Genomic DNA, 57,671 nt, shown 5'->3' with positions numbered 1-57,671 from the left:
ATTCGCCGGACGACCTGAACGACATGCTGCGCCAGGCAACTGTGGGCGCGACCTGGTCGCCCCTGCAAACAGTGCAATTTTCAACCTCTTTCATCCACCAGGAGCGCAGCGGCGCGCAGTTCCTCGGCAATGGAAGCTTCAAGGCGAACACGGTTTCGGTGAACGCCAATGCGCAGTTCTAAAGGTGCCCATGACGGTCAATGACATCCCCTTAATTTCGTTTTTCCAGCGCGTGCTCGATCCCCTGATCATCATGGGGACCCTGTATGTGTCGTCGATGTACTTCCATGAGCCGTTCACGGGGTATTCGCTGGTATTGATGATTCTCGCGTTCTTCGTGTCCTCGGCAGTCTACCAGCACGTCGATCCTTACCGCACCTGGCGCAGCGGGCGCATGGTCGCCTATGTGCGCGACACCGTGTTCGGCTGGGTGCTGACCGTGTGCGTGCTGCTGTTCCTCGGTTCGGCCAGCGGTTTGTCGGGTTATTACGACAATCAGGTGGTGCTGGCCTGGTTCGTCGCCACCCCTATCGTGATGCTGGTCAGCCACCTGGCGGTGCGGCGCGTCTCCGTCGGTCCCGGCAACAATACCGAGATGCGTTCGGTGGTGGTGATCGGCGCCAACGACGTCGGCCTCAAGTTCGCCGGCATCTGCGAGCGCCACAAGAATCTGTTCATGCAGATGCACGGCTTTTTCGACGACCGCACCGAAGACCGCCATCCGGCCAACCTGCGCCATCCGATGCTGGGCAAAATGGCCGATATCGCCGCCTATGTGCGCGAACACAACATCAAGATGATCTTCATCAGCCAGCCGATTTCGGCCCAGCCGCGCATTCGCAAGCTGCTCGACGAGCTGCAGGACACCACGGCCTCGGTCTACTTCCTGCCCGATATCTATGTGTTCGACCTGATGCAGGCGCGTTTCGACAACGTCGGCGGCATGCCCGTGATCGCCATCTGCGAAACCCCGTTCATGGGCCTGAACAGCATGATCAAGCGCACCAGCGATATCGTGCTCGGCCTGGTCATCCAGCTGATGCTGCTGCCGATCATGCTGGTCATCGCCGCCGCCGTCAAATTCACCTCGCCCGGACCGGTGATCTTCCGCCAGCGCCGCTACGGCCTGTATGGCGAAGAAATCATTGTCTACAAGTTCCGCTCGATGACCGTGACCGAGAATGGCGACACCGTGGTGCAGGCGCGCAAGGGCGACCAGCGCATCACCCGGGTCGGCGCCTTTTTGCGCAAGAGTTCGCTCGACGAACTGCCCCAGTTCTTCAATGTGCTGCAGGGGCGCATGAGCATCGTCGGTCCGCGTCCGCACGCGGTGGCCCACAACGAGCAGTACCGCAAGCTGATCAAGGGCTACATGCTGCGCCACAAGGTCAAGCCCGGCATCACCGGCTGGGCCCAGGTCAACGGCATGCGCGGCGAGACTGAAACGCTGGACAAGATGGAAGCGCGGATCCAGTACGATCTCGACTACCTGCGCAGCTGGTCGCTCTGGCTCGACCTGTGGATCATCGTCAAAACGGTGAAAGTGGTGTTCAGCCGCGAGAACGCGCACTGAGTTGGATTAAGAGAGGCTTAAGCCTCTGCCGCAGTGCAGCAAAGTTGTTTCGCTGTCATCGTTAACGCGCTAAAATGAGCGCCTGCGGACGTGCTCCGGCACAGTCCGCAGGGCATGATGCGGTGCGCAATGGCGGCACCATTTAAACGCATCGATTTGCCGAAATGTGTAATAATCCCGGCAATGTCGTTGTGTATTAATCAAGCTTTATAACAAAAATTCGAGGACTAAATTGAACATCTCCACCCTGGCCATGTCGCCGCCTTCACACAAACGTTTGCTGTGCGCCGCCCTGATGGTTGCGCTCGCCGGACTGGCCGGCTGCGGCAACAAAGACGGCAAGCCCAAAGTGGGGCAGGCCCTGGTCAGCGTCAACGGAGAAGAGATCACCGAATTGCAGCTGAGCGAGGAGCTGATGCTGGCCAACGTGCCGCCGGCCCAGCAGACCGAGGCCAGCAAGAAGCTGGTCGAAGCCCTGATCGACCGCCAGCTGCTGCAGAACGAAGCGGCCAAAGACAAGACCGACCGCGATCCCAAAGTGGTGCAGGCGATCGAACGGGCCAAGGCCCTGATCATCGCCCAGGCCTACATGCAGAAAAAAGTCGGCGCCGTGACCCGTCCGACCCCCGCTGAAGTGAACGACTACTACAGCAAGAACCCGGACTTCTTTGCCAACCGCAAGCAGTTCGACATGAAGCAGCTGGTCATCCAGACCCGCGACCTGAGCGAGGAAGTCAAGACCGTGGCCGAGAACGCCAAGTCGCTGGACGACGTCGCCGTCTGGTTCGACGCCAACAAGGTCAAGTTCATGCGCACCCAGGCGTCGCGCACCACCTCCGACCTGGCGCCGGAAATGTCGGCCAAGCTGAAAAGCATGCCAAAGAACCAGTTGTTCATCGTCAAGGAAGGCGAGCGCAGCATGCTGGTCTCGATCGTTGACGTGCGCGACAACCCGGCCACCCTCGAAGTGGCGGCGCCGCAGATCGAAAAATTCCTGTTCAACAAACGCACCAAGGACGCGGCCGATGCCGAGCTCAAGCGCCTGCGCAGCGCCGCCAAGATCGATTACCTGAAGGCGCCGACCCTGGCCGCCGCGCCGGCCGCGCCGGCCGCCCCGGCCCCCGTCGCAGCGACCCCGGCCCCGGCCCCTGCCGCTCCGGCCCCGGCCGAGCCGGCCGCCACGCCGGCGGCCGATGATGCCGCCACCGCGCGCGGCGTCGCCGGCCTGAAGTAAGCGGCCCCGGCCGCCGTCCCGACAACTGAAACCGATAAGAAGGTGATACATATGAACAAACTGGTACATGGCCTGATGGCTTTCCTGGCAGTGATGACGATGGGCGCGGCCAGCGCCGCCGACCTGCCGCTCGGCCCGGGCGACGTGCTCAAGGTCTCCGTCTACGGCAGTCCCGACCTGACCCTGGAAACCCGGGTCAGCGAAGGCGGCAACATCAGCTATCCGCTGATCGGCCAGGTGCCGGTGGCCGGCCTGTCGGCCGCCGCCGCGGAAAAGAAGATCGCCTCGATGCTGGAAGCGGGCAACTTCGTCAAGAAGCCGCAAGTGAACGTCATCGTCACCGCCGTGCAGAGCCAGCAGGTCTCGGTGCTGGGCGCGGTTAACCGCCCGGGCCGCTACCCGATCGAAGGCAAGCGCAGCCTGATCGACTTGCTGGCCATGGCCGGCGGCATCAATAGCGAAGGCGGCGACCGTCTCAGCCTGATCCGCACGCGCGACGGCAAGACCACGCGCGAAGAGATCGACGTCATCGAGATGGTCCGCAACGGCCAGCTGAACAAGGACTACGTTTTGTCCGGCAACGACGTCCTGTTCGTCGAGCGCGCGCCCAAGTTCTATATCTACGGCGAAGTCCAGCGTCCGGGCGCGTTCCGCCTCGAGCGTTCGATGACCGTGGTGCAGGCCCTGTCGGCCGGCGGCGGCCTGTCCATGCGCGGCACCGAGCGCGGCCTGGTGATCAAGCGCCGCGATGCGGACGGCAAGATCCGCCTGATCGACGCCAAGCAGGACGACCTGCTGCAAGTGGACGATGTCGTCTTCGTCAAGGAAAGCTGGTTCTGATTTTCCCGGCCTTGGCCGCCGCACCACATTGAGAGTTGCTAAATGAATTTATCCCAGTTCCTGCTGATTTTGTATGCGCGCAAGTACATCATCCTGGCGACCTTGCTCGTCACCGTCACGCTGACCCTGATGGTCAGCCTGTCGATGCCCAAGACCTACCAGGCCACGGCGTCCGTGCTGCTCAACTACAAGGGCGTCGATCCGCTGACCGGGATTGCCATGCCGAGCCAGCTGTTGCCGGGCTATATGGCGACCCAGATCGACATCATCAGCAGCAAGAACGTGGCCGGCAGGGTGGTCGACCAGCTGAAAATGGCGGAAAATCCGACCGTGGTCGAGCAGTTCCGCAAAGCCACCGGCGGCAAGGGCACCGTGCGCGACTGGCTGGCCAGCCTGCTGCTGGTCAAGCTCGACGTGGTCCCTTCGCGCGAAAGCAGCGTGGTCGAAATCAATTTCAAGGGCGCCGATCCGCAGTTCGTGGCGGCTGTGGCGAATGCCTTCGCCGAGGAATACCAGAAGCTGGCCATCGAACTGAAGGTCGAGCCGATGAAAAAGGCCGCAGCCTACTTCAACGAACAGACCAAAATGCTGCGCGGTAACGTCGAAGCGGCCCAGAGCCGCCTCTCCAAGTACCAGCAGGACAACGGCATCGTCAGCGTCGACAACCGTCTCGACGTCGAATCGAACCGCCTCAACGACCTGTCGGCCCAGCTGGTCGCGGCCCAGGGCCAGGCCATGGAAGCCAATTCGCGCCAGGGCATGGCGCAGGGTGCGCGCGCCGCCGATTCGCCCGACGTGGCCTCCAATCCGCTGGTGCAGAACCTCAAGGTGCAGCTGGCCGGGGCCGAATCGCGCCTGGCCGAAGCGGGCCAGCGTTTGGGCGTGAACCATCCGCAATACCTGAGCATCAAGGCCGAAGTCGACAAGATCAACGCCAACCTGTCTGCCCAGCAGCGCTCGGCGTCCAGCAGCGTCGGCAACAACGCCGCCATCCTGCAGCAGCGCGAAGGCGCGGTGCGCGCGGCGCTGGCGGCCCAGAAGGCCAAGGTACTCGAACTGAACCGCAGCCGCGACGAACTCGGCGTGCTGGTCAAGGACGTCGAGAGCGCCCAGCGCGCCTTCGACGCCACCTCGATGCGCTTTTCGCAGACCCGCATCGAAGGCGCGTCCGAGCAGTCCGACATCGCCGTGCTCAATCCGGCCACCGCGCCGCTGGGCGCCAGCGGTCCGCGCGTCATGCTCAACACCATGCTCTCGGGTTTCCTGGGCGTGATGCTGGGCCTGGGCTTTGCCCTGCTGACCGAAATGATCGACCGCCGCGTGCGCTCCGAAGCCGATATGGCCGAAGTGCTGCAGATGCCGGTGCTTGGCGTGATCGACTGGACTGCTTCCAAGCGCCGCTACAGCGCGATCAATTCGCTGCTGCCGCGCCGCCTGCGCCTGGGCTAGCCGCCCGCGCCCGAACCAACAATAGGAAACACCATGACGCAGACCGAGCTTTCCCTCGCCGCCTCCGAGAAACTGAAACGCGCCGATTCGAGCATCGGCGGCTTGCTGCTCGAATCGGGCAAGATCACCCCCGAGAACGCCGAGCGCGTGCTGCGCATGCAGAAGGAACTCGGGATCCGCTTCGGCGAGGCCGCCCAGCGCCTGGGCCTGATCAACGAAGCCGATATCCAGCAAGTGCTGGCGCGCCAGTTCGACTATCCCTACCTGCAGCCGGGCGAGGGCAGCTATTCGCCGCACCTGGTGGCCGCCTACGATCCGTTCAGCCCGCAGGTCGAAACCCTGCGCGCCGTGCGCAGCCAGCTGATGCTGCGCTGGTTCGCGCGCGGGCGCAAGTCGCTCACCGTGGTCGGGATCGACCGCGGCGACGGCGCCAGCCTGTTCGCGGCCAACCTGGCGGTGGTGTTTTCGCAATTGGGCGAACACACCCTGCTGGTCGACGCCAACCTGCGTAAACCAGCCCAGCACACCATTTTCAATATTCCCGGCAAACAGGGCCTGTCCGACGTGCTGGCCGGCCGCGCCGACCTCGACGTTACCGCCCATGTCGGCTCCTTCGTCGACCTGTCGGTGCTGGGCGCCGGCACCTTGCCGCCGAATCCCCAGGAACTGCTCAGCCGCAGCAATTTCGCCGGCCTGAACGCCCAGCTCGAATCGAAATACGATGTCACCCTGTATGACGTGGCCGCCAGCCAGACCGGGCTCGACGCCCTGGTGCTGGCCGCCCGCACCGGCGGCGTGCTGATCGTCGCGCGCAAGAACAAGACCCACATGGGCGACGTCAACGCCCTGGCCGAACAGGTGGCCCAGAACGGCGCCGTGGTGGTCGGTTCGGTGCTGGTGGACTTCAAATGAGCACGCAGGCCAAGTCGTCCGTGCCGGCCGGCCTGTCCGGCAACGGCGCGCTGCCGTCCTGGGCGCCGATCGCGCTCGGCCTGCTGCTGATGTACGTCCCGAGCTTCTACGACATGTTCACCGGCCTGTGGGCCACCGAAGAACAGGCGCACGGCCCGATCATTCTCGGCATCGCGCACTGGCTGCTGTACCGCAACTGGGGCCAGATGCTGGCCGTCAGCGAAGGCGAGCGCGGCAGCCCCCTGGGCTGGCCGCTGCTGGTGCTGTCGGTGTTCGTGTACTTCATCGGCCGCTCGCAGGGCATCGCCATCTTCGAGATCGGCTCCTACCTCGGCACCCTGATGGCGCTCATCCTGCTCATGCGCGGCAAGCGCGCGCTGCGCGCCCAGTGGTTCCCGTTCTTCTTCATGCTGTTCATGCTGCCGCTGCCGGGTTCCCTGGTCGACATGCTGACCATGCCCATGAAAACCGCCGTCTCCTGGGTGGTCGGCAACGTGCTGTACTGGGTCGGCTATCCGATTTCGCGCAGCGGCGTGATCCTCCAGATCGGCCAGTACAAGCTGCTCGTGGCCGACGCCTGCGCCGGCCTGCATACGCTGTTTACCCTGGAGGCGCTGGGCCTGCTGTACCTGAACATCGTGCGCCACAACTCGCTGTTCCGCAACATCACCCTGGCCATCCTGATCGTGCCGATCTCCTTCATTTCGAACGTGATCAGGGTCATGGTGCTCACCCTGATCACCTATCACCTGGGCGACGCGGCCGGGCAGGGCTTCCTGCACGGTTTCGCCGGCATGGTGCTGTTCGTTTCGGCCCTGCTGCTCATTATCGCCACCGATTCGCTGCTGCGCTTCGGCGCCGCCGACAAGCAAGCGCTGCCGCTGTTCGCCAGCGAAGCCGGGCCGCCGGCCTTGAGCGCCAACTACGGTCCGCTCGGCATGGCGCTCGGCGCCGCCGTGCTGATGGGCGCGGCCCTGCTGGCCACGCTTGCCATCAAGCCGCAGAAAATGCTGTCCGACAGCGAGCCCGCGATCGTGCTGGAAACCAGCGTTCCGCACGCCTTCGGCGACTGGAAGATCGATCCCGACGCCGTGGCCATGGTGCCTTCCTCGGTGCAGCAGGAAAAAGTGGCGGCGGTCTACAGCCAGACCCTCTCGCGCACCTACATCAACAGCCGCGGCCAGCGCGTGATGCTGACCATCGCCTACGGCTCGAACCAGACCCAGTCGATGCGCGCGCACCGCCAGGAAGTCTGCTACGCGGCCCAGGGTTTCCAGATTCGCGACCTGCACGACGAAAACCTGGTGTTCGACGGCTTGCCGGTCCCGGTCACGCGCATGGTGGCCAGCCATGGCCCGCGCACCGAGCCGGTCACCTACTGGTTCACCATGGGCAGCAGCGTGGTGCGCAGCTATGTCGACCGCCAGATGGTGCAGCTCAAGTATGCGCTGTCCGATTACATTCCCGACGGTTACCTGTTCCGCGTCTCGTCCATCGAGCCCGACGACAAGGCCGCGTTCGCCGTCCAGGATGCGTTTGTCAACGACCTGATGAAGCACGTTGCGCCACCAGTGCGCGCCAAGCTGATCGGCGCTCCTGCGTGATGTGCGGCGGATCGAGCGCACAGGTGCCGGCATGATCGAGCACCCGGTTCCCCAGTCGCGCCGCTACAAGGGCGGCAGCGGCAAGCTGACCGCCATTGCGGGCGTGATCGCGCTGCTGCTGCTCGCGGCCGTGTTCGGGGCCGCCGTGCCGACCCTGGGCGTGCTGGTGCCGGCCGCCGTGATCATGTGCGGCCTCGGCTTGTGGGTCATGCTCGATTTCCGGGTCGGGGTGGCCGCCGCCATCGTCATCATGCCGCTCTCGGCGCTGGTCTTCTTTCCGCACGAAATGCTGGGCATCCGCGGCCTCAATCCGCTCAACCTGATCCTGTTCCTGACCATCGTCTCCTACGTGGTCCATGCCGGACTGCGGCGCTGGCGCGATCCGCTCGCGCCGATGCGCCTGCTCACCTGGTATATCTTGCCGATCGGCATCGCCTGCGTGGTCGGCATGTCGAATGTCCACCTGATCCCGCCGCGCTTCGAGGCCGAACGCCTGATCCAGTACCACGATGGCTTCGGCTATATCCGCGACATGTTCATCAAGCCGCAATTTTTGGTGCTGCTGGCGCTGATGGTGGGGCTGTCGGTGCGCCACAGTAAAAAGCCGGAAAAATTCCTGTACCTGATGCTGATGTCCGGCTGGATCTTTTGCGGCCTGGTGGGCTGGCGGCTGCTCAGCTCGGGCATCTCGCTGCGCCAGCTGGCCTCGCCCCTGGCGCGCGACTTCCTGGGCAGCCTCGGCATGCACGCCAACGAGATGAGCCTGTTGTTGAACATGCTCTACGCGGTGACCCTGTTCTCGCTGCGCGGGGCCGGCGACGCCCAGCGCCGCCTGCTGTTCGTCTCTTCCGTGGTGTTCGCCGTGTGCGTGCTGATGACCTTCTCGCGCGGCGGCTTCATCGGCTTCATCCTGGTCAACCTGATTTACTTCTGGAAGCGTATCAGCGTCAAGACCGTGATCATCGGCGTGATCGTGGCCGGCTGCATCGGCCCGCTGGTGATCGAACCGATCCTCGAACGCGCCCTGACCGGGGTCGGCAACGGCGACCGCGGCGCCGTGACCGCCGGCCGCCTGGACGGCATCTGGCTGCCGCTGCTGCCGTATGTGCTGGAAGAACCGGTGTTGCCGAAAGGCGTGCGCTCGCTCTTGTGGAGCCCGCCCGTGCGCCTGAACAAGATGCTGCCGGTGGCGCAGACCCACAGCGCCTGGCTGGGCGGCCTGATGGACCTGGGCCTGGTCGGCTTCGGCTTCGTGCTGGCCTTCCTGCTGTTCGTGCGGCGCGAATTCCTGCGCCTCTCGCGCGAGCATGCCAGCGCCAGCCTGCAGGGCATGTTCGCCGGCGGCGCCGTCATGATCCCCCTGTGGTTCATCCAGGGCTTCACCGACGATATGTTCACCCCCACTTTTTCGCAATCGTATTTCTGGATCCTGCTCGGCATCCTGATGGGTTGCGGCGGCGTGTACCGCATGAAGGACAGGAACCGGCATCGGGAACCGGCACCCTGGCACGACAAGCCCTTTGACTTACGGAAAGACGAGTTGGCAACGTGACTGATATTGATTCAACGCAGCGCGATGCAGTGCAGCGCAAATCGGCGCGCATCTGCATGCTGAACTACTACGCCTGGGGCGTCATTGCCGACCTGGACGGGAAAAAAGTCCACATCGGCGGCGAAGAAGTGCAGCACGCGCTGATGTCGCGCTACCTGGCGCGCAGCGGCCACCAGGTGACCTCGCTGGTGGGCGACTTCGGCCAGCAGCCGGTCGAGCAGGTCGGCGGCGTGACCGTGCGCAAGACCTTCGCCCTCGCCGACGGCTTGCCCGGCCTGCGCTTTTTCGCGCCGCGCCTGACCGCCACCTGGGCTTCCATGAAGGCGGCCGACGCCGACGTGTACTACGTCAGCTGCGCCGGCGCCACCGTCGGCATCGCCGCCGCCTTTTGCCGCCGCCACGGGCGCCGCTTCGTGTTCCGCATCGCCTCCGACGCCGATTGCGCGCCCGATACCCTGATGCTGACCAACGCGCGCGACCGCGTCCTGTATCACTACGGCCTGCGGCGCGCCGACGCGATCCTGGCGCAAACCGACAAGCAAGCCGCGCTGCTGCTGAAGAACTACGGCTTGCATGCCGAAGTGGCCGGCATGTTTTCGGACTTGCCCGACACCATCGCCCCCCCCGCCGAGCGCAGCACCGACCTGCTGTGGCTGGCCAATATGCGCTCGATGAAGCGACCAGAGTGGTTCATCGACATCGTGCGCGAGTTGCCCGAGTTCGTCTGCGAGATGGCCGGCGGCGCCCATCCGGAAGAGCGCGAGCTGTACGCGCGCGCCGAAGCGGGCGCGCGCGCCTTGCCGAACCTGCGCTTTCACGGCCAGGTCAAGTTCGGCACCACGCGCAGCCTGTTCGCGCGCGCCCGCATCTTTGTCAATACCTCGTCCTTCGAGGGTTTCCCCAACACCTATCTGCAAGCCTGGGCCAACGGCGTGCCGGTGGTGGCCACGTTCGATCCGGACGGCATCATCGCGCGCCTGGGCCTGGGCGTGGCGGTGAGCGATGTCGCCGGCGCCGTCGCGGCGGCGCGCGCGCTGCTGGCCGACCCGGCCGAGCTGGCCGCCTGCAGCGCGCGTTGCCGCGCCTACGCCAGCACCCGCCTGGCGCCCGAAACCGTTTCCGCACCTTACCTGTCGGCGCTGCTCGCATGAACCAAGGCATGAACCAAACACCACGTCAACGCCTGCGCATGTTGTGGGGCTCGGACCTGTATCGCTGCCTGCAAGGCGCCAGCGGCTGGCGCGCCGGCCTGCGCGCCTACCGCATGGTGCCGGGCTTCCGCTTCCTGTTCTGGCTGCGCCTGGCCGCCGTCACGCGCGGCGCTGGCGGCCTGTGGAAGCTGGCCCATGTCGCCGCCCGTTTCATGCACAAGCACTACCGCTTCAAGTTCGGCATCTCGATTCCCTACGATACCGAGATCGGGCCCGGCTTTTACATCGGCCACTTCGGCGGCATCGTGGTCAGCCGCGACGCGCGCATCGGGCGCAACTGCAATATTTCGCAGGGCGTCACCATCGGCCAGGTCAACCGGGGCGAGCGCAAGGGCGTGCCTGTGCTCGGCGATAACATCCACATCGGCGCCGGCGCCGTGCTGCTCGGCGCCATCAAGGTCGGCAACGGCTGCGCCATCGGCGCCAACGCCGTCCTCACGCGTGACCTGGACGACAACTCGGTCGCGGTCGGCATTCCGGCCAAGGTCATCTCGACCAAGGGCAGCGAAGGGTACGTCGAGTATTGTGATTATCCAAATGCGTAGCGGCGGCCCGCAATGACGGCCGTCAGCCTGAAACGCGGCGCGATCACCCTGACCGCCGCCAACATGCTCGACTTCGGCCTGCAATTTTTGATGCCGATCGCGCTGGTGCGCCTGTTGCCGACCTCCGCCTTTGCCGACTACCGCCTGGCCTGGCTGGCGATCGGCACGGCCATGGCGATCGCGCCCTTCGCGCTGCCGCGCAGCCTGTTCTATTTCCTGCCGCGCCATGAAGGGCAGGCGCGCGCGCCGTATGTGCACCAGACCCTGCTGATGCTGCTGTTGACCGGTGCCTTGGCCGGCCTGGCGCTGGGACCGTGGAATCCTCTGCTGCCGGCCAGCCTGCGCGCCATGCACAGCGCGGCCTGGTTCATGCCTGCCTTCCTCACGCTGTGGGTGGCGGCCAACCTGATCGAATTCCTGCCCAATGCGCGCGGCGACGTGGCCGGCCAGGCCAGGATGATCGTCGCGCTGGCCGTGCTGCGCGTGCTGATGGTGGGCGCCGCCGCCTGGTCCGGGCGCGCCGACGTGGTGTTCGGGGCCCTGGTGGCCTACGCCGCCATCAAGGTGGTGCTGGTGCTGCTGCACATCGGGCGCCACTACGGCTGGCGCGTGTTTCCGCTGCAAATGCCGGCGCTGCGTACCCAGCTGGTCTACTGCGTGCCGTTCGGCCTCGCATCGGCCCTGTTCCTGCTGCGCGGCCAGGCCGACCAGTGGGTCGCGGCCGCCATGTTCCCGGCCGCCGCCTTTGCCGCCTTTTCGATCGGCGCCGTCATCATGCCGGTGGTGGCCCTGGTACGCAACAGCGTCAGCAACGCCATCGCGCCGCGCCTGTCCGCGCTCGAATCGAACAAGGACCAGGACGGCATGCTGCGCCTGAACCAGCGCGCCAACCTGGCCAGCGCCTTCGTGCTGCTGCCGACCCTGATGCTCACGGCCGTGCTGGCCGTGCACATCGTGACCGTGGTCTACACCGACAAATACCTGCTCGCCGCCGACGTGATGCGCATCAATTGCCTGGCCCTCCTGGGTGTGGCGGTCGAGGTCAGCACGCTCACGGTGGTGCTCAACCAGGGCCGCTTTTTACTGGCCGCCGACGGCTGCCTGCTGTTCGTCAGCCTGGCCGCCGGCGTCACCGGCGCGCTGCTGTTCGGCGTGCCCGGCGCCGCGCTCGGCAATGTGCTGACCCTGGCCGCCGGCAACGCCTTCAGCTTCTGGCGCGTCTCGCGCGTGACCGGGGTGCCGCTGCGCCGCCTGCAGCAGTGGGGCGCGCTGCTGCGCATCCTGGCCGCCTGCGTCGGCGCCGGCGCGCTGGCCGCGCTGCTCGACGCGGCCGACCTGGTGCGCGCTCCCTTGCTCGAAGCGGTGCTGATCGGCGCCGCCTTCGCCGTCGCCTATGTCGCCCTGCTCAAGCTGGCCGGCGTGCTGTCCGAGGCGCGCGCCCTGTTCCTGCCCCAGGCGCCGATAGCTCCCGCATCTCCTACAAAACACGATTAACCATCCCAGGATCCACCATGCCCGCACTTCAAAAACTGCTCTTCGTCTTCGGCACCCGTCCCGAGGCCATCAAACTGGCGCCGGTGGTGCTGGCCGCGCGTGCCCACGGCGGCTTCGAGGTCGTGGTCTGCGTCACCGCCCAGCACCGCGAAATGCTCGACAGCGTGCTGGCCTTTTTCGGCATCAATCCCGAGCATGACCTGAACCTGATGAAGCCGGGCCAGACCCTGACCGGCCTGACCACCGGGGTGCTGGAAGGCCTCGCGCCCGTGCTGGAACAGGAGCGTCCGGACTGGGTGCTGGTGCAGGGCGACACCACCACCGCCTTTGCCGGCGCGCTGGCCGCTTTCTACGCCAAGGCCAAGGTGGCCCACGTCGAAGCCGGCCTGCGCACCGGGAATATCTATGAACCATTCCCGGAAGAGATGAACCGCAAGCTGGTCGGCGCCATCGCCGAGATGCACTTCCCGCCGACCGCGCCGGCCAAGGCCAACCTGCTGCGCGAAGGCATTGCCGAAGAGCGTACCTTGATCACCGGCAACACCGGCATCGACGCCCTGTATCTGGTGCGCGCGCGCCTGCAGGAAGACCCGGCGTGCCGCGCGCAGGTCGCCGCCGCCCTCGAGCCGCAGGGCTTGAACCGCTTCATCGGCCCGCGCCGCCCGTTCGTGCTGGTCACCGCGCACCGGCGCGAAAGCTTCGGCGCCGGCTTCGAGGCGATCTGCACCGCCATCGCCGAGCTGTGCACACGCTATCCGGACATCGATTTCGTGTTCCCCGTGCATCCGAATCCGGCCGTGCGCGGCGCTGTCGAACGTTACCTGGTGCCGGCCGGCTTCGCCAACCTGGTGCTGTGCCAGCCGCTCGACTACCTGCCGTTCGTGGCGATGATGATCAATGCTTCCGTGGTGCTGACCGATTCCGGCGGCGTCCAGGAAGAAGCGCCGAGCCTGGGCAAACCGGTGGTCGTCATGCGCGACGTCACCGAGCGCATGGAAGGGGCGGCGTCGGGCATGGTGCACCTGGTCGGCCCGCACCGCGAACGCATCGTCACGGCCGTGGCCGGTCTGCTCGACAGCGATGTGCGGGACGGCAGCGGCGGCAATTTCTATGGCGACGGCCACGCCTCGCTGCGCATCCTCGACACCCTGGCCGGCTTCGGAGAGCGCGCTTGAAGATTTTTGCGATCTGCTACTACGCGCCGCCCAAGCTGACCCCGCAGGCGATCCAGATCGGGCGCCAGCTGTATCACCTGGACGCGCGGGTCGAACTGCTGCACGGCAGCGATCCGCAGTTTTCCGACGCCTACGACCAGTATCCGGATTTTTTCGAGCGCATCGGCTCGCTGTGCGTGCCCAGCCCCGGCACCTTTTTCAAGGGCTTCGCGCACCGCGTCGCGCGCCGCCTGCTGCCGCTGTATAACACCATTCCCGACGGCCTCGGTCCGTGGCGCCGCCGCGCGCTCGGGCCGGCGCTGCAACGGATCGCCGCCAGCGGCAGCGAGGCGCTGGTCAGCTTCGGCATGCCGATGTCGGACCACCTGCTGGCGCTGGAAATCAAGCGCCGCACCGGGCTGCCGTGGCTGGCGCATTTCAGCGACCCCTGGTCGGACAATCCCTTCCATCCGAACACCTGGCTGGAACACCGGGTCAACGCGGCGCTCGAGCGGCGCGTGGTCGAGGCCGCCGATCGCGTGCTGTTTACCTCGCAGCGCACCCTGGACCTGGTGATGGCCAAATATCCGCCGGACTGGCGCGCGCGCGCCGCCGTGCTGCCGCACGCCTGGGACATGGACAATTTCGCCGGCCCGGCGCCGGCCTTGGCACCGGCGGTGGCGGCGCGTCCCGGCGTGCGTCATGTGGTGCGCCACATCGGCGCCTGCTACGGCGCCCGCTCGCCCGAACCGCTGTTCGCGGCGCTGGCGCGCATGCTCGAACGCCAGCCGGGCGTGTTCGATGCGGTCGCCTTCGAATTCGTCGGCCACGTCTCGCCCAACCTGCTGGCCTCGGACGCCTACAAGGCGCTGCCGGCGGGACTGGTGCGCATGCGCGGCCAGGTCGGCTACCGCGAATCGCTGCAGCTGGCGCGCGACTCGGACGCGCTGCTGGTGATCGACGCGCCCAGCAAGTTGCCCAGTGTGTTCCTGCCAAGTAAACTGGTGGAATACATCGGCGCGCGCCGCCCGGTCTGGGGCATCACGCCGCCGGGCACCTCGGCCGACCTGATCGCCGAATGGGCCGGCAGCGCCGACGCCTGCGCCGCGCCGGACGATATCGAAGCGGTCACCCGCATGCTGCGCGCCGGCCTGTCCGCACTGGACGGCGCGGCCGGGCAGGGCGGACCGGAAGCGGTGGCCGAACGCTTCGCCGCGCCGCGCGTGGCCGCCGCCCTGAAGGCCCAGATCGCGCTGGCGATGGGGCGCAGCGTTTCCTGAACCAGCTGCCGGCCCCGCCCCCGGCGGGAGCCTCTACCTTGATTATGATTGCTTGAAAACCCAGATGACGCCAATGACCCTCCTGTTCGTCGCCGACCAGCTCAAGTTCGGCGGCGCCGAACGCCACCTGGTGGCGCTGGCGACCGGCCTGGCCCAGCGCGGCCACAAGGTGGCCGTGGCCTACCTGAAGGATTCCGACGAACTGGCCGCCGAGCTGGAACGGGGCGGAGTCGCGCCGATCGTCTGCTGCCATTCCGGTGGCGGGGTCGACCTCGGCGCCCTGAAGCGCATGACCGGCCTGATCGACCAGCTGGCGCCCGACCTGGTGATCACCACCTCCCAGTATTCGCAGATGTGCGCCACCATGGCCGGCTGGCGCGCACGGCGCCGCCCGCCGCAGGCCTTCATTTGCCACAGCATGGGCGTGGTGCGGCGCGGCGGCAGCGCGCGCCTGCGTTTTATCGTCTATCGTCAATTCTATCGGACCGCCGCCTGCGTCATCTTCATCAGCGAGCTTCAGCGCGGGTTTTTTGCCAAGCTCGGGGTCGGGCTGCGCCGCAGCGAAGTGGTGCACAACGGGGTCGACCTGGGGCACTTCGCGGCGGAGCTGGTGGCGCAGCCGGCTAGCGCGCTGCGCGCCCGGCACGGCATCGGCGCGCACGAGTTGGTGATCGGCCTGTGCGCCATTTTCCGCGAGGAGAAACGGCACGGCGACCTGCTCGAGGCGCTGGCGCGCTTGCGCGCTCAAGGCGTGGCCGCGCGCGCGGTGCTGGTCGGCGACGGCGTGACGCGCCCGCAGATCGAGGCCCGCATCGACGCGCTCGGCCTGCGCGATGCCGTCCTGCTGGCAGGTTTCCAGCAGGATGTGCGTCCCTTCATCGGCATGTGCGATGTGATGACCCTCACTTCGCACGACGAGAATTTTCCGATCGCCACCCTGGAATACATGGCGCTCGGTAAAACGCTGGTGTCGAGCGACGTCGGCGGCATGCGCGAGCAGGTCGACGACGGCGTCAACGGCCTGTTGTACCCGGCCGGCGACGTCAAAGCGCTGACTGCCGCCTTGACCCGTTTGAGCGACCCGGCGCTGTGCGCGCGCCTGGGGCAGGGCGCGCTGGCCTCGGTGCGCGCGCGCTTCGACGTGCAGCACATGATTACGCGCTACGAAAGCATCTTCCGCGGACTGGCCGGCGCGCGCGCCGCCGCCGCCACCACAACCACCACAGCATAGAAAGCCCATCAACATGCCGATCGAAGACATTGTCCATCCTTTCCTGAAGTTCTATACGGCGGCCCCGCAATGGGTCAAGAGCTCGCTCGGCCACGTGTATTCGATGGCGCCGACGCGCCTGCGCTACGGCGCCAAGTACGACGAGTTCCAGGCCGAAATCAACCGCTGCAACGACGTGGCCTGGACCGCGCGCCGCGCCGACGAAAAACTGCTCGACACGCTGCGCTGGGCAATCGAGACCGTGCCCGCCTACGCCCACCTGAAAAGCGCCCTGGCCGAGGTGCGCGATCCGTCCGACGCGACGCGCCTGCTGGCCGCGTTTCCGCTGCTCGAAAAAGAATCGCTCAAGGCCGACAGCACGCGCTACCTGTCCACCAAAATGGGGCCGGAAACCCACCTGATGGCGTTTACCGGCGGCTCGACCTCGGTGCCGATGAAGCTGTACCTGGAAAAGTACGTCTCGCGTTCCAAGGACTTTGCCTATAACAGCACGTTCGATACCGTCGCCGGGGTCGGCGGCGGCGACGTCATCCTGGCGCTGCGCGGACGCAGCGTGCCGGGCGCCGGCAAGCCGGGCGGCGCGCTGTGGATGTACGATCCGATCAAGCGCTACCTGCATCTGTCGTCGGACCACCTGGAAGCGCAGTACATGCCCGGCTACGTGGAAGCGATCGCCAAGTGGAAGCCGACCATCATCCACGCCTTCCCATCGGCGCTGGTGCCGCTGGCGCACTGGTTCAAGGCCAATCCGGCGCCCGAGCTGGTCGCGCGCATCCGCGCCGTGCAGCTGTTTTCCGAAAATGTCTACGATTACCAGGTCGACCTGATCCGCGAAGTGTTCGGTTGCCCGGTCCTGCTCGACTACGGCCACTCCGAGCGCGCCGTCAAGGCCATCTCGCTGCCCGAAGACAGCCGCTATTTCTTCTGGCCCCTGTACGGCAAGGTGGAGCTGGTCGACAGCGTCGGGCGCGCCATTACCGAGCCGGGCGTGCTCGGCGAAATCGTCGCCACCGGCTTCGACAACCGGGTCATGCCGCTGATCCGCTACCGCACCGGCGACCTGGCCATGTGGAGCAAGGCGCCCAACACCATTCGCCCGGGCTTCGCCGTGGTCGAACGGATCGAAGGGCGGCTGCAGGAATTCCTGGTGTGCCGCGATCACCGCCTGGTGTCGATCTGCACCATCGGCGCGGCCCACTTCGAGCAGCTCGCCAGCGCCGACATGATGCAATTCGAGCAAGACACGCCGGGCAAGGCCACCCTCAAGGTCATGTCCGACACCGAACTGACCCCGCGCGCGCGCGCCGCGCTGGCGGCCGGCGTCCTGGCCAAGACCCAGGGCGGACTGGACATCGAGATCGTGCGGGTCGACGGCATCCCGCGCACCGGCTCGGGCAAGCACAAGCTGCTGGTCCAGCGCCTCGACCTGTCCGGCTACCTGGGCGCGGCCCATATCGAGCGCGAGGGCGAGAGCGACAGCGCCGGAACGCTCTGATGAAGTCGGTGATCATGATCGGCCCGTCGCCGGCAGCGCGTGGCGGCATGGCCAGCGTGATCCAGACTTATCTGGCGCACGGCTACGAGGAGGGCGGGCGCTGCCGCTTCATCGCCACCCACGTCGACGGCGGACCGCTGCGCAAGGCGCTGCGCGCGCTGGCCGCGCTGCTGCAGTTCGTCGGGCTGTTAATCGGCGGGCGCGTCGCGGTGCTGCACGTGCACCTGGCGTCCGGGGTCAGCTTCTGGCGCAAGGCCCCGTTCATGGCGGCGGCGCGCCTGTTCCGCCGGCCCGTGCTGGTGCATCTGCACGGAGGCGAATTCATCGACTTCGTTGACGTGCGCCTGTCCGGCTGGCGCCAGCGCTTCGCGCTGCGGCTGCTGGGCGACGCCGCCGCCGCCTTCGCCCTGACCGAGGTCTCGGCAACCTGGCTGCGTACGCGCGCCGGGCTCAAGGTGGTCGAGGTGTTTCCCAATCCGATCGCCGGCGTCGCGCCGCTGGCGCGCCGGCCCGGGCGCAGCGTGCTGTTCCTGGGACGGCTGGAAGAGAAGAAGGGCGTGTTCGACCTGATCCGCGCCTTCGCCGTTGTGCATGCGCAAGCGCCCGACGCGCGCCTGGTGCTGGCCGGCGACGGCGACGCCGATGGCGCGCGCGCCCTGGCGGCCGAACTCGGCGTGGCCGACTACGTGCGCCTGCCGGGCTGGGTCGATGCCGATGCGCGCGCCGCCTTGTTGGCCGAAGCGGCTGTGTTTGTGCTGCCATCGCACAAGGAACAGATGCCGATGTCAATTTTGGAAGCCATGATGGCAATAGTTCCGGTAGTGGCGAGCAATGTTGGTGCTGTGCCACACATGTTGGATCAAGGAAAGTGTGGTTTTATCGTTGAAGTGAGCAATATACCCCAGCTCGCTGCCTGTATTTTGCGCATTTTGGACGATAATATCCTGGCGGATATGATCTCCGAGCGCGGACTGGCACGTGTCAAGTCCGAGTACATGGTCGAGACAGTCTTGCGACGTCTTCGACAACGTTATGAGGAGTTGGCAGCATGATAAAATTAGTTAGCGTTATTTCATTGGCGACGGCGGCCTTTTGCCTGCCCGCCATGGCACAGAATTTCACCACTGTCGCACCCCGTTTTACCACGGCCGAGTTGACCGCCACGGCCAACGCCCTGGCCCCGACATCCCTGACCACCGCCATCGATAAATTCGACGCCGCCGCGCCGATGGGCCACCCGCGCCTGTTCAAGGGCCAGCCCGATTACCTGGGCATCGTGGCCGCCACCAAGGCCGAGCGCACGTCGTCCATCGTGGCCGTGACCGGTTATTTGCAGCGCAATTCGGTGGCCAATATCAGCACCACGCTGCGTTCGCAGATCAATTCGGGCACGACCTCGGTGCGCATGGAATCCTGGTGGCAGCAGGACCGCATCCTGGAAGGCATGGCCGAGGCGGCCGTGGCTTACCATATGACCAAGAATCCCTGGTTTATCACCGAAATGCGGGCCCGCATGCAACTGTTTGCGCCAGGCATCCTGGCGCGCAAATGCGTCGGCGACGTCTCGGAAACGCGCGATTACGCCTGGTTCTATGCCCTCGCCTACGATTTCGCCTTTCCCGCCATGACGACCGCCGACAAGCAGATGGTCAAGGACATCATCGTCGCCTGCGGCAACTCGGGCCTGGCCAAGGTGGCCGACACGGTCAAGCTGTATCCGGAAAACGGGATCGCCTATAACGCCCTGGGCAAATTCGTCGGCGCCTTGCTGATCGTGCGCGGCGACATGCCCGAGACGCACGCCTGGCTGCGCACCTCGCTGCCGCTGTATGTCAGCAGCACCAGCCCATGGGGCGGCGACGACGGCGGCTTTGCCAACGGCTCGAGCTATGCCGGCTGGGAATCCGGCGAATCGCTGCTGATGTGGGACTTGATCGAGCGCGTGCTCGGTGTGCCGTTCTACCGCAAGCCATGGCTGGCCGAATTCGCCCGCTTCATGGCCTACGCCCTGCCGCCCGGCGTGCCGGTCGGCGTGTTCGGCGACGGCGCCGAAGTGAACCGGATCGAAGAATGGGCCCGCTTCGGCAAGGCTGTCATGAACCGCTCCGACACCACCTTGTCGCGCTGGTACGTCAAGCAGCAGAGCGGCGAAGACTATGCGCGCCTGCACATCCTGCTCAGCCCGCGCGAGTACTCCGGCACCATCGCCTTGCCGAGCACCCAGCCGAACGGCGCCTACTTCCCGGCGATCGGCTGGGCCGCCATGCACAGCTCGCTGACCGACCGCGCCCGCACCTCGGTGTTCTTCAAGAGCAGCCCGTTCGGCTCGGTGAATCACTCGCATGCCGACCAGAACAGCTTTGTCATGTACTCGAAGGGCAAAGTGCTGGCCATGGACAGCGGCAACTACGACTACTACAACTCGCCGCACTGGCGCGATTACTACAAGCAGACCAAGGCGCACAATGCGATCACCTTCGACGGCGGCCAGGGCCAGTACCTGGGCGCCGGCGGCCTGGGCGATCGCGCCGCGTCCGGCAAGCTGACCAAGTTCCTGCAGACGGCCGCCTACGACATCACCACCGGCGACGCCACCGCCGCCTATGCAGGCAAGCTGAGCCAGGCGAAACGCACCGTGGTCTTCATCCGTCCATCGACCCTGGTGACGATCGACCAGCTCAACAGCGCTACGCCGCGCAAGTACGAGTACAACCTGCACACCGTGGCGCCGGTGAGCGGCACGGCGGCCGCCTTCCGCGCCGACGTGGCGCCGGCCGAGATGTGCGGCACGGTGGCTTCGCCCGACCCGTTTGCGATGAGCGCCTCGGTCGGCTACATGCCGGCGCCGACCGTGCCGGCCGGACCGCATTTCTGGAACAAGTTTAACTATGCGACGGCCAAGAACCGCGGCTTCTTCGTCTCGGTCCTGCGTTCGAACTGCTTGCTGGTGAAGCCGGAGATCGTGTTCAGCGGTACCACTGCCAAGATCACCGTGGGTGGACGCGTGATTTCGGTGACCGACCTGGATGTGACGGTCAACTGATGTCCCACCCCGCCTTGCGACGGCGCCTGTTGGCGCCGCCGCAAGGCGCTGCATTTCCCCTCCGCTGTCTCTTGAACGCATGGCCCCAGCGCCGGCTTTCGACCCCATCCGCTTCGTCCCAAGCATCCCTTCTTTCCTCCAAGAACGGCACCTTCCGCCTCTTGATGCGTCTCGACAACGTCGAACCGGTTTCGGGCGACACGCCCGCTTGCCGGGCGGGCGCGCACATTCGATAATGTGCGGACAACGAATTTGCCTTTCCGATTATAATTGCCTTTTTTATAAATCTGGATGACTATGCCTCTGATCTATCTGGTTGCCGGTGCTCGACCCAACTTCATGAAAATCGCGCCGATCGTGCGCGCCCTGCAACAGCAGGATGCGCTCACCTTCAAGATCATCCACACCGGCCAGCACTACGACCGCGAGATGAACGATGTCTTCTTCGAAGAACTGGGCATTCCCCAGCCCGATATCTTCATGGGCGCGGGCGGCGGCAGCCATGCCCAGCAGACGGCCAAAATCATGGTCGCGTTCGAAGAGCTGTGCCAGGCCGAGCGCCCGGCCGCCGTGCTGGTGGTGGGCGACGTCAATTCCACCCTGGCCTGCTCGATCGCCGCCAAGAAGCTCAACATTCCCGTGGCCCACGTCGAAGCCGGCTTGCGCAGCGGCGACATGACCATGCCGGAAGAAATCAACCGCCTCGTCACCGACAGCATCAGCGACTGGTTCTTCGTCACCGAGCCGAGCGCCGTGAGCCACCTGCAGCGCGAAGGCAAGGCCGAGTCGGCGATCCATTATGTCGGCCATGTGATGGTCGACAATGTGTTGTTCCAGGCCGACAAGCTGGGCACGGCCGACACGTCCGCCTACGAAACCAGTGCCATCAAGGCCGCGCGCAGCGCCAATGGCGCGCGCTACGGCGTGGTGACCCTGCACCGTCCCAGCAATGTCGACGACGCCGCCATGATGACCACCCTGGCCGGCGCCCTGCGCGAGATCGCGCAAGAGCTGCCGCTGATCTTCCCGGTGCATCCGCGCACCCGCGCCAATCTCGACAGCTTCGGCATCGACCTGGGACCGAACGTGACCCTGGTCGGACCGCAAGCCTACATGGCTTTTCTGAACCTGTGGAAAGACGCGGCGGTGGTGCTGACCGACAGCGGCGGCCTGCAGGAAGAAACCACGGCGCTGGGCGTGCCCTGCATCACCATCCGTGAAAACACCGAGCGCCCGGTCACCGTCGACGAAGGCTCGAACGTGCTGGTCGGCACCGATCCGGCCCGCATCGTGGCCGAGGCGCGCAAGGTCTTGCGCGGCGAAGGCAAGCAGGGCCGCCGTCCGCACCTGTGGGATGGCAAGGCGGCCGAGCGCATCGTCGCCGTGTTGACCAAGGAACTTGCGACAAAGGAACTGGCGTGAGCGAGCGTATCGAGATGATGGGTTGTCTGATGGACAACCTCACGATGGAAGAAACCTTGCAAAAAGTGGAAGGTTTCATCAGCGCCGGCACGCCCCACCAGCACGTGGTGGTCAACGTCGACAAGCTGGTCAAGGCCAACCGCGACCCCGAACTGCGCCGCATCATCAATGAATGCGCGCTGATCAACGTCGACGGCATGCCGGTGGTGTGGGCCGCGCGCCTGCTCGGTAAACCCCTCAAGGAGCGGGTGGCCGGGGTCGACCTGTTCGAAGCGCTCATGAAGCGCGCCGCCGAAAAAGGCTGGCGCGTGTACCTGCTGGGCGCGCGCGAAGAAGTCGTCTCCGACGTCAAGCGCATCTACGAGAAAAAATACGCCGGCATGACCCTGGCCGGCTACCGCAACGGCTACTGGAAACCCGAAGAAGAAGCGGGTGTGGTCGAGCAGATCGCCGCCGCCAAAGCCGACCTGCTGTTCGTGGCGATCAGTTCGCCCAAGAAGGAACATTTCCTGGGCCAGTACCAGGCGCAGATGAAAATTCCATTCGCGATGGGCGTGGGCGGCACCTTCGACGTGGCCGTCGGCCGGGTCAAGCGCGCCCCGCTGTGGATGCAGAAAAGCGGCCTGGAGTGGTTCTACCGCTTCCTGCAGGAGCCGCGCCGCATGTTCCGCCGTTACTTTATCGACGACATGGGCTTCATCTGGCTGTTCCTCAAAGAAGCGACCCGGCGCCGGCCGGCCGCGCGCTGAACCCCGCTTGCTTTCCCGGTAGCTGTTCCCCTGGTAGCTGAACCCTATTTACACTATTCATTCAAAGGCAGTTTTATGAGCACAATTGGCGTCATCGGTCTTGGCTACGTCGGCCTTCCCCTCGTGGTCGAGTTCGCGAAACTGGGCCCCACCATCGGCCTCGACATTTCGGTCTCCAAAGTCGAATCCTGCCGCCGCGGGGTCGACCCGTCGCGTGAACTGTCGGACGAGCAAATGGCCGCGGCCGTGCACGCCGAGTACACCAACGATCCGGCCCGCCTGGGCGACGCCGACCTGATCATCGTGGCCGTGCCGACGCCGGTCGACATTGCCCACAATCCCGACTTCGGCCCGCTGATCGGCGCCAGCCAGGTGGTCGGCAAGCACATGAAAAAGGGCGCCACCGTCATCTACGAGTCCACCGTGTATCCTGGCGCGACCGAAGAAGTGTGCATCCCCGTGCTCGAAAAAGCCTCGGGCCTGAAGTGGAAGGACGATTTCTTTGTCGGTTACTCGCCCGAGCGCATCAACCCGGGCGACAAGGAACACACCCTCACCACGATCCTGAAAGTGGTCGCCGGCGACACCCCGGAAACGCTGGAAAAAGTCGCCAGAATGTACGAATCGATCGTCAAGCCGGGCGTGCACCGCTGCTCGAGCATCAAGGCCGCCGAAGCGTGCAAGGTCATCGAAAACACCCAGCGCGACCTGAACATCGCCCTGATGAACGAACTGGCGATCATCTTCGACAAGATCGGCATCGACACCTCCGAAGTGCTCAAGGCGGCCGGCACCAAGTGGAACTTCCTCAAGTTTTCGCCGGGCCTGGTGGGCGGCCACTGCATCGGCGTCGATCCGTACTACCTGACCCACAAGGCCGACATGCTGGGCTACCACCCGCAAGTGATCCTGGCGGGACGGCGCATCAACGACGGCATGGCCAAGTTCATCGCCGAGCAGACCATCAAGAACATGATCGCCGCCGGCAGCTACATCAAGGGCGCCAAGGTCAACGTGCTGGGCCTGACTTTCAAGGAAAACTGCGCCGACCTGCGCAATTCCAAGGTGGCCGACGTGATTGCCGAACTGAAAACCTACGGCGTCGAGGTGTTCGTGCACGACCCGTATGCCGATGCCGAGGAAGCGATGCACGAGTACGGCGTCAAGCTGGTGTCGTGGGATGAACTGCCGCGCGCCGACGCCGTCGTGGCCGCCGTCTCGCACCGCCAGCTGATGGCGACCTCGATCGAAGACTTCCAGAAGAAATTGATCAAGGGCGGCGTGTTCATCGACGTCAAGGCTTGCTTCGACCAGGCCGCACTGGTCGACGCCGGCATCAAGGTATGGCGCCTGTAAAGGGCGTGCTGGCAGGGCGGCGCAAGGCAAGAGTACGCCAGCACGGCGCCGCCTTGCTGCTGATGCTGGCCGTGGTTGGCCTCGGCGCGGCATCGCTGCTGATGTCGGGCATCGGCAAGACCGATACCCAGTCCGGCCCGGACCAGCGCAGCCGGACCGCGCTGGCCCAGGCGCGCGAAGCGCTGATCGGCTTTGCGGTGGTCAACGGGCGCCTGCCGCGCCCGGCGCTGGACGATGGCGGCGGACGCGAGTTCGACGGCCGCTGCGACAGCGAAGAGCGCTGCAGCGGCTTGCTGCCCTGGGTTACGCTGGGCATCGCGCCCGGCGACGGCTGGGGCAAGCTGCTGCGCTACAGCGTCACGCCGGCCATGAGCACGGCGCCGATCCAGCCCACCGTGGTCTTCGGCACCAAGTCGATCGTCACGCGCAGCGGCGGCCAGCTGGTGCGCCAGGTGGGCGCGCCCGTGTGTTCGATGGCGACCCAGTGCGGCGCCGCCGTGGTGTTTTCGTACGGGCGCGAGCATGGCGGCATCAGTGTAGCCGGCGTGCGCCAGCCGGACACGTCCACCACGAATGCCGATGAGCGCTTCAATGCGCTCGCCGTCGCCACTTTCATCGAGCGCCCGCTGGGCCGCGATCCGCTGGCGCCCGGGGGCGAGTTCGACGACCAGCTGGTGCTGCTGCCGGTCGGCATTCTGTTTAATCGCATGAGCCTCGCGCGCAGCTTGCCGCAGGGCCAGTAGGGCGGGCAGCGGCTCGCTCCCCACATCACCCTTTTCCGAAAGTGTCACCATGAAAATTCTTGTTACCGGCGGCCTGGGCTACATCGGCTCGCATACCTGTGTCGAACTGATCAAGGCCGGCCACGAGCCGATCGCCTTCGACAACCTGTCCAACAGCCAGCGCAGCGTGCTCGATCGGGTGCAGCGCATCAGCGGCCAGCCGCTCACCTTCATCGAAGGCGACATCCGCGACGGCGCCGCCCTCGACGCCGCCTTCAGCGCGCACCGGATCGGCGCCGTGATCCACTTCGCCGGCCTGAAAGCCGTGGGCGAGTCGGTCTCGCAGCCGCTGCGCTACTACGACAACAACGTCTCCGGCTCCCTGATGCTGTTCGACGCCATGGCGCGCCACGACGTCAAGTCGCTGGTGTTCAGCTCCTCGGCCACCGTGTACGGCGACCCGGTCTCGGTGCCGATCAAGGAAGATTTTGCGCTGTCGGCCACCAATCCCTACGGCCGCAGCAAGCTGATCATTGAAGACATGCTGCGCGACCTGATCAAGGCCGATGCGAGCTGGCGCATCGCGCTGCTGCGCTATTTCAACCCGGTCGGCGCCCACGAGAGCGGCCTGATCGGCGAAGAACCGAACGGCATCCCCAACAATCTGCTGCCCTACATCGCCCAGGTGGCCGAAGGCCGGCGCGAGTTCCTGTCGGTGTACGGCGGCGATTATCCGACCCCGGACGGCACCGGCATGCGCGATTACATCCACGTGGTCGACCTGGCCATCGGTCATGTGAAAACCTTAAGCAAGCTGGCGACAGGTCCCGGCGTTGTTACGTACAATCTTGGCACCGGGCGCGGCAACAGTGTGCTGGAAATGGTGCGCGCATTCGAACAGGCCAGCGGCAAGCAAGTGCCCTACCGCATCGTGGCGCGCCGCCCGGGCGATATCGCCGCGTGCTTTGCCGATGCCAGCCTCGCCGAAAGCGAGCTCGGCTGGAAGGCGGAGCGCGACGTGGCCCAGATGTGCGCCGATGCATGGCGCTGGCAATCCCTGCCCAAGTGACAATTTAACGAAAGAATTCCCATGAAAGCGATGATCCTGGCCGCTGGTAAAGGCACCCGTGTGCGCCCCCTGACCTATGATCTGCCCAAGCCGATGATCCCGATCCTGGGCAAACCCGTGATGGCCTACCTGGTGGAGCACCTGGCCAAGTACGGCGTGACCGAGATCATGGTCAACGTCAGTTATCTGCACGAAAAGATCGAAGAGTATTTCGGCGAAGGCCACCAGTTCGGGGTCCAGATCGGCTACTCCTTCGAAGGCTACACCAACGATGATGGCGAGGTCGTGCCGCAGCCGATCGGCTCGGCCGGCGGCATGAAGAAGATCCAGGAATTCGGCGGCTTCTTCGACGACACCACCATCGTGCTGTGCGGCGACGCCCTGATCGATCTGGACCTCAAGTCGGCCCTGTTCGAGCACCGCCGCAAGGGCGCGTTGTGTTCGGTCATCACCAAGGAAGTACCTTGGGATAAGGTATCGAGCTACGGCGTGGTGGTCACCGACAAGGATGGCCGCATCACCGAGTTCCAGGAAAAGCCGTCCGAGGCTGAAGCCAAGTCGAACTTCATCAGCACCGGCATCTATATTTTCGAGCCGCAGGTGATCGACCTGATTCCCTCGGGTGTGCCGTTCGATATCGGCTCCGAACTGTTCCCGCTGCTGGCCAAGGAAGGCATGCCGTTCTACGCGCAGACGCGCGGCTTCAACTGGATCGACATCGGCAGCGTGTCCGACTACTGGCAGACCCTGCAGAACGTGCTGCTGGGCGAAGTCGCCCACATGGACGTGCCCGGCATCCAGGTCGAAGACGGCCTGTGGGTCGGCCTGAACACCCGCATCGAGTGGGAAGGCACCACCATCGAAGGGCCGGTCTACATCGGCTCGGGCGCCTGCGTGGAAGCCGGCGCCACCATCATCGGGCCGAGCTGGATTGGCCACGGCAGCCACATCTGCTCGGGCGCGAAGGTGGTGCGCAGTGTGTTGTTCGAATACACACGGGTCTTGCGCGATGTAACTTTAGATGAAATGATCGTCTTTAAGGACTACAGTGTGGACCGGGCCGGCGAAATGAAGCACGTGTCGGACTACGCGTCCGACGAGTGGGTCAACGCGCGCGACCGCCGCTTCACCCGGCGCTCCGATGCGCCGCTGGAAGCGGTCAAGTAAACATCGTGGCAGCGCACATAGAGGCAGCGCACATAATAAGAGCAGCATAAAAACGACCTGAAAGAGATGCAATGAAAATCTACCCAGTGATCCTGTCCGGTGGCGCGGGGACGCGCCTGTGGCCCCTGTCGCGCGCGGTGCTGCCCAAGCAGCTGCTGCCGCTGGTAACCGACAAGACCATGCTGCAAGATACCGTCCTGCGCGTATCCGGCTGGCCCGAGCTGATGGCGCCGCTGGTGGTGTGCGGCAACGAGCACCGCTTCCTGGTGGCCGAGCAGCTGCGCGAAATCGGTGTCACCCCGCTCGGCATCCTGCTCGAACCGGTCGGCCGCAACACCGCCCCGGCGGTGGCCGCCGCCGCCAACTACCTGCGCGCCATCGATCCGGACGCGGTCATGCTGGTACTGCCGGCCGACCACGTGATCGACAAGAACGTGCCGTTCGCCGAGGCGGTGGCCCAGGCCGCGACCCTGGTGGCCGATGGCGCCCTGGCCACCTTCGGCATCGTGCCGCAGGCGCCCGAGACCGGCTATGGCTATATCCACCGCGGCGCGCCGGCGGCCGGTTCCGCCGCTGCCTACCAGGTCGACCGTTTCGTCGAAAAACCCGACCGCGCCAGCGCCGAAGGCTTCGTTGCCGACGGCGGCTATTACTGGAACAGCGGCATGTTCCTGTTCCGCGCCGAAGGCTATCTGCGCGAGCTGGCCGAATTCGCCCCGGCGATTGCGGTGGCGGCCGAAGCGGCTGTGCGGCTGGGCTACCGCGACCTCGATTTCTGCCGCCTGGACGAAGCGGCGTTCTCCAGCTGCCCGTCCGATTCGATCGATTACGCCGTGATGGAGCGTACCCGCCACGCCGTGGTGGTGCCGGCCGACATCGGCTGGAGCGATGTTGGTTCCTGGTCGGCGCTGTGGCAAGTCCAGCAGGGCCGCGGCGCGGACGCGCAGGGCAATGTGCAGCGCGGCGATGTGTACCTCGATGGTGTGAGCAATTCGCTGGTGCGCGCCGAGAGCCGCATCGTGGCGGTGGTCGGCGTGAGCGACCTGGTCGTGGTGGAAACGCCGGACGCGGTGCTGGTGGCGCACAAGGACCAGGTGCAGCGCGTCAAGCAGATCGTCGACCATCTCAAGTCCAAGGAACGCACCGAGCACCTGCATCACACCAGGGTGTACCGCCCGTGGGGGTATTACGAGGGCATCGACGCGGGCGAGCGTTTCCAGGTCAAGCGCATTACCGTCAAGCCGGGCGAAAAATTGTCGCTGCAGATGCACCATCACCGGGCCGAACACTGGGTGGTGGTGAGTGGTACGGCGCGCGTGACCTGCGGCGAAAAAGTGAGCCTGTTGTCGGAAAACGAATCGACCTACATCCCGATCGGCATGAATCACCGCCTGGAAAACCCGGGCAAGGTGCCGCTGCACATCATTGAAGTGCAGTCCGGCAGTTATCTGGGTGAAGACGACATCGTGCGCTTCGAAGATATCTACCAGCGCGCATAAGCGCGTTGACGGCAAAGGGAAGGGGAGCCGCGGCTCCCCTTTTTTGTGTCCGATTGGCGCCGGCCGTTGCCTGGATTGGTCGTCAGACAAGTTAAATGCTGCGTTGCAACAAGAGTGATGTGTTGATTTCTACGCCGTCTCCCGCGAAAAATGTTGCCAAATACACTTAGTTACAACTTAGGGCTTTTTTCGTGTCCTAAAATTGACATTTCCAGAAAATTTTTTATGTTTCCTAATAGATATGTTCCGCTTACGTTCATCGAAAATCGCCTAACGTCGAACAAAAGAGATAAAAAAAATCAATTTGTTAAATTCTGAAATAAATTTCCCCAGCAGAATTGTTTCTCCACGCATAGAATTCGGTCCGTTATCCGAATTTATCCGATGTGAGGAAGTATGTTTTTTAACGTATTCAACCGCGCCATCCTTTGCGCCGGACTCGTTGCACTGACCGCTTGCGGGGGTGGAGAGCCGATCGGCACCGAGACGATCACCGTTCAGACCAGTTCCGCTTCCGCAGTCCAGCAAGCTCCGGCCACCCCGGCCACGTACACCAATACCAGCACGGTGCAGGGCGCCGCTGCCGTGCGCAGCGCGCCAGCGGTCAGCACGGCCGAGCGCGAAGCCGAACAGCTGCGCATGGTTCCCTACGAGCAGGCCTTCTCCCTGGAAGTGCGGCGCCGCGCGCTAGAGCGTCCCGAGCATCTGCGCGAGCAGGGCCCGGCGGGAAATCCGCCCGCGCAGCCGGCCTGCGATCCCGCGCCCGACCCGGCCCGGCCAGCCGAGTGCATTGCCACCCAGCCCGTCGCGGCCGCGGCGCCGGCCGGCCAGGCGCTATAATCGGCGCTGCGGGGCAAGCGGTCCCGCCTAACCGACCTGGCGATTCCATGACCCTGCGCGCAGCACTGTTCCTGACCCTTGCCCTCGGCGGCGCCATCGGCCAGGCTGGCGCCCAGGGCGCCTCGGCGCCACGTCTGCGGCCCAGCCAGCTGGCGCTGGTCGTCAACGCCGCCGAACCGAACAGCGTGGCCATTGCCGCGTACTACCGCAAGGCGCGCGGCATTCCGGCCGCCAACGTCATTCACGTGAATATTCCCGGCAAGCCGCAGCGGCTCGACGCCGCCCGCTTCAGCGCCCTGAAAGACAGCATCGACAGCCAGCTTCCGCCCGGCATCGAAGCCGTGCTGATGGTCTGGACCGCGCCCTATGCCGTCGAGTGCAACGCCATCACGGCCGCCTACAGCATGGGTTTCGACGCCGGCCAGTGCAGCAACACCTGCGCCGCCAGCCGCCCCAGCGCCTACTTCAACGCCAGCTCGGTCCAGCCGCTGGCCGACTTCCGCATGCGCCTGTCGATGCTGCTGCCGACCGACTCGGTGGCGCAGGCCAAGGCCCTGATCGACCGTGGCGTGGCGAGCGGTTTTCGCGTGCCGAACGCCAGCGCGTATTATCTGGTCACCTCGCAGGCGGCGCGCAATTCGCGGGCCGAGCTGTTTCCGCGCGACGGACAGATCGCCGCCAGGAAGATCCGCACCAAAACCCTGCATAGCGACGCACTCGACGGTGTGAGCGACATCATGGTGTACCAGACCGGCACCGCGAGGGTCGACAAGCTCGACAGCGTCAAATTTCTGCCGGGCGCGCTGGCCGACCACCTGACCTCCTTCGGCGGCGACCTGTACGGCACCAGCCAGATGAGCAGCCTGCGCTGGCTGGAAGCGGGCGCGACGGCCAGCTATGGCAGCGTCAGCGAGCCCTGCAACCACTGGCAAAAATTTCCCCATCCCGGCGTCCTGCTCAAGCATTACCTGAACGGCAGCACCGCCATCGAAGCGTACTGGCGCAGCGTGGCCTGGCCGACCCAGGGCCTGTTCATCGGCGAGCCGCTGGCGGCGCCGTATGGACGCTGAGCGCCTGGTGCCACGGGGCCGCTGCGCGCGATCGGTACGCCGCCTCCATGCAGCCGGTTTGCCGGCCGCGCTGTGCGCTGCTTGTTCATGGGACTGGGCGCACTGTCGGTCCTGCCGGCCGCTTCCTGTGCCGGCATGCGGCTGTACCTCGATCGCGCAGCGCCCGCGCGGGACCGAGGCGGCCCTGCATCATGCCAAGGCCCGGCGCTTGCGTTAATCAGGCTCGCGCCTCATCGCGACGGCGTGCGCTGTCCACGGGCCGACTCGTCCTTCCACCGGGGCGCGCCGCATGCCGGCGCGGCAGTGCACTGTCATCATGTTGTCATTTATCACAACTATGATGAAATTTACTATGGAAGAATACTTTTTGCTAACATAGAACATCAACGTCCGTAGTCGGCATGACAATGCCGATTCCACTCTACTCCCTTCAGGAAGTTTCGATGAAAAAGCCCGTAGCAACCATTCACGTTCCCGGCCGGCTGACCGTGCTGGCCGCACTGATGGCCGGTTTTGCCTCACCCGCCATGGCGGTCTCGCCCGACCTCGTGATCAGCCAGGTGTACGGCGCTGGTGGTAACGCCAACACCACTTTCTTTACCAACGACTACATCGAAATCTTCAACCGCGGCAGTGCCCCGGTCACCGCCGAAGGGTGGAGCCTCCAGTACGGCTCGGCCACCAGCACGGGCGCCTGGAGCGGCAAGTCGGCCCTGCCGACCTTCACCGTCGAGCCGGGCCAGTACGTCCTGATCCAGCAGCAGAGCGGCGGCTCGGGCCAGCCTTCACTGCCAACCCCGGTCATCGTGCCGCAAAGCGGGTTTAACATGTCGGGAACCACCGGCAAAGTCGCGCTGGTGCGCGATACCGCGACCCTCAGCGGCGCCACCCCGAGCGGTGACAACATCGCCGACCTGGTCGGCTTCGGCACCGCCAACGGCGCCGAAGGCACGCGCGCACCGGCCATGTCGGCCTCGCTGGCCTTGTTCCGCGCCAATGGCGGCTGCGCCGATACCGACGACAACAGCGTCGACTTCGCCACCGCCGCGCCGGCCCCGCGCACCAGCGCCTCGGCCCGCAATACCTGCGGCGCCACCGTGCCGCAAGCCAAGCCGATCGTGCCGGTCTGCCCGGCCAGCCTGGCCATCGAACAGGGCAAGCCGGGCGCGCTCTTGCTGCGCGCCTCGGATGAAGACAGCATCGTCAATGGCGCCGTCATCGCCAGCGGCGCCGTGCCCGGCATCAGCCTGGGCAGCCTGACGGCGGCCTCCGCCAACGGCGCATCCGCCAACGTCAACCTGCAGGCGGCGGCAAGCCTGGCCTCGGGCAGCTATCCGCTGGTGATTCGTTTTACTAACAATGCCGGCCAGGAAGCGACTTGCCCGGTCAATGTCAGCGTCTCGGGCGCGGCCACCATCCCGCAAATCCAGGGCGCCGGCGCGGCCAGTCCGTTCGCCAATGTCAGCGTGAGCACCGAAGGCGTGGTCACCCACAAGGTGTCGAACGGCTATTTCATCCAGGATGCCAACGGCGACGGCGATCCGGCCACATCGGACGGCCTGTTCGTCTTCACCAGCACCGCGCCAACGCTGGCCGTGGGCGACCTGGTGCGCGTGAAAGGCACCATCGTCGAGTACAAGCCGACCGGCGCGCTGCGCACCTACACTGAAATGAAAGACATCACCGGCACCGATGTGCTCGGCAGCGGCAACAGCGTCACGCCCGCCAACATCACTTTCGTGCCGGGCACGGACCTGGCGCGTTACGAGGCAATGCTGGTCAATATCAGCAATGTCCTGACCGTCAACCAGACCAATTACCTGGGCGACCGTGGCGAGCTGACCCTGTCGGTGGGACGCCGCGAAACCGCGACCAACCGTTTCCGTCCGGGCACGCCGGAAGCGCTGGCGCTGGCGGCATCGAACGCGAGCAACGAACTGGTGCTCGACGACAGCTGGTTCATCACCCCGCCGGCCGCCACCCCGCCGTGCGCGGATGTGGTGGCCTGCTCGGGCATTCCCTACCTGGGCCAGGATGGCACGGTGCGCGCCGGCGATACCGTCGGCAACCTGGTCGGCGTGGTCGACTTCGGCGCCATCGGGGGCGGCCGCACAGCCTTCAAGATCCAGCCGACCATGGCGCCGTCGTTCACACGCAGCAATTCGCGCCTGGCGGCACCGGAACTGCCGGTTGGCAACGTCAAGGTGGCCAGCGCCAACGTGCTCAACTTCTTCACCACCTTCCTCGACGGCGCCGACGCCTGGGGCCGCACGGGGCAGGGCTGCAAGGTCGGTTCGACCACGCGTCCATCGAATTGCCGTGGCGCCGACAACATGGTCGAATTCGTGCGCCAGCGCGACAAGATCGTCAATGAACTGAAAGCCATCGACGCCGATGTGGTGGGCTTGATGGAAATCCAGAACAACGACGACATCGCGGTCGACTACCTGGTCAGGCAGCTCAACGCGGCCACCGGCTTCGAGACCTATGCTTACGTGCCCAAGCCGGCCACCACCGGCACCGATGCGATTCGCGTGGCGATGATCTACAAGCCGGCCAAGGTCAGCCCGGCCGGCGGCGCGCTGTCCGACGGCGATGCCGTCAACAACCGTCCGCCGATGGCGCAGACCTTCAAGGCCGCCAACGGCGCGAAGTTTTCGGTGATCGTCAACCACCTCAAGTCGAAGGGCGGCTGCGGTTCCGGCGCCAACGCCGACCTGGGCGATGGCCAGAGCTGCAATAACGCCACCCGCGTGCTGCAGGCGCAGCGCCTGGCCAGCTATTTCATTCCGCAAGTGGTGGCAAGCGCGGGCGACCCGGACGTGCTGGTCATCGGCGACATGAATGCGCACGGCTTCGAAGATCCGATCCACCTGCTCAACCAGGCCGGCCTGGTCAACCAGCTGGAGCGCTTCGTGCGTCCGGGCGGCATTCCTTACTCCTACGTCTTCGACGGCGAGAGCGGCTACCTCGACCATGCGCTGGCCAGCACCTCGCTCGACGCCCAGGTCATCGGCGCCACCGAATGGCATACCAATGCGGATGAGCCGACCGTGATCGACTACAACACCGACGCCAAGAGCAGCGCCGCCCAGGCCCTGTTCAAGAATGACGCGTTCCGTTCCTCGGATCACGATCCGGTGGTGGTGGCGCTGAACCTGGCGCCGGCCTATGCCGACGTCACCGCCAGTTTCGGCGTCAGCGGTTCGGGCTTGCGCGTGGATATTTTCAAAAATACCTACAGCGGCACCCTGACTATCACAAACAATAGCGACGCGCCAATCACCGGACCGCTCCATGTTGTATTTTCGTCACTGACTCCGGGCGTAACTGTTGCTACACGGACTGGAATGTTGGGAACTGAGCCATATATGACTGTTAGCAATGGTACAATACCAGTTGGCGCCAAAGTCACCCTTTCCGTTGTGTATAGCAGTCCCGCCCGTAAAGGCGTTGGTTTCGTCACGAAAATTTTAAGTGGTTCACTCTAAGGGAAGAAGAATGTTCGATATCAAAAAAATTATCACGAAAGCATTGCTCGCCGTAACGTTCGCGTTGGGCGCCACTGCGGCATGGGCTGGTCCGAGTTATCACGTTTCCATTGACTCCAGCAAATTTGTTGGCAATGGCGGGGCCATGTATTTCAGCTTCAACAGCGTGCAAGCGGCCACCTCGGCGTTTGCCGATGTCACCAACTTCAGCGGTGCCTTCGAAGACGAGATTCTCCGTGGGGGTAGTGTTCTGGGCGATATTCCTGGCTTGGTCACCTTCGCTAACAGCGGCGCGGACAATTATCTGATGCAGTCGGTCGTTCTTGGTGGTATTTTCGGTTTCGATGTCCATTTCCGTGGCGACTTCGAGACCGTCGCGGGAAGCTTTGGCGCCCTGTTCGGCGTGGCGCTGGTTGACCTCGACACTGGCGAATACTACGGCGGCAACGGTAATCTGGTCGAGTTCCAGCTGACTCCGCCAGGCGTGGTCGATGTCGACAACCCGACCCGCATCGTGACGGTGACCCCGCTGCTGCCACCGACCTCGGTGCCGGAACCATCGGACCTGCTGCTGGTCATGACCGGCCTGGGCCTGGTTGCCTTCGTCCGTCGCCGCAGCGGCAAGGCGGCGCGCTAAGCGACGCTCGAGGCGGGCCGCAGGGCCCGCCTGCATCGATCGCACATTTGCCGGGAACGGCAAGTGTGCTTTTTTTTGTCCGGGCACGCGGTAAGCGATCCGTCAGCACCCCGAAAAACCTTGCTCAAAAGCATGTCAAATATCCCCGTGCCCGCTATGAAAGAATAGTTGTCGCAACCGTCGGCGGCATGGTAGCCTTGCACGCCAAATTGAGCATTGAGGAGTCGAACGGATGTTTGCAGTAACGAAAATCAACCACTCCCGGCGCACGCGCCCTGCGGGCTTCACCCTGCTTGAATTACTCGTCGTTATCGTCATCATCGGCTTGCTCGCCGCTTACGTGGGGCCGAAGTATTTCGCCCAGCTCGGCAAGTCCGAAGTCACCGTCGCCAAGGCCCAGATCGAAGCGTTCGAAAAGTCGCTCGACACCTACCGCCTCGACGTCGGCCGCTACCCGACCACCGAAGAAGGCATGGCCGCCTTGCTGGTCGCGCCCGCCACCGCCGGCGTCAAGTGGAATGGTCCCTACCTCAAAAAAGCGGTGCCGCAGGATCCGTGGGGCCGCCCATACCAGTACCGCGCGCCAGGCACCAAGGGCGACTACGAAATCGTCTCGACCGGCAAGGACGGCCAGCCCGGCGGCACCGGCGAAAACGCCGACATCACGTCCCAATAGTTTCCTGACCCCGCAGTTTTCCCTTTCCCCGCAAAGGCCTCATGCAGTTTGCTGTCCGTACCCTCGCGCCTGACCTGAGCATTAGCAGCCAGGTGGTCGACGCCCAGGATGAGGCCGATGCCCGCCGCCAGTGCGAAGCACGCGGGCTGTTCGTCAGCGCGGTCGAACCGGTGCGCGCCGCCGGCCTGCGCCGCGGTCGCGGCCCAGGTCTGTCGCTGGTGCTGTTCAGCCAGGAACTGCTGGCCTTGCTGACGGCGGGCCTGGGCATCGTCGAAGCGCTCGAAGCCCTGCTCGAAAAAGAAACCAGCGTCTCGACCCGCAGCGTGCTCGAACGCCTGCTCGGCGGCTTGCGCGAAGGCAAACGCTTTTCCAGCGTGCTGGCCGACCAGCCGGACCTGTTTTCGCCGCTCTACATCGGCATCGTGCGCGCCGCCGAAGGCACCAGCGACCTGCCGCGTTCGCTCGCGCGCTACATCGATTACCAGCAGCGCATCGACGTGGTGCGCAGCAAGATCGTCAGCGCCGCCATTTATCCGGTGATCCTGCTGGCAGTCGGCGGCGGCGTGAGCATGTTCCTGATTACCTACGTGGTGCCGCGCTTTGCCGAGGTCTACCAGGGCGCCGGACGCAACCTGCCGTGGATGTCGCAGATGCTGCTCGGCTGGGGCCAGTTCGCCAGCGGCCACAGCGGCCTGCTGCTGGGCGGCCTGGCCGTGCTGGCGGGCGCGCTGGTGCTGCTGTGGCGGCGCCTGACCCGCAACGGCGGCCTGGCGCGCCTGGTCACGCGCCTGCCCGGCATCGGCGAACGGGTGCGCATTTACGAACTCTCGCGCCTGTACCTCACGCTCGGCATGCTCAGCGAAGGCGGTATCACCATCGTCAACGCCATCGACACCGTGCAGGCGATGGTATCAAGCTCGATGCGCGCTTCCTTGGGCGCGGCGCGCACCAGCATCGAGTCGGGCCTGCCGCTCTCGACCGCGTTCGAGGCCAACAGCCTGACCACCCCGATCTCGCTGCGCATGCTGCGGGTGGGCGAGCGCACCGGCGACATGGGGCCGATGCTGACCCAGTCGGCGGCCTTTTACGACGGCGAAATCAGCCGCTGGATCGACCGCTTCACCCGTACTTTCGAACCCCTGCTGATGGCCGCCATCGGGCTGGTCGTCGGCGCCATTGTGGTGCTGCTGTATATGCCGATTTTCGATCTGGCCGGAGACATGTCGTGAGTTCCGCCGTGCCGTCTCCCATTCTCGACCCGGCCCTGCTGGCGCGCGCGCGCGCCCAGAGCCTGCACACGCAGCGCTCGCTGGTGGCCGAACTGGAGGCGGCCAGCGGCCTCGATGCGCGCCAGATCGTCCAGGCCCTGGCCGAGCCCTTCGGCTTGAGCGTGATGGAAACGGCCGAGATGCTCGGCTGCGCAACCGCCTTCGACCTGCTGCCGCTGGCGCAGGCGCTGGCGCGCCACTGCGTGCTGCTGCGCGAGCCCGGCGGCCAGGTGCTCGGCGTGATCGCCGACCCCTTCGACGTCGACCTGCAAACCTGGCTTGCTACCCGCGCGCGCGCCACCCCAGGCGCGCCGCTCAATGTGCGCCTGGCGCTGCAAGCCGATATCCAGGCCTACCTGTCCAAGCAGGAAGAATCGGCGCGCGCGGTCGACACCCTGGTGGCCAACGTGGGCGACGCCCGGCGCGACGGCAAGACCGCCGCCGTGCTGTCGTTCGCCTCGGTGTCCGAGGCCGCCAGCCCGGCTGTCAAGCTGGTCAACTCGACCCTGTACGACGCGCTCAAGGCCGGCGCATCCGACATCCATCTGGAGAGCACCGCCGGCGGCCTGGCCGTCAAGTACCGGGTCGATGGCGTGCTCGATCACGCCACCTCGGTGGGCGGCATCGAAGTGGCCGAGCACATCATCTCGCGCCTGAAAGTGCTGGCCGAACTCGATATCGCCGAACGCCGCGTGCCGCAGGACGGCAGCTTCCGGGTCGAGTCGGGCGGACGCGAGATCGACCTGCGCGTCTCGATCATGCCGAGCATCCACGGCGAGGACGCGGTCATCCGGATCCTCGACAAGCGCGCCATGATCGAAGCCTACGGCGCGCTCACCCTGGAGGCGCTGGGCTTCGACGCGGCCTCGCTGGTGTCCTTGCGCATGCTGGCGCAGGAAGCCTACGGCATGCTGCTGGTGACCGGGCCGACCGGTTCGGGCAAGACCACGACCCTGTACGCGGCCCTGACCGAAATCCACAACGGGCGCGAAAAGATCATCACCATCGAAGACCCGGTCGAATACCAGCTGCCCGGCATCCTGCAAATTCCGGTCAACGAAAAGAAGGGCCTGACCTTTGCCAAGGGCTTGCGCTCGATCCTGCGCCACGACCCCGACAAGATCATGGTCGGCGAAATCCGCGACCGCGAAACCGCCGAAATCGCGGTGCAGTCGGCCCTGACCGGCCACCTGGTGCTCACCACCGTCCACGCCAACAATGTGTTCGACGTGTTCGGCCGCTTTACCCACATGGGCATCGATCCCTACGCCTTCGTGTCGGCGCTCAACGGCATCTGGGCCCAGCGCCTGGTGCGCATGAACTGCCCGCACTGCGCGGAACAATTCACCCCGAGCGACGCCGAACTCGATGCGGTCAACCTGGAACGCGCCGACGTGCACGACTACCTTTTCATGCAGGGCAAGGGCTGCGGCGATTGCCGCGGCACCGGTTACAAGGGGCGCCGTTCGATCGCCGAAATCCTCACCCTCAACGACGAGATCCGTGAACTGATCGTCGACAAGCGCCCGATCCGCCAGATCAAGGCCGCGGCCCACGCCAACGGCACCCGCAGCCTGCGCCTGGCCGCGCTCGACCTGGTCAAGCGCGGCGCCACCACGCTCACCGAAATCAAGCGGGTGACCCTGCATGCGTAGACGCTTCGGACAATCGCTGCGGGTCGGCATCGCGCCCGGCGCCGTCGCGCTCCTCAAAACCAGCCGTTTCGGCAGCGCTTCGCCCGAGCTGGTGGCCGAACTGGCGTTCGATGGCGGCAGCCACCCCGAGTCGATCGCCGGCGCCTTGCGCCTGCTGCTCGAAGGCGCCGGCAGCGCCAACTGGCCCGTCACCATCGTGCTGGCCGATGAACTGGTGCGCATCTGGCAGGTGGCGCCGCCCGCGGGCAGCGCGCGCCTGGCCGACCTGGAGGCCGCCGCCGCGCTGCGCTTTCAAACCTTGTTCGGCGAGCCGACCGGCGCCTGGCAGCTGGCCGCCGGCTGGGATGCGGCGCAGCCGTTCCTGGTCGCCGCGCTGCCGCGCCACCTGCTGGCGCTGATCGAACAGGTGTGCGCCGCCCAGCGCGCGCCGCTGGTGCAACTGGTGCCGCAATTCGTCGCCGGGTTCAACCAGTGGCGCGGCTCTGTCAAGAGCGGCGCCTGGTATGGCCTGGTGCAGCAGCGCGTCTTGAGCCTGGCCGCCATCGAGGACGGGTCGATCCGCGCCGTGCGCGCTGCCGCGCTGCCCGAGGACGCCGATCTTGACTGGCTGGCCGCGCATGTGGCGCGCGAAGCGCTGCGCCTGAATGTCTCGGTGCCGGCGCGCCTGTGCGTATCGGGCCACGCGCCCGCCGCCTGGAGCAAGGGCGCCACCCACCCCGCACTCAGCTGCCATTTGCTGGGGCAAGGGCAGGGCGTGGGCTGGTCCGACTGCGCGCGCCTGGCCGCAACCGGGAGCCGGTTATGAAACGTGTGCACATCGATTTTGCGCCGCCCTCCATGCAGCGCACCCTGCACCGCGCCGGCCCCGGCACCTGGGCCGTGGCCGTGCTCGGGCTGGCCCTGTGCGCGGCCGCCGCCACCCTGGGCTGGCGCCTGGTGGCGCAGCAGCGCGCCGACACCGAACAACTGAACGCGGCGCGCCTGCGCTCGCGCGCCCCCGTGGTGGTGGCGCCTGTGGCGCAAGGCCCGCGCATTTCCGAAGCGCAGGCGGCCGGCGTGAACGCGGCCGTCATGCAACTGAACCTGCCGTGGCGCGCCCTGTACGACGCCATCGCCGCCGCCACGCCGCCCGCCATCGGCATGCTGGCGCTGGAACCGGACGCGCGCAAACGCAGCCTGAAAATCACCGCCGAAGCGAAAAGCAGCGATGCCATGATCGAATACGTCGAACTGCTCAAACGCGAGGAACTGTTCGCCGGCGTGACCCTGATCCGCCACGAAATCAACGAGCAGGACCCCAACAAGCCAATCCGCTTCCAGCTCGAAGCCGAATGGGTGGCGCCATGAGCGCGCCGACCGTCGCAAGGATGGCGCTGCGCGCGCGCCTGGCCGTGGCCGCTCGGGGGCCGTTTTTTTGCGGCGCCTGCGTGCTGCTGCTGGCCGGCGGCGCCGCCGTCATCTGGCTGCTGCCGCAAGGCGCGCTGCAAGCGCAGCGCCACGCCGTCGCGCTCGGCCTGGCGCGCATGCCGCCGGCGCTCGACAAGCCGGCGCCGGTCATCGCCAACGAAAACCTGGCCCTGTTCTACGCCACCCTGGGCGAAAAGCGCTACGCCGAGCAGCAGGTCAAGACCCTGTTCGGGATCGCCGCCAAGAGCGGCCTGTCGCTCTCGCAGGGCGACTACAAGGCCGGCTACGACCGCAACGCGCGCCTGCACACCTATCAAGTGACCTTGCCGGTCAAGGGCAGCTACGGCGCCATCTGGAAGTTCACCATCCTGTCGCTGCGCGCGATTCCCTTCGCCTCGCTCGACGAAATCAGCTTCAAGCGCGACAACCTCGGCGAGCCGGTGCTCGAAGCGCGCGTGCGCATGACCTTTTACCTGCAAGACGTGCCGGGAGCGCCGCAATGACCCCGCGCCACCTCGCCATGGGCGCGGCCGTGCTGCTGGCCGCCGGCCTGCTCATTTTTGGCGACAACAAGCCCGAGCCGGATGTGGCCGAAGCGGTCGAACGCAGCGCGCCGAAGGCCGTCGTGACCCGCACCAGTAGCGTCGCCAATGCTGTCGCCGCGCCGGCCGAACCGGCGATCCTGCGCCTGGCCGCGCGCGACACCCTGATCGGCGATGACGACGCCTTCGGGGCCGGCGTGTTCGGCAGCCAGAACCTGAACCCGGCGCCGCCGGCGGCGGCGGTCGACAACGCGCCGCCACCGCCCCCGCCGCCGCCAAGCGCGCCGCCGCTGCCCTTCGTCTACATCGGCAAGGCGGTCGGCGAGGGCGCGTGGGAAGTCTTCCTCGCGCGCGGCGACAAGACCTATATCGTACGTAACAAGATGGTGATCGACGGCGTGTACCGGGTGGACGCGATCGCGCCGCCCACGCTGACCTTGACCTATCTGCCTTTGAACCAGGTTCAACAGCTCAACATTGGAGTCTTCGACTGATGGCTAGCCACCGGATTGGCACACGTTGCCTGAATTTGCCACCCTGGCGCCGCCTTGCGCGCGCCGCTGCCGTTCCGCTGATGGTGCCACTGATGCTGCTGGCGCTGTCCGGCTGCGCCGGGCGCGCCGCTTACCTCGAAGGCAATTCGCTGGTCGAGAAGGATGAAGTCGAGGCGGGCCTGATCAAGTACCGCCAGGCGATCGACGCCGAGCCCGAAAACCCGGTCTTCCGCGCCGCCTACCTGCGCGCGCGCGACCGCGCCGCCACGCGCCTGCTCGACCAGGCCGAGCGCGCGCTGGCCGCCGGCCGGCCCGCCCCGGCGCTGCAGGATTACCAGCGCGTGCTGGGATTCGATCCGGCCAACGAGCGCGCCAGGGCCGGCCTGCGCCTGATCGAGATGGACCAGCGCCACGCCAAAACCATGGAAGAAGCGACGGCCGCCTTCGAGCGCAAGGAATACGAGCCGGCCCGCGCGCGCGCCGCCGCCATCCTGGTCGAGCGCCCGCAGTACGAACCGGCGCGCCGGCTGCTTTTGCAGATAAACGAAAACACCGCCGCGCCGGTCGCCGAAACCGGCCTGGCCGCCGCCTACAAGACGCCGATCAGCATCGAGTTCCGCGACGCTCCGCTCAAGCAGGTGCTCGACGTGATCGCGCGCCGTTCGAACCTGAACTTCATTTTCGACAAGGACGTCAAGACCGACCAGAAGACCTCCATCTTCCTGAAAAACAGCACGGTCGAAGCGGCCATCTACTACTTGATGGTGTCGAACCAGTTGGACTATCAAATCATGGACGGCAATACCCTGCTGGTGTACCAGAACGTGGCCACCAAGCTCAAGGAATACCAGGAGATGACGGTGAAAACCTTCTTCCTGGCGAACGCCGACGCCAAGGTAGTGGCCAACACGCTCAAGACCATCCTCAAGTCGCGCGACGTGGTCATCGACGAAAAGCTCAATCTGGTGATCGTGCGCGACAACCCGGAAGCGATCAAGCTGGCCGCCAAGCTGGTGGCGCTGCAGGACGTGGCCGAGCCGGAAGTCATGCTCGAAGTCGAGATTTTGGAGATCAAGCGCAGCCGCCTGCTGGAACTGGGCGTCTCCTGGCCCACCACCCTGACCCTGGCGCCCCTGACCACGCCCGGCGGCGGGCCGCTCACGCTCGACACCGTGCGCGGGCTGGGACGCGCCGACATCGGCCTGTCGTCGCTGTCGACCACGATCACAGCGCGCAAGACCGACGGCGACTCGAACACCCTGGCCAATCCGCGCATCCGCGTGCGCAACAAGGAAAAGGCCAAGATCGTCATCGGCGACAAGGTCCCGAACATCACCACCACCTTGTCCTCGGGCGGCGTGGCGAACGGCTTTTCGCAGGAATCGATCACCTATCTGGACGTCGGCCTGACCCTGAACGTGGAGCCGACCATCTATCTGAATAACGAAATCGGCATCCGCGTCGGCCTGACGGTGAGCAGCCTGCTCGACACCATCACCACCGCCTCGGGCACCACCGCCTACCGCATCGGCAACCGCGAAGCGTCGACCATGCTGCAGTTGAAGGATGGCGAGAACCAGGTGCTGGCGGGCCTGATCAACAACGAAGACCGCAGCAGCGGCACCAAGATTCCCGGCGTGGGCAACCTGCCGGTGGTGGGGCGCCTGTTCGGACGCACCGCCGACGGCGCCGACCGCACCGAGATCGTGCTGTCGATTACGCCTCACCTGATCCGCAACATCCACCGTCCGCCGGCCAGCGCATCCGAGTTCAGCGCCGGCACCGAGACCAGCTTCCGGCGCCGTCCGGACACCACGCCGCGCGCGCCGGTGCTCATGCCGCCGTCGCCCGGCGCGCGCCCACCCGCACCGGCACCGGCACCGGCACCTGCGCCGGCGGCGGCCGAAGCGCCGGCGCCCGCCGTCACCCCGGTGCCGGCGCCGGAAACCACGCCCGCGCCGCGGCAATGATGGCGCAGGGGCGGGGCCGCGGCTTCACGCTGATCGAATTGCTGGTGACCCTGGCGATTCTGGCCCTGCTCGGCACCCTGGTGGTGCCGGTGACCCAAGTGACGATGCAACGCCAGCAGGAGCAGGAGCTGCGCCGCTCGCTGCGCGAGATCCGCCAGGGCATCGACGCCTACAAGCGCGCCTACGACGAAGGCCGCATCGCGCGTGCCCTCAACAGCAACGGCTACCCGAAGTCGCTCGAACAGCTGGTCGACGGCGTGCCCGATGTGCGCAGCCCGACGCGCGCCAAGATATTCTTCCTGCGCCGCGTGCCGCGCGACCCCTTCAGCGCCAGCGGCGACGTCAATCCGGCCCAGACCTGGGGCAAGCGCAGCTACGCCAGCGAGGCCCTTGACCCGCGCGAAGGCGAGGACGTGTACGATGTGTATTCGACCTCGGACCGGGTCGGCCTGAACGATGTACCGTACCGCAAATGGTGAAGACGATGCAAGCACGGATACAAGCAAACCAAGGCCGCCCGGCGCGCGGCTTCACCCTGATCGAACTGCTGGTGGTGCTGGGCATTGTGGCGCTGCTGCTCACGCTCGCGGTGCCGCGCTTTTTTCCGAGCATCGACAGCGCCAAGGACACCATTTTGGCCGACAACCTGCGCAACACGCGCGCCGTGATCGACCAGTACTATGCCGACACCGGACGCTATCCCGATTCGCTGGAACAGCTGGTCGAGAAAAAATACCTGCGCAGCATTCCGGTGGACCCGGTGGCCGACAGCAGCACCACTTGGATCCTGGTGCCGCCCGAAGACACCACCAAGGGCAATCTGTACAGCATCAAGAGTGGGGCGCCCGGCAATGACCGCAACGGCAAACCGTACCAGGACTGGTAGGGCCGCGCCGCGCCTGGCGCGCGCGCACGGCTTTACCTATCTGGGCTTGATCATCCTGGTCACCGTGATCGGGCTGGTGGGCGCGGCCAGCCTGAAGGTCGGCTCGCTCATGCAGCGCGCGGCCGCCGAAGAAGAACTGCTCGCCATCGGCGCCGCCTTCAGCGACGCGCTGCGCAGCTACGCCGCCGCCACGCCGCCCGGCCAGCCGCAGCAGCCGCCCACCTTGCAGGAACTGCTCAAGGACCCGCGCTTTCCCGGCACCCGGCGCCACCTGCGCAAGATTTTCGTCGACCCGATCACCGGCAAGGCCGAATGGGGCGTGATGTACGTGGGCGACAAGCAGGGCGTGCTGGGGGTCTACAGCCTGTCGGATGCGCCGCCGCTCAAGGTCGGCAATTTTGACGCGCGCTTTCTGAACATGGAAAACAAGAGCAAGCTGTCGGAGTGGAAGTTCACCTTGTCGACACTGACCATGACGCCGCAGGAGCCGATGACGGTGCCCGGGCAGAGCCAGCCGGGCCAGCCGGCGCCGCTGTTCCCTCCAGCCGACGCTGCTGCGAAGCCGGCCGACCAGATGGCGCCCCCGCCAGTGCCAGCGCCAGCGCCAGCCCAGGAACCGGCTGCCGAGGCGGCCATGACGCCACCCGAGGAGCCGCAGCCGGAGCCGCAGCCGGAGAAGGCGGAGCCGCCCGCCGACAAGCCTGACGAGCCGGTGGAGCCGCCGGAAGAAGATCAGTCCGGCAAGAATGGACAGGAGAGCGCCGGGCAGGACGAGCCCAAGCGCGATGAACGCCAGCGCGACGACGGCCGCCGCAATGAGCCTAAAAGGGAAATGTAGGCGCAAAAAAGTAACCAGTACTTGAATGATCTACGCAAGGCTCGGGGAGGTAATGGAAATGGAATCTGGCTCATGAAACAAGCAGGTCAACGTCTCCAGGCAGTGGCATCTGCGCTTATCATGGCGGCGGCGGCGGCGGCGGCGGCGGCGGCGGCGGCGCACGCGCTTGCCGCGCCGCCACGGCCATACGATTCTCGCATGACGGGAGAACAGCTCGTCCGCGATATGCTTGCCGATCCTGCGCAAGGACAGCTCAACGCGGTTCGGCGCGAGCGCGCCATTGGCTATATTGATGGCGTCATGGGTGCGGCTGCCGGACAGCGATGGTGTCCCGATGAAAAACCGGTGCCCCATGAACTGAATTATCTGATCGTCGAAGAATTATCGCGCATGAGTAACGACAAGCTCAAGGGTGACGCCGCTCCCTCCGTGCTCGCCGTCCTGGCGCGCCTGTATCCTTGCAAAGCGGCTTTGGCCCGACGATAACGCCCCTGATGCCGCTCAGCGCCCGCTGCGCTTGAAATCCCTGAAGCGGAAACCGAGCCCGAACAGCACCACGAAGTAGGCCAGGCCGCTTCCTGCCACGATGGCGAACAGGGCCCCGGCGCGCAGCCATGGACGCGCTTGCAGCGCGGCCCAGTCGAACTGGATCTTGCAGTAGTAAGCGATCAGGCCCATCACGGCCACGGCGATCACCAGCTTGGCGAAGAACAGGAGCCAGCCCGGCTGCGGCACGTAAATGCCGCGCTTGCGCAGCATGGCATACAGCACGGCCGCGTTGATGCAGGCGCCCAGGCCGATCGACAGCGCCAGGCCGGCCACGCTCAGGAGCGGCACGAATACCAGGTTCATCAGCTGCACCGCCACCAGCACGCCGATGGCGATGCGCACCGGCGTGCGTACGTCCTGGCGCGCATAGAAGGCCGGGGTGAGCGTCTTGACCAGGATGATGCCGACCAGGCCGGCGCTGTAGGCCATCAGCGGCATGGCCGAAGCATGGACCGCCTTGGCGGTAAACGCGCCGTAGTGGAACAGGGTGGCGATCATCGGTTCGGCCAGCATGGCCAGGCCAACCGAAGCCGGCAGGGCCAGCAGGAAGGTCAGGCGCAGGCCCCAGTTGAGCAGGGCCGAGTATTCGGAGGTATCGCCCTCGGCATTCGCCTTGGCCAGGCTGGGCAGCAAAATCGTGCCCAGCGCCACGCCCAGCATCGCCGTGGGGAATTCCATCAGGCGGTCGGCGTAGGTGAGGGCGGAGACGCTGCCGGCGCCCAGGCGCGAAGCGATGCCGGTATTGACCAGCAGACTGATCTGGGCGGCGGAGACGGCGAACACGGCCGGTCCCATCTTTTTCAGCATGCGGTGCACGCCCGGGTCGCGCAGGGCGGCGATCGGGTTGAGCGAAATGCGCGGCAGCATGCCGATTTTCATCAGGGAGGGAATCTGGATACCGACCTGCAACAGGCCGCCGACCATCACCGCGAACGCCATCGCGTAAATCGGTTGTTCCAGGCGCTGGGCCAGGAACAGCGAGGCCAGGATGAAGGAAATATTCAGCAGCACCGGGGTGAAGGCGGGAATCTTGAACTGGCGCCAGGTGTTGAGAATGCCGCTGGCCAGCGAGACGAAGGCCATGCAGATAATATAGGGGAACATCATGCGCGTCATGAAGACGGCAGCCTGCTCGGCTTGCGGGGTCTGCCTGGACGTATCCATGATCCACTTGATCAGGAACGGCGTGGAAATGATGCCGGCGATGGTGATCAGAAGGGTCGACCAGATCAGCACCGTGGCCACGCTGTCGACCAGCGGGCGGGTGCCTTCATCGCCATGCTGGGTCTTGACGTCGGCCAGGATCGGCACGAAGGCCTGGGCGAAGGCGCCCTCGGCGAACATGCGGCGCAGCAGGTTGGGAATACGGAAGGCGACGTTGAAGGCATCGGTGAATTCCGAAGCGCCAAAGGCGCGCGCGAAAAGGCTTTCGCGCAGCAGGCCGGTGACGCGGGACAGCATGGTCATGCTGGAGATGGCAGCCAGGGTTTTGAGCAAGTTCATGGGCCGGGATTATAGCCCGGCAAGAGTGGCGCGAACGGGCGTGGCTGACAAATGTTGATTTTTGAATTGCCCTTACCGGAACTTTTCGCTATAATCGAAGGCTGTACAGAATTCTGTTACGCAGACACTAATGTTTGGCAGGCACTGGTTTGACACACAAGGTGTAGAAAAGACACTGGTTTGACAGACGCTATTGTTTGCAAACGCAACTTGACCCCGATTTAGGAAATTCCATGGCAAATACCGCACAAGCACGCAAGCGCGCTCGTCAAGCAGTTAAGCAAAACGCTCACAATTCGTCGCAGCGTTCGACCCTGCGTACCGCTATCAAGGCAGTGCGCAAGGCTATCCAGGCTGGCGACAAAGCCGCCGCAACATCGATCTTCCAGGCATCCGTGTCGACCATCGACAGCATCGCCGACAAGAAAATCATCCACAAGAACAAAGCAGCGCGTCACAAGAGCCGTCTGGCTGCTGCTCTGAAAGCGCTGGCTTAATAGCCTGTGCCGCCGGTGGACTTCGGTCTGCCGGTCGGGCTTGTGAGTATGAAAAAACCCGCCTGGCTTCGGCCCTGGCGGGTTTTTGTTGTGGGCGTTTAGGTTGCGGCGTTTCAGTTTCCAAGCCGAAATTCTTAAGCCGGGGTCAGACCCGGGCTTGTTTCCACACCGGGGTCAGACCCCAGGCAAGCAAAACCGGGGTCTGACCCCGGCGTGGAAACAAGCCCGGTTCTGGATGCATCTCAGATCTTCTTCATATCTCCAGCCGGCACTTCCACCCATTCTCCCGGCATCAGGGGATGCGTCGCCAGCGAAAACGGCCCGATGCTGCTGCGTATCAGCCGCAGGGTCGGCAATCCCACCGCCGCCGTCATTCTGCGCACCTGGCGATTCTTTCCTTCCTGTAAAGTAATCGCGATCCAACTGGTCGGCTTGTCGGCGCGCACCCGGATCGGCGGCGTGCGCGGCCACAGCCAGCCCGGTTCGGCGATCCGCACCGCCTGGCACGGCTTGGTCACGAAATCGCCCAGGTCGAGCGGCGCCTGCAAGCGCGCCAGCGCGTCGGCCTCCAGCGCGCCGTCCACCTGCACCAGATAGGTCTTGGCTTCCTTGTGGTCCGGATGGGCAATGCTGTGCTGCAGGCGGCCGTCGTCGGTGAGCAGCATCAGCCCTTCGCTGTCGGCGTCGAGCCGGCCGGCCGGGTAGATGTCGGGCGTGCGCAGGTAGTCGGCCAGCGATTCGCGTCCCGCCTGCGGCGAGAACTGGCACAGCACCTGGAACGGTTTGTTAAAGAGAATGAGGGGCATAATTGAGTCGCTGGAAAGATGTTCGGCCCGCCGTTCGCTTGGCGGGCCATTTGTTAGTGTCGCAAAACCGTAGCGCCTAGTAAAATACTGGTGCATAATATGAAACGCGCGTCTTATGTCTTATAGAAGACTACAACTCTCGTCGTATTTATAGTAACCAATTCAGATTGCAGACCATGCCTGACAGACGCAACATTGTTGCCGCCTGCTATGCGTCCACTTCGGAGATCACGATGTATCAACATATCAAAGTACCTGCTGACGGCCAGAAAATCTCGGTCAATGCCGATTTTTCGCTGAATGTACCAGATAATCCAGTCATTCCCTACATCGAAGGCGATGGCACCGGCGTCGATATCAGCCCGGTCATGATCAAGGTCATCGACGCAGCCGTGGCCAAGGCCTACGGCGGCAAGCGCAAGATCAGCTGGATGGAAATCTATGCCGGCGAGAAATCGACCACCGTGTACGGCCCGGACGTGTGGCTGCCGGAAGAAACCCTGGAAGTGCTGAAGGACTACGTTGTGTCGATCAAGGGACCGCTCACGACCCCGGTCGGCGGCGGCATCCGTTCGCTCAACGTCGCCCTGCGCCAGCAGCTCGACCTGTACGTCTGCCTGCGTCCGGTGCGTTACTTCACCGGCGTGCCTTCGCCAGTGCGTGAGCCAGAGAAGACCGACATGGTCATCTTCCGCGAAAACTCGGAAGACATCTACGCCGGTATCGAATACCAGCAAGGTTCCGAAGGCGCCAAGAAACTGATGGATTTCCTGATCAAGGAAATGGGCGTTACCAAGATCCGCTTCCCTGAGACCTCGGGCCTGGGCATCAAGCCAGTGTCGATCGAAGGTACCGAGCGCCTGGTGCGCAAGGCGATCCAGTACGCCGTGGACAACGACAAGCCTTCCGTGACGATCGTTCACAAAGGTAACATCATGAAGTACACCGAAGGCGGCTTCCGCGATTGGGCGTACGCACTGGCGCAAAAAGAATTCGGCGCCGAGCTGATCGATGGCGGCCCATGGTGCAAGTTCAAGAATCCGAAGACCGGCAAGGACATCATCGTCAAGGATTCGATCGCCGATGCGTTCCTGCAGCAGATCCTGTTGCGTCCGGCCGAGTACAGCGTCATCGCGACCCTGAACCTGAACGGCGATTACATCTCCGACGCGCTGGCCGCACAAGTGGGCGGTATCGGTATCGCTCCGGGCGCCAACCTGTCGGACTCGGTCGCCATGTTCGAAGCGACCCACGGTACCGCACCGAAGTACGCAGGCAAGGACTACGTGAACCCAGGTTCGCTGATCCTGTCGGCTGAAATGATGCTGCGTCACATGGGCTGGCTGGAAGCGGCCGACCTGATCATCGAATCGATGCAGAAATCGATCGCCTCGAAAAAGGTCACCTACGACTTCGCCCGCCTGATGGAAGGCGCGACCCAAGTGTCGTGCTCCGGTTTCGGCGATGTGATGATCGAGCAGATGTAATAGCGGACGATTGCCGCCGCGCCCAGGCGCGGCGCACACAGCCCCGTTCTCGCAGGAGAGCGGGGTTTTTTGTTATCTGGAATGCGGGTGCATGCGGGCAGGCCGTGAAGAAGCTTGGCCAGTGGCCGTCATGACGTCAGGGAGCATCCCGGTGCACATCCCGGTACATCAGCATCTCGACCAGGCGCTCTTCCTTGTCCGCATCGAAGCCGCAGGTGGACTCGAAGCGCTGAGGATTCTCGTAGGTCCCGAACAGCATGTCCCACCATACGATATCGCCGTAGTTATTCTTGTGGCGTCCGTACTGATGGTGAATGCGGTGCATTTCCGGACGCTGGAAGAGATAGCCGATCCAGCGCGGCGTGCGCACGCTGGTGTGATAAAAGAATTCCCCCAGCGCCGTGCACAGCGTGTAATACGCGCCCGCCTCCGGCGACAGTCCCAGCAAGGTGTACACCAGCAGGCTGCCGATGATCGAGTTCACCAGCATTTCCCCCGGATGTTTATAGAACGAGGTAATCACCTCGATGCGGCGCGGACTATGGTGAATCTGGTGGAAATGCAGCCACAGCCAGTCGACTTCATGGCGCCAGCGGTGCCACCAGTAAAACACGAAGGTGGCGATGAAATAGGCCAGTAGCCCGCCCGCGACCGGGTTCAGGTAATGCGACAACTGGAACACGGACACGGCCGACAGCCAGCGTTCCCAGCTGATCCCGGCCAGCACCACGATGCCCAGCTGGGCCGCGTTAATCAGCAGCACCCGCAACGGCCAGGTGCGAATTTTCGGCAAGGTCCAGCCGGGGATGACGCGTTCGAGGACAAAACAGGCCGCGAACACGGCGAGGATAAGGGGTAGCATGAAGGTCTCCTGTGCGGGTCGGGAAGGCAGTGTTGCACGCACGGCGACGATGTAAAGTTGGCATGCTCCCGGTACTGCCACGCGGTGCTGTCGGTATCGCGCCATGATGCTGCGCCGCGCCCGGCAGTGCCGGATATCGCCCTTTTGCTTCCGTATTCCGGCGCAAGGCAAGCCGGCCTGCTTTCTTTCGCGGCAATTTTTGTAGTCTAGAAAACCCATCCCGATGCAGTCCTCATGAGTCTCGTCATGCCCCGCGCATGGCATCGCCATCCTTGCTTCCAGAGCGATAATTAATGTCAAAAATGTTAAGAATATGTAACCAGTATTTACGTTACACTTGCTCGCGCTGTTGATATTTATGCAACGCATTCTGCATATTCACATCCGTGGATGGGCTAACCAATACAAGGAAGAAAATGACAAGAGCAATTGGCAAACGTGTGTGTGCAATCGTGGCCGGCGGCCTGTTCGGCGCCACGGCGTTGGCGGGCGGCGCCGGTGCGCAGAACGGCGCCGCCGCGCCGGGCCTGCCGGCTGGCGCCGCGGCCCTGCGCCAGGCCCCGCCAGCGCTGCAGGCGCCGATCCGCAACGAAGCCGGTACCATCCGTTACATCGTCCTGTTCGCCGACACGGCCGCGCAGCGGTATTCGGCCAAGGCGCTCGGCGACCCGCGCTTCGGCGCCGACCACGACGGCAAAGTGATGCGCCTGCTGCACGAGGTCGAAGCCGCGCACCGGCTTACCGCCACCCATGCCTACAGCCACACCCTGCAGGGCTTTGCCGCCTACCTGACCGAACAGCAGGTGAGCGCGCTCAGGCGCGATCCGCGCATCAAGTCGGTGTCGCCGGACATCCAGGCCGAGGCCAGCGCCAGCGCCGTGTGGAGCGACGTGCAGGTCGGCGCCAGCACTTTGCCGTGGGGTGTGCAGGCGGTCGGCGGCAGCGCGGCCAGTAGCGGCGCCGCCACCGTGTATGTGATCGACAGCGGCATCGCCAACCATGTGGACGTGCCGGTCAGCGCGCGCTGGAACGCGCCTGGCGCTTGCGCAATCGGCAAGTATCCGCATGCGACCTTCGTGGCCGGCATCATCGCAGCCAAAAACGACAACGCCGGCGTCACCGGGGTCAACGCCGGCGCGAAACTGGTCTCGCTGGCCTACGGCGACCCTACCTGCGCGGTGGGCAGCAACAGTTTTGCGAATGTGATCGCGGCCCTGGACGAAGCCAAGCGCCGCATCCTGGCCGAGGGACGCATGGGTGTGGTTAATCTGTCGAGCAACTTCCAGATGGTCAATCTGACACCCGACCGCATGCCCCTGGTCGCCGCTTTCCAGAAAAGCGTGCGCGCCCTGATCACGCCTGACAATGCCAGCGGCTATCGCGGCGCGGTCTTCGTGCAGTCGGCCGGCAACCGCTACAGCGACGCCTGCTTCTACAGCTTCAACGACAAGCTGCCGTCCGACGGCGCGCTGGTGGTCGGCGCGATCGACAGCAACGGCCAGCCGGCCCAGCCCCTGAACGGCAGCGGTGCCTTTGCGCCGCTCGACCCCAAGGGCGTGACCGAGATGGGGTCGAACTTCGGCGCCTGCGTCGATGCCTGGGCGCCTGGCAAGAACGTCAGGTCGACCTGGATGAACAGCTACGCCTCGACCTATGTGGTCAGTTCCGGCACCTCGTGGGCGGCGCCGCACGTGAGCGCGCTGGCGGCGCGCCTGATCGAAACCACGCCCACCCTGCGCACGCCGGGCGAGGTGGAAAACGCCATCCGCGCGCGCCTGGTCAGCGGCGGTGCGCTCACCCAGGGCATCCCGCTGCGGGTGGCCAGCATCGCCGGCGCCGCGCACAAGGCCAAGCCGACGGTCGAATTCAAGCTCGGCGGCCAGCGTTCCAGCGCCACCCCGCCCGCGCTCGGCGTGGCGCCCAATCCGGTGCTGACCACCGCCACCGCATTCGATCTGAGCTACGACGCGGTCGGTGCGCAAAGCTGCGACATGCGGGCCTACGTCGACGGCAACCTGGTCGAGCAGAAGCTGGCCGGTCCGACCTCCTTCAACTGGGGCAGCGCGCCGCGCAATCCGGGCTTGCACCGCTGGGATGTCGACTGCCGTTCCGCCAACGGCGAGAGCAATAGCGCCAGCGCCTCGGCGCGGGTGGCGCGCGGGCTGGAGCCGGTCATCGCTTTCAGCATCAATGGGGTGCCGAATGATGGCTCTGCCACCTTGCCGGCGAACACCGCCGTGACGGTGGCGTATCAGGCCACAAATGCGACCTCATGCGCGGTAACGGCTTACAGCCGCCTGCCGGTGGAATTCTTCACCACCTGGTACGAGAACAAGAACGCGCCCACCTCGCTGCGCTGGGCGCCGCTGAAACTGGGAAGCGGCGGCGAGTACTACTGGAATGTCGTTTGCGTCAATCGGAATGCGCCGGGCGCGCCCGAAACGTACATGACGCTGGGAATCGACGCCCTGTAAGCAGCATGTCAGGCGCGCCGCGTGCGCGTGACGGCGCGCCTGACAGCCCGAAGCGGTTTATGATCCTGATCAATTACAACTTCAGGAGATTGCCGCCATGCTGACCATCAGTGCTTTTCAGTACGTTCCTCCCTTCGCCCAGGGCCTGGTACGCGACTTGCGGGTGCGCTGGGCGCTTGAAGAGGCGGGCGAACTGTACGCGGTGCGCCTGATCGGTCCGCCGGACCAGGCGTCGCCGGAGTACCTCGCGCTGCAGCCGTTCGGGCAGGTGCCGATGATGCAGGATGGCGACCTGACCCTGTTCGAATCGGGCGCCATGGTGCTGCATATCGCGCAGCGCAGCGGGGCCCTGTTTCCCAGGGAGGAGGCGGGCAGGGCGCGCGCCACCGGCTGGATTTTCGCGGCGCTCAACACGGTCGAGGTGCCGCTCCAGCAGCTGGCCGCGATCGACCTGCTTTACGGTGCCGAGGAGTGGGCCAGGCTGCGTCGTCCCGGCGCGCTCGACGCGGTCCACAAGCGCCTCGATCAGCTGGCCGCGTGGCTCGGCGAGCGCGACTATCTCGACGGCGCCTTCAGCGCGGGCGACCTGATGATGACCACGGTGCTGCGCCTGCTGCGTCACACCGCCATCATCGACGGCTATCCGACCCTCAAGGCCTACCAGGCGCGCTGCGAAGCCCGTCCGGCGTTCCGGAAAGCGCTGCGCGACCAGATGGCCGTGTTCGAGCGAGCCTGATCAGGCCGGTTTGCGCAGCACCCACTGCACCAGTTCGTCGCCCTCGGCGTCGCGCAGCGTGGCGCCGGCCTCGAAGCCGAGCTTGCCGGCCACGCGCAGCGACGCGGTATTGTCGGGCGCGATCTGTGCCAGTACGCGCTCGACCGTGCCGCCGGCAAACGCGATGCGCGCCAGTTCGGCCACGGCGTCGGTGGCGATGCCTTGCCCGCGCCAGTCGGGCGAGACGGCGTAGCCGATCTCGACCTGGCCGTCGCGCGGTTCATCCTTGAAGCCGCAGGCGCCGACCACCATCTGGTCGCTCACGCGCAGCATGACGAAGGTGGCGCACCAGGCGGGGCTCTTGCCGGCCTCGATGAGCTCGAGCGCGCGCTGCGCGACAAACGCGGGCGGCAGGGCGCCGGGGGCGGCCTGGCCGGTGAGGTGGCGTGGAACGCGCGATGCGGCAAGCGTGCGCAGGTCGGCAAGGCTGAGAAGCTGTAAGATGATCGTCATGGAGTGTGTAGCGGAGATAAAAAAACCCCGCTCGAAAGCGGGGTTTTTTACATCGGTGATTGCTTAAGCAGCCTGGATGTTGGAAGCTTGCTTGCCTTTAGGGCCTTGCGTGACTTCGAATTGAACTTTTTGACCTTCTTTGAGGGTCTTGAAACCGTTCATGTTGATTGCGGAGAAGTGCGCGAACAGATCTTCGCCGCCGTCATCTGGAGTGATGAAGCCAAAACCTTTGGAATCATTGAACCACTTAACTGTACCTGTTGCCATAAAAGAACTTTCAAAATTATAACCAATCACACGAGCCATAAAAGCAAGAAGCTTCTGCCCCCTCCTCAGCCTGCTCACTTCTTATCAACAAGTACATAAGTACAAGTCGATAACCGCATTGTTGGTTGAAAAAATATTCAAGTCAAGCGCTTTTGCATCGGAATTGCCAAATTCCTCACACTCTGCGAAAAAGCAACTCTTGATTTACCGAATTGGGGTCCCATCTGCGCATAGATCGGAAAACGCGTAAGATGGAAAACAAATGTACATGCCCTGATATTTACCCATAGCATCATCGTCGAAAGCATTAGAATAAGCGTTATGGCCACTAAGCAAGATACCGAACAACTGCTGGAGCGGCAGACGGTCAAGCCGCCGCCGCTGTACCAGGTAGCACTACTGAACGATGACTACACGCCCATGGAGTTTGTGGTCGCCGTCATCCAGGAATACTTCAACAAAGACCGAGAGACGGCCACGCAGATCATGCTGTCCGTCCATCGTCATGGCAAGGGAGTGTGTGGCGTGTTTTCCAAAGATATAGCGTGTACCAAAGTGGAGTTTGTATTAACGCATGCGCGCAAGGCGGGGCACCCCCTGCAGTGCGTGATGGAGGAAGTATGATTGCGCAGGAATTGGAAGTCTCTTTACACATGGCCTTTGTCGAAGCTCGGCAAGCACGGCATGAATTCATCACCGTTGAGCATTTGCTGCTGGCGCTTCTGGACAACCCATCGGCCGCGGAAGTCCTGCGCGCCTGTGCTGTCAACATTGAAGACCTGCGCAAGACGCTGACCAATTTCATCGGCGACAACACCCCGACCGTGCCTGGCACGGGCGAGGTCGACACGCAGCCGACGCTTGGTTTCCAGCGTGTGATCCAGCGTGCCATCATGCACGTTCAATCCGCCTCGAATGGCAAGAAGGAAGTCACCGGCGCCAACGTGCTGGTGGCGATCTTCGGCGAAAAAGACTCGCACGCGGTCTACTACCTGCATCAGCAGGGCGTGACCCGCCTCGACGTGGTCAACTTCATTTCGCATGGCGTGCGCAAGGACCAGCAGGTCGACTCGCAAAAAACGTCCGAAGGCGTGGAAGAAGCGCAAGTCGAAGGCCAGGCCAAGGAAAGCCCGCTCGACCAGTTCACGCAGAACCTGAACAAGGCCGCCGCCGAAGGCAAGATCGATCCCCTGATCGGGCGCGAGGACGAAGTCGACCGCGTGATCCAGATCCTGTGCCGCCGCCGCAAGAACAATCCGCTGCTCGTCGGTGAAGCCGGGGTCGGCAAGACCGCGATCGCCGAGGGCCTGGCCTGGCGCATCACGCAGGAAGAAGTGCCCGAAATCCTGCAGAATGCCATTGTGTATTCGCTCGACATGGGGGCCCTGCTGGCTGGCACCAAGTACCGTGGCGACTTCGAACAGCGCCTCAAAGCGGTCCTCAAGCAGCTCAAGGAAACCCCGCACGGCATCCTGTTCATCGACGAGATCCACACCATCATCGGCGCCGGCTCGGCGTCCGGCGGCACGCTCGACGCGTCCAACCTGCTGAAACCTGCGCTCGCCAACGGCCAGCTCAAGTGCATCGGCGCGACCACCTACACCGAGTTCCGCGGCGTGTTCGAAAAAGACCACGCCCTGTCGCGCCGCTTCCAGAAAGTGGACGTCAACGAGCCGACCGTCGAACAGACCATCCAGATCCTGCGCGGCCTCAAGTCGCGCTTCGAAGAGCACCACGGCGTGAAGTATTCGTCGTCGGCGCTGTCGACGGCGGCCGAACTGGCGGCGCGCTTCATCAACGACCGCCATCTGCCCGACAAGGCGATCGACGTCATCGACGAAGCCGGCGCGGCGCAACGGATCTTGCCGAAGTCGAAGCAGAAGAAAACCATCGGCAAGACCGAGATCGAGGACATCATTGCCAAGATCGCGCGCATCCCGCCGCAAACCGTCAACCAGGACGACCGCAGCAAGCTCCAGACCATCGACCGCGACCTGCGCAACGTCGTGTTCGGCCAGGAGCCTGCGATCGATGCGCTGTCGTCGGCGATCAAGATGGCGCGCGCCGGTTTGGGCAAGACCGACAAGCCGATCGGGTCCTTCCTGTTCTCCGGTCCGACCGGCGTCGGCAAGACCGAGGTGGCCAAGCAGCTGGCCTTCATCCTCGGCATCGAGCTGATTCGCTTCGACATGTCGGAGTACATGGAACGCCACGCCGTCAGCCGCCTGATTGGCGCGCCGCCGGGCTACGTCGGATTCGACCAGGGTGGATTGCTGACCGAAGCCATCACCAAGAAGCCGCACGCGGTGCTGCTGCTCGACGAGATCGAAAAAGCGCATCCGGATATTTTCAATATCCTGCTGCAGGTGATGGACCATGGCACCCTGACCGACAACAACGGCCGCAAGGCGGACTTCCGCAACGTGATCATCATCATGACGACCAATGCCGGCGCCGAGAGCCTGACCAAGCGCTCGATGGGCTTTACCGACTCCAAGGCGGCGGGCGACGAGATGGCCGACATCAAGCGCATGTTCACGCCGGAGTTCCGCAACCGGATCGACGCCACCATCAGCTTCCGCGCACTGGACGAAGAAATCATCCTGCGCGTGGTCGACAAGTTCCTCATGCAGCTCGAAGAACAGCTGCACGAGAAGAAGGTCGAAGCCATCTTCACCGAGAAACTGCGCAAGTTCCTCGCGAAGAAAGGATTCGATCCGCAGATGGGAGCGCGGCCGATGGCGCGCCTGATCCAGGACATGATCCGCAAGGCGCTGGCCGACGAACTGCTGTTCGGCCGTCTGGTCAGTGGCGGCCGGGTCACGGTCGACATGGACGACAAAGATGCGGTCACGCTCGAATTCCCCGAGTCCGACGCTGCGCCTCCACCGGCGGCACCGGAAACGGTCGAAATCGAATAAGCACCGGCAACAACAAAAAAGCCCGCACACGATGCGGGTTTTTTTATGCCCCCCGCCGGTGTCAGGTCTGACATTCGGACACGGCCTCGGCAGTATCCCCGCCGGTGTCAGGTCTGACTACAAGGGCTTCCCAACAAATTCAAGGTGTTTTTCAATTGATTTTTCGAGGATGTTCTTGAGTTTGCCTGGCAAGACGGAAGGTCGGCCTGCGGTACTACAAACGGTTATCTCGAGCACGGGTATCTTGCACGGCTCGGACCATGATGACAGACGCGCGTGGAGGACCTCGTTCATTCGTCGGACTTGGTTTCTGTCCCGTCAGACTACAGGTATGCTCCACCCGGTCAAACCGTTACCTCATCATGCATTGCAGACTCGAAGAATGTTCCTTTCCGTTTCTTACGGGGAAACAGCTTGCTCCCCTTGTGTTTTCCTGCCGACGGGTTTTCCCCGTGTGCTCAGTTGCTAACGTATCGGGAAGCATGCTGTCGCTGGCCCGCCCAACGGGCGGGTCCGGCCGTCAGCCGGCCGGACGACATGCTTCCCCCCACAGTCAGGTGAGCGGCCTGAACTGTTCTCCCCTGGCAAGCACGGCCCAGGCGAGACGAGCGTTCTTCGCGGCGATGGCGACGACCGCTTTTCCATAGCCGACCCGCGCTTGCAGCGCAAGCGCCCATCGGCTGAGCCGGTCACTCTTGTTCG

General features: G+C 64.8%; 51 protein-coding genes and 1 pseudogene (1 of these 52 running past the window's edge). 46 read left to right on the top strand and 6 right to left on the bottom strand.

What is annotated here, in order from left to right:
• The 40 genes from epsL to F2P45_RS24425 form a co-directional block, all read left to right on the top strand.
• Positions 1–182, top strand: the 3' portion of a protein-coding gene (gene epsL, locus F2P45_RS24620) for an XrtB/PEP-CTERM-associated polysaccharide biosynthesis outer membrane protein EpsL (RefSeq protein WP_229505273.1). 1,090 nt of this gene lie to the left of the window's left edge; only the last 182 of its 1,272 coding nucleotides appear in the window; the start codon falls outside the window, past its left edge; the stop codon is at positions 180–182.
• An 8-nt stretch (positions 183–190) separates the two neighbouring features.
• Positions 191–1,573 carry an undecaprenyl-phosphate glucose phosphotransferase gene (locus tag F2P45_RS24615; protein ID WP_166880777.1) on the top strand — a complete coding sequence of 461 codons (1,383 nt, stop codon included), beginning with the start codon at positions 191–193 and terminating at the stop codon, positions 1,571–1,573.
• A gap of 232 nt (positions 1,574–1,805) precedes the next feature.
• Complete coding sequence (locus F2P45_RS24610) at positions 1,806–2,807, top strand: EpsD family peptidyl-prolyl cis-trans isomerase (RefSeq protein ID WP_308613747.1); 1,002 nt, start codon at positions 1,806–1,808, stop codon at positions 2,805–2,807.
• 51 nt (positions 2,808–2,858) lie between these two features.
• Entirely contained in the window at positions 2,859–3,647 is a 789-nt protein-coding gene (epsE, locus tag F2P45_RS24605; RefSeq protein WP_166880775.1) for a polysaccharide export protein EpsE, read from the top strand.
• Between the two features lie 42 nt (positions 3,648–3,689).
• Complete coding sequence (gene epsF, locus F2P45_RS24600; RefSeq protein ID WP_166880773.1) at positions 3,690–5,096, top strand: chain length determinant protein EpsF; 1,407 nt, start codon at positions 3,690–3,692, stop codon at positions 5,094–5,096.
• Positions 5,097–5,129: 33 nt separating this feature from the next.
• Positions 5,130–6,008: a chain length determinant protein tyrosine kinase EpsG gene (epsG, locus tag F2P45_RS24595; RefSeq protein WP_166880771.1), complete on the top strand. Its 879-nt coding sequence runs from the start codon at positions 5,130–5,132 to the stop codon at positions 6,006–6,008.
• The gene (gene xrtB / locus F2P45_RS24590; protein WP_166880769.1) at positions 6,005–7,612 is read left to right on the top strand and encodes an exosortase B; all 1,608 of its coding nucleotides are present in this window, start codon (positions 6,005–6,007) and stop codon (positions 7,610–7,612) included. Before epsG ends, xrtB begins: the two co-directional genes overlap by 4 nt.
• Positions 7,613–7,643: 31 nt before the next feature.
• On the top strand, positions 7,644–9,164 hold the full coding sequence (locus F2P45_RS24585; protein WP_166880767.1) for an O-antigen ligase family protein: 1,521 nt from the start codon (positions 7,644–7,646) through the stop codon (positions 9,162–9,164).
• Entirely contained in the window at positions 9,161–10,315 is a 1,155-nt protein-coding gene (locus F2P45_RS24580; protein WP_166880765.1) for a glycosyltransferase family 4 protein, read from the top strand. Before F2P45_RS24585 ends, F2P45_RS24580 begins: the two co-directional genes overlap by 4 nt.
• Positions 10,316–10,323: 8 nt before the next feature.
• On the top strand, positions 10,324–10,920 hold the full coding sequence (locus F2P45_RS24575) for a serine O-acetyltransferase (RefSeq protein ID WP_223164824.1): 597 nt from the start codon (positions 10,324–10,326) through the stop codon (positions 10,918–10,920).
• A 12-nt stretch (positions 10,921–10,932) separates the two neighbouring features.
• A complete protein-coding gene (locus F2P45_RS24570) occupies positions 10,933–12,414 on the top strand; it encodes a lipopolysaccharide biosynthesis protein (protein WP_166880764.1) in 1,482 nt (493 codons plus the stop codon).
• Between the two features lie 17 nt (positions 12,415–12,431).
• Positions 12,432–13,589 (top strand): non-hydrolyzing UDP-N-acetylglucosamine 2-epimerase, encoded by a 1,158-nt coding sequence (wecB, locus tag F2P45_RS24565; protein WP_166880762.1) that lies wholly within the window; start codon positions 12,432–12,434, stop codon positions 13,587–13,589.
• On the top strand, positions 13,586–14,848 hold the full coding sequence (locus tag F2P45_RS24560) for a glycosyltransferase family protein (RefSeq protein ID WP_166880761.1): 1,263 nt from the start codon (positions 13,586–13,588) through the stop codon (positions 14,846–14,848). Before wecB (F2P45_RS24565) ends, F2P45_RS24560 begins: the two co-directional genes overlap by 4 nt.
• A 64-nt stretch (positions 14,849–14,912) precedes the next feature.
• Positions 14,913–16,079, top strand: a complete 1,167-nt coding sequence (locus tag F2P45_RS24555; protein WP_166880759.1) for a glycosyltransferase — start codon at positions 14,913–14,915, stop codon at positions 16,077–16,079.
• 13 nt (positions 16,080–16,092) lie between these two features.
• Positions 16,093–17,574, top strand: a complete 1,482-nt coding sequence (locus F2P45_RS24550) for a phenylacetate--CoA ligase family protein (RefSeq protein ID WP_166880757.1) — start codon at positions 16,093–16,095, stop codon at positions 17,572–17,574.
• A complete protein-coding gene (locus F2P45_RS24545; RefSeq protein ID WP_166880755.1) occupies positions 17,574–18,626 on the top strand; it encodes a glycosyltransferase family 4 protein in 1,053 nt (350 codons plus the stop codon). The genes F2P45_RS24550 and F2P45_RS24545 overlap by 1 nt, the downstream gene beginning before the upstream one ends.
• Complete coding sequence (locus tag F2P45_RS24540) at positions 18,623–20,617, top strand: heparinase II/III domain-containing protein (protein ID WP_166880754.1); 1,995 nt, start codon at positions 18,623–18,625, stop codon at positions 20,615–20,617. The genes F2P45_RS24545 and F2P45_RS24540 overlap by 4 nt, the downstream gene beginning before the upstream one ends.
• Positions 20,618–20,914: 297 nt before the next feature.
• A complete protein-coding gene (gene wecB / locus F2P45_RS24535) occupies positions 20,915–22,039 on the top strand; it encodes a non-hydrolyzing UDP-N-acetylglucosamine 2-epimerase (RefSeq protein ID WP_166880792.1) in 1,125 nt (374 codons plus the stop codon).
• Positions 22,036–22,788: a WecB/TagA/CpsF family glycosyltransferase gene (locus tag F2P45_RS24530; RefSeq protein ID WP_370663309.1), complete on the top strand. Its 753-nt coding sequence runs from the start codon at positions 22,036–22,038 to the stop codon at positions 22,786–22,788. The genes wecB (F2P45_RS24535) and F2P45_RS24530 overlap by 4 nt, the downstream gene beginning before the upstream one ends.
• A gap of 75 nt (positions 22,789–22,863) precedes the next feature.
• Positions 22,864–24,144, top strand: a complete 1,281-nt coding sequence (locus F2P45_RS24525; protein ID WP_166880752.1) for a nucleotide sugar dehydrogenase — start codon at positions 22,864–22,866, stop codon at positions 24,142–24,144.
• Positions 24,132–24,887: a hypothetical protein gene (locus F2P45_RS24520; protein WP_166880750.1), complete on the top strand. Its 756-nt coding sequence runs from the start codon at positions 24,132–24,134 to the stop codon at positions 24,885–24,887. The genes F2P45_RS24525 and F2P45_RS24520 overlap by 13 nt, the downstream gene beginning before the upstream one ends.
• A 49-nt stretch (positions 24,888–24,936) precedes the next feature.
• Entirely contained in the window at positions 24,937–25,935 is a 999-nt protein-coding gene (gene galE / locus F2P45_RS24515) for a UDP-glucose 4-epimerase GalE (protein ID WP_166880748.1), read from the top strand.
• Between the two features lie 21 nt (positions 25,936–25,956).
• Positions 25,957–27,102: a nucleotidyltransferase family protein gene (locus F2P45_RS24510; protein WP_166880746.1), complete on the top strand. Its 1,146-nt coding sequence runs from the start codon at positions 25,957–25,959 to the stop codon at positions 27,100–27,102.
• A gap of 71 nt (positions 27,103–27,173) precedes the next feature.
• On the top strand, positions 27,174–28,601 hold the full coding sequence (locus tag F2P45_RS24505; protein ID WP_166880744.1) for a mannose-1-phosphate guanylyltransferase/mannose-6-phosphate isomerase: 1,428 nt from the start codon (positions 27,174–27,176) through the stop codon (positions 28,599–28,601).
• Positions 28,602–28,997: 396 nt separating this feature from the next.
• The gene (locus F2P45_RS24500; RefSeq protein ID WP_166880743.1) at positions 28,998–29,441 is read left to right on the top strand and encodes a hypothetical protein; all 444 of its coding nucleotides are present in this window, start codon (positions 28,998–29,000) and stop codon (positions 29,439–29,441) included.
• A gap of 47 nt (positions 29,442–29,488) precedes the next feature.
• Entirely contained in the window at positions 29,489–30,511 is a 1,023-nt protein-coding gene (locus tag F2P45_RS24495) for a TIGR03790 family protein (protein WP_166880742.1), read from the top strand.
• Between the two features lie 443 nt (positions 30,512–30,954).
• A complete protein-coding gene (locus F2P45_RS24490) occupies positions 30,955–34,002 on the top strand; it encodes an ExeM/NucH family extracellular endonuclease (protein ID WP_229505272.1) in 3,048 nt (1,015 codons plus the stop codon).
• A 10-nt stretch (positions 34,003–34,012) separates the two neighbouring features.
• On the top strand, positions 34,013–34,639 hold the full coding sequence (locus tag F2P45_RS24485; RefSeq protein ID WP_166880741.1) for an NF038129 family PEP-CTERM protein: 627 nt from the start codon (positions 34,013–34,015) through the stop codon (positions 34,637–34,639).
• A gap of 232 nt (positions 34,640–34,871) precedes the next feature.
• Positions 34,872–35,315, top strand: a complete 444-nt coding sequence (gene gspG, locus F2P45_RS24480) for a type II secretion system major pseudopilin GspG (protein ID WP_166880740.1) — start codon at positions 34,872–34,874, stop codon at positions 35,313–35,315.
• A gap of 41 nt (positions 35,316–35,356) precedes the next feature.
• Complete coding sequence (locus tag F2P45_RS24475; protein WP_166880739.1) at positions 35,357–36,544, top strand: type II secretion system F family protein; 1,188 nt, start codon at positions 35,357–35,359, stop codon at positions 36,542–36,544.
• An 8-nt stretch (positions 36,545–36,552) separates the two neighbouring features.
• Positions 36,553–38,238 carry a GspE/PulE family protein gene (locus F2P45_RS24470; protein WP_370663308.1) on the top strand — a complete coding sequence of 562 codons (1,686 nt, stop codon included), beginning with the start codon at positions 36,553–36,555 and terminating at the stop codon, positions 38,236–38,238.
• Positions 38,231–39,043, top strand: coding sequence for a hypothetical protein (locus tag F2P45_RS24465; protein ID WP_166880737.1), 813 nt, complete (start codon positions 38,231–38,233; stop codon positions 39,041–39,043). Before F2P45_RS24470 ends, F2P45_RS24465 begins: the two co-directional genes overlap by 8 nt.
• A complete protein-coding gene (locus tag F2P45_RS24460; protein ID WP_166880736.1) occupies positions 39,040–39,585 on the top strand; it encodes a PilN domain-containing protein in 546 nt (181 codons plus the stop codon). The genes F2P45_RS24465 and F2P45_RS24460 overlap by 4 nt, the downstream gene beginning before the upstream one ends.
• Complete coding sequence (locus tag F2P45_RS24455; protein ID WP_166880735.1) at positions 39,582–40,148, top strand: hypothetical protein; 567 nt, start codon at positions 39,582–39,584, stop codon at positions 40,146–40,148. Before F2P45_RS24460 ends, F2P45_RS24455 begins: the two co-directional genes overlap by 4 nt.
• The gene (locus tag F2P45_RS24450) at positions 40,145–40,681 is read left to right on the top strand and encodes a hypothetical protein (protein WP_166880733.1); all 537 of its coding nucleotides are present in this window, start codon (positions 40,145–40,147) and stop codon (positions 40,679–40,681) included. The genes F2P45_RS24455 and F2P45_RS24450 overlap by 4 nt, the downstream gene beginning before the upstream one ends.
• A gap of 80 nt (positions 40,682–40,761) precedes the next feature.
• A complete protein-coding gene (locus tag F2P45_RS24445; RefSeq protein ID WP_229505271.1) occupies positions 40,762–42,651 on the top strand; it encodes a secretin GspD/PilQ domain-containing protein in 1,890 nt (629 codons plus the stop codon).
• Positions 42,648–43,130, top strand: a complete 483-nt coding sequence (locus tag F2P45_RS24440; RefSeq protein ID WP_166880731.1) for a type II secretion system protein — start codon at positions 42,648–42,650, stop codon at positions 43,128–43,130. The genes F2P45_RS24445 and F2P45_RS24440 overlap by 4 nt, the downstream gene beginning before the upstream one ends.
• A 5-nt stretch (positions 43,131–43,135) precedes the next feature.
• The gene (locus tag F2P45_RS24435) at positions 43,136–43,537 is read left to right on the top strand and encodes a type II secretion system protein (protein WP_229505270.1); all 402 of its coding nucleotides are present in this window, start codon (positions 43,136–43,138) and stop codon (positions 43,535–43,537) included.
• Positions 43,503–44,375 carry a type II secretion system protein gene (locus F2P45_RS24430; protein WP_229505269.1) on the top strand — a complete coding sequence of 291 codons (873 nt, stop codon included), beginning with the start codon at positions 43,503–43,505 and terminating at the stop codon, positions 44,373–44,375. Before F2P45_RS24435 ends, F2P45_RS24430 begins: the two co-directional genes overlap by 35 nt.
• A 72-nt stretch (positions 44,376–44,447) precedes the next feature.
• Positions 44,448–44,861, top strand: a complete 414-nt coding sequence (locus F2P45_RS24425; protein ID WP_166880728.1) for a Rap1a/Tai family immunity protein — start codon at positions 44,448–44,450, stop codon at positions 44,859–44,861.
• A 15-nt stretch (positions 44,862–44,876) separates the two neighbouring features.
• Here F2P45_RS24425 and murJ read toward each other — a convergent pair whose 3' ends face one another.
• Positions 44,877–46,427 (bottom strand): murein biosynthesis integral membrane protein MurJ, encoded by a 1,551-nt coding sequence (gene murJ / locus F2P45_RS24420; RefSeq protein WP_166880726.1) that lies wholly within the window; start codon positions 46,425–46,427, stop codon positions 44,877–44,879.
• 233 nt (positions 46,428–46,660) lie between these two features.
• Between murJ and rpsT the strand changes: the two genes are divergently transcribed.
• Complete coding sequence (gene rpsT, locus F2P45_RS24415) at positions 46,661–46,924, top strand: 30S ribosomal protein S20 (RefSeq protein ID WP_166880724.1); 264 nt, start codon at positions 46,661–46,663, stop codon at positions 46,922–46,924.
• Between the two features lie 242 nt (positions 46,925–47,166).
• Here the strand turns inward: rpsT and F2P45_RS24410 are convergent, their stop codons facing one another.
• Positions 47,167–47,730 (bottom strand): pseudouridine synthase, encoded by a 564-nt coding sequence (locus tag F2P45_RS24410; protein ID WP_166880722.1) that lies wholly within the window; start codon positions 47,728–47,730, stop codon positions 47,167–47,169.
• Positions 47,731–47,963: 233 nt separating this feature from the next.
• Here F2P45_RS24410 and icd point away from each other — a divergent pair, with 233 nt between their 5' ends.
• Positions 47,964–49,217 (top strand): NADP-dependent isocitrate dehydrogenase, encoded by a 1,254-nt coding sequence (icd, locus tag F2P45_RS24405; protein WP_166880720.1) that lies wholly within the window; start codon positions 47,964–47,966, stop codon positions 49,215–49,217.
• Positions 49,218–49,353: 136 nt separating this feature from the next.
• On the opposite strand, the gene F2P45_RS24400 is transcribed toward icd, so the two are convergent.
• Entirely contained in the window at positions 49,354–50,079 is a 726-nt protein-coding gene (locus F2P45_RS24400) for a sterol desaturase family protein (RefSeq protein WP_166880719.1), read from the bottom strand.
• A gap of 416 nt (positions 50,080–50,495) precedes the next feature.
• Here F2P45_RS24400 and F2P45_RS24395 point away from each other — a divergent pair, with 416 nt between their 5' ends.
• Both F2P45_RS24395 and F2P45_RS24390 read left to right on the top strand, forming a co-directional pair.
• The gene (locus F2P45_RS24395; RefSeq protein ID WP_166880717.1) at positions 50,496–52,553 is read left to right on the top strand and encodes a S8 family serine peptidase; all 2,058 of its coding nucleotides are present in this window, start codon (positions 50,496–50,498) and stop codon (positions 52,551–52,553) included.
• A 97-nt stretch (positions 52,554–52,650) separates the two neighbouring features.
• Complete coding sequence (locus tag F2P45_RS24390) at positions 52,651–53,289, top strand: glutathione S-transferase family protein (RefSeq protein WP_166880715.1); 639 nt, start codon at positions 52,651–52,653, stop codon at positions 53,287–53,289.
• On the opposite strand, the gene F2P45_RS24385 is transcribed toward F2P45_RS24390, so the two are convergent.
• Together F2P45_RS24385 and cspE are read right to left on the bottom strand one after the other, a co-directional pair.
• Positions 53,290–53,781 (bottom strand): GNAT family N-acetyltransferase, encoded by a 492-nt coding sequence (locus F2P45_RS24385; RefSeq protein WP_166880714.1) that lies wholly within the window; start codon positions 53,779–53,781, stop codon positions 53,290–53,292. It abuts the gene before it with no gap.
• Between the two features lie 63 nt (positions 53,782–53,844).
• A complete protein-coding gene (cspE, locus tag F2P45_RS24380) occupies positions 53,845–54,048 on the bottom strand; it encodes a transcription antiterminator/RNA stability regulator CspE (protein ID WP_010395943.1) in 204 nt (67 codons plus the stop codon).
• A gap of 321 nt (positions 54,049–54,369) precedes the next feature.
• Between cspE and clpS the strand changes: the two genes are divergently transcribed.
• Both clpS and clpA read left to right on the top strand, forming a co-directional pair.
• Entirely contained in the window at positions 54,370–54,672 is a 303-nt protein-coding gene (gene clpS, locus F2P45_RS24375; RefSeq protein WP_099881541.1) for an ATP-dependent Clp protease adapter ClpS, read from the top strand.
• The gene (gene clpA / locus F2P45_RS24370) at positions 54,669–56,969 is read left to right on the top strand and encodes an ATP-dependent Clp protease ATP-binding subunit ClpA (protein WP_166880712.1); all 2,301 of its coding nucleotides are present in this window, start codon (positions 54,669–54,671) and stop codon (positions 56,967–56,969) included. Before clpS ends, clpA begins: the two co-directional genes overlap by 4 nt.
• A gap of 553 nt (positions 56,970–57,522) precedes the next feature.
• Here the strand turns inward: clpA and F2P45_RS36420 are convergent.
• Positions 57,523–57,671, bottom strand: a pseudogene (locus F2P45_RS36420) (IS110 family transposase); the annotation flags it as partial.

The organism is Massilia mucilaginosa (assembly GCF_011682145.1).
Taxonomy (GTDB): domain Bacteria; phylum Pseudomonadota; class Gammaproteobacteria; order Burkholderiales; family Burkholderiaceae_D; genus Telluria_A; species Telluria_A mucilaginosa.
The sequence above is the reverse complement of the archived record's forward strand: the minus strand, read 5'-3'. Positions and strand labels throughout refer to the sequence as shown.

Excerpts from the sequence above, each read along its gene's own strand:
- xrtB (WP_166880769.1), top strand. The coding sequence starts at position 6,005 with ATGAGCACGCAGGCCAAGTCGTCCGTGCCGGCCGGCCTGTCCGGCAAC.
- F2P45_RS24550 (WP_166880757.1), top strand. The coding sequence starts at position 16,093 with ATGCCGATCGAAGACATTGTCCATCCTTTCCTGAAGTTCTATACGGCG.
- epsF (WP_166880773.1), top strand. The coding sequence starts at position 3,690 with ATGAATTTATCCCAGTTCCTGCTGATTTTGTATGCGCGCAAGTACATC.
- clpS (WP_099881541.1), top strand. The coding sequence starts at position 54,370 with ATGGCCACTAAGCAAGATACCGAACAACTGCTGGAGCGGCAGACGGTC.
- clpA (WP_166880712.1), top strand. The coding sequence starts at position 54,669 with ATGATTGCGCAGGAATTGGAAGTCTCTTTACACATGGCCTTTGTCGAA.
- F2P45_RS24490 (WP_229505272.1), top strand. The coding sequence starts at position 30,955 with ATGAAAAAGCCCGTAGCAACCATTCACGTTCCCGGCCGGCTGACCGTG.
- gspG (WP_166880740.1), top strand. The coding sequence starts at position 34,872 with ATGTTTGCAGTAACGAAAATCAACCACTCCCGGCGCACGCGCCCTGCG.
- F2P45_RS24485 (WP_166880741.1), top strand. The coding sequence starts at position 34,013 with ATGTTCGATATCAAAAAAATTATCACGAAAGCATTGCTCGCCGTAACG.
- F2P45_RS24505 (WP_166880744.1), top strand. The coding sequence starts at position 27,174 with ATGAAAATCTACCCAGTGATCCTGTCCGGTGGCGCGGGGACGCGCCTG.
- F2P45_RS24445 (WP_229505271.1), top strand. The coding sequence starts at position 40,762 with ATGGTGCCACTGATGCTGCTGGCGCTGTCCGGCTGCGCCGGGCGCGCC.
- F2P45_RS24390 (WP_166880715.1), top strand. The coding sequence starts at position 52,651 with ATGCTGACCATCAGTGCTTTTCAGTACGTTCCTCCCTTCGCCCAGGGC.
- epsE (WP_166880775.1), top strand. The coding sequence starts at position 2,859 with ATGAACAAACTGGTACATGGCCTGATGGCTTTCCTGGCAGTGATGACG.
- cspE (WP_010395943.1), bottom strand. The coding sequence starts at position 54,048 with ATGGCAACAGGTACAGTTAAGTGGTTCAATGATTCCAAAGGTTTTGGC.
- rpsT (WP_166880724.1), top strand. The coding sequence starts at position 46,661 with ATGGCAAATACCGCACAAGCACGCAAGCGCGCTCGTCAAGCAGTTAAG.
- murJ (WP_166880726.1), bottom strand. The coding sequence starts at position 46,427 with ATGAACTTGCTCAAAACCCTGGCTGCCATCTCCAGCATGACCATGCTG.
- F2P45_RS24545 (WP_166880755.1), top strand. The coding sequence starts at position 17,574 with ATGAAGTCGGTGATCATGATCGGCCCGTCGCCGGCAGCGCGTGGCGGC.
- F2P45_RS24615 (WP_166880777.1), top strand. The coding sequence starts at position 191 with ATGACGGTCAATGACATCCCCTTAATTTCGTTTTTCCAGCGCGTGCTC.
- F2P45_RS24460 (WP_166880736.1), top strand. The coding sequence starts at position 39,040 with ATGAAACGTGTGCACATCGATTTTGCGCCGCCCTCCATGCAGCGCACC.
- F2P45_RS24575 (WP_223164824.1), top strand. The coding sequence starts at position 10,324 with ATGAACCAAACACCACGTCAACGCCTGCGCATGTTGTGGGGCTCGGAC.
- F2P45_RS24525 (WP_166880752.1), top strand. The coding sequence starts at position 22,864 with ATGAGCACAATTGGCGTCATCGGTCTTGGCTACGTCGGCCTTCCCCTC.
- F2P45_RS24410 (WP_166880722.1), bottom strand. The coding sequence starts at position 47,730 with ATGCCCCTCATTCTCTTTAACAAACCGTTCCAGGTGCTGTGCCAGTTC.
- F2P45_RS24555 (WP_166880759.1), top strand. The coding sequence starts at position 14,913 with ATGACGCCAATGACCCTCCTGTTCGTCGCCGACCAGCTCAAGTTCGGC.
- F2P45_RS24440 (WP_166880731.1), top strand. The coding sequence starts at position 42,648 with ATGATGGCGCAGGGGCGGGGCCGCGGCTTCACGCTGATCGAATTGCTG.
- F2P45_RS24435 (WP_229505270.1), top strand. The coding sequence starts at position 43,136 with ATGCAAGCACGGATACAAGCAAACCAAGGCCGCCCGGCGCGCGGCTTC.
- F2P45_RS24385 (WP_166880714.1), bottom strand. The coding sequence starts at position 53,781 with ATGACGATCATCTTACAGCTTCTCAGCCTTGCCGACCTGCGCACGCTT.
- F2P45_RS24430 (WP_229505269.1), top strand. The coding sequence starts at position 43,503 with ATGACCGCAACGGCAAACCGTACCAGGACTGGTAGGGCCGCGCCGCGC.
- F2P45_RS24585 (WP_166880767.1), top strand. The coding sequence starts at position 7,644 with ATGATCGAGCACCCGGTTCCCCAGTCGCGCCGCTACAAGGGCGGCAGC.
- F2P45_RS24500 (WP_166880743.1), top strand. The coding sequence starts at position 28,998 with ATGTTTTTTAACGTATTCAACCGCGCCATCCTTTGCGCCGGACTCGTT.
- F2P45_RS24540 (WP_166880754.1), top strand. The coding sequence starts at position 18,623 with ATGATAAAATTAGTTAGCGTTATTTCATTGGCGACGGCGGCCTTTTGC.
- epsG (WP_166880771.1), top strand. The coding sequence starts at position 5,130 with ATGACGCAGACCGAGCTTTCCCTCGCCGCCTCCGAGAAACTGAAACGC.
- F2P45_RS24425 (WP_166880728.1), top strand. The coding sequence starts at position 44,448 with ATGAAACAAGCAGGTCAACGTCTCCAGGCAGTGGCATCTGCGCTTATC.
- wecB (WP_166880762.1), top strand. The coding sequence starts at position 12,432 with ATGCCCGCACTTCAAAAACTGCTCTTCGTCTTCGGCACCCGTCCCGAG.
- wecB (WP_166880792.1), top strand. The coding sequence starts at position 20,915 with ATGCCTCTGATCTATCTGGTTGCCGGTGCTCGACCCAACTTCATGAAA.
- F2P45_RS24400 (WP_166880719.1), bottom strand. The coding sequence starts at position 50,079 with ATGCTACCCCTTATCCTCGCCGTGTTCGCGGCCTGTTTTGTCCTCGAA.
- F2P45_RS24475 (WP_166880739.1), top strand. The coding sequence starts at position 35,357 with ATGCAGTTTGCTGTCCGTACCCTCGCGCCTGACCTGAGCATTAGCAGC.
- galE (WP_166880748.1), top strand. The coding sequence starts at position 24,937 with ATGAAAATTCTTGTTACCGGCGGCCTGGGCTACATCGGCTCGCATACC.
- F2P45_RS24455 (WP_166880735.1), top strand. The coding sequence starts at position 39,582 with ATGAGCGCGCCGACCGTCGCAAGGATGGCGCTGCGCGCGCGCCTGGCC.
- F2P45_RS24520 (WP_166880750.1), top strand. The coding sequence starts at position 24,132 with ATGGCGCCTGTAAAGGGCGTGCTGGCAGGGCGGCGCAAGGCAAGAGTA.
- F2P45_RS24510 (WP_166880746.1), top strand. The coding sequence starts at position 25,957 with ATGAAAGCGATGATCCTGGCCGCTGGTAAAGGCACCCGTGTGCGCCCC.
- F2P45_RS24570 (WP_166880764.1), top strand. The coding sequence starts at position 10,933 with ATGACGGCCGTCAGCCTGAAACGCGGCGCGATCACCCTGACCGCCGCC.
- F2P45_RS24465 (WP_166880737.1), top strand. The coding sequence starts at position 38,231 with ATGCGTAGACGCTTCGGACAATCGCTGCGGGTCGGCATCGCGCCCGGC.
- F2P45_RS24450 (WP_166880733.1), top strand. The coding sequence starts at position 40,145 with ATGACCCCGCGCCACCTCGCCATGGGCGCGGCCGTGCTGCTGGCCGCC.
- F2P45_RS24495 (WP_166880742.1), top strand. The coding sequence starts at position 29,489 with ATGACCCTGCGCGCAGCACTGTTCCTGACCCTTGCCCTCGGCGGCGCC.
- icd (WP_166880720.1), top strand. The coding sequence starts at position 47,964 with ATGTATCAACATATCAAAGTACCTGCTGACGGCCAGAAAATCTCGGTC.
- F2P45_RS24395 (WP_166880717.1), top strand. The coding sequence starts at position 50,496 with ATGACAAGAGCAATTGGCAAACGTGTGTGTGCAATCGTGGCCGGCGGC.